This is a genomic window from Marinifilum sp. D737, from assembly GCF_026672275.1.
Lineage (GTDB): Bacteria > Bacteroidota > Bacteroidia > Bacteroidales > Marinifilaceae > Marinifilum.
Genome location: NZ_JANQCD010000028.1, coordinates 1 through 57,671, shown reverse-complemented (window position 1 = coordinate 57,671; position 57,671 = coordinate 1). Strand labels below are relative to the sequence as shown.

At 35.9% G+C, this 57,671-nt stretch carries 41 protein-coding genes (1 of these 41 running past the window's edge); 37 read left to right on the top strand and 4 right to left on the bottom strand.

Annotated features, from left to right (window positions below):
• On the bottom strand, positions 1-135 hold the 5' portion of the coding sequence (locus NQ163_RS15610) for a TonB-dependent receptor (RefSeq protein ID WP_268191259.1). It extends 2,619 nt beyond the left edge of the window; the window shows 135 of its 2,754 coding nt (coding positions 1-135); the start codon lies at positions 133-135; its stop codon lies beyond the left edge, outside the window.
• A 291-nt stretch (positions 136-426) separates the two neighbouring features.
• On the opposite strand from NQ163_RS15610, the gene NQ163_RS15605 reads away from it, so the two are divergent.
• The 28 genes from NQ163_RS15605 to NQ163_RS15470 all read left to right on the top strand — a co-directional run bounded on the left by NQ163_RS15605 (position 427) and on the right by NQ163_RS15470 (position 47,412).
• Positions 427-3,339 carry a ligand-binding sensor domain-containing protein gene (locus NQ163_RS15605; protein ID WP_268191257.1) on the top strand — a complete coding sequence of 971 codons (2,913 nt, stop codon included), beginning with the start codon at positions 427-429 and terminating at the stop codon, positions 3,337-3,339.
• Positions 3,340-3,756: 417 nt separating this feature from the next.
• Positions 3,757-6,891 (top strand): SusC/RagA family TonB-linked outer membrane protein, encoded by a 3,135-nt coding sequence (locus tag NQ163_RS15600; protein WP_268191256.1) that lies wholly within the window; start codon positions 3,757-3,759, stop codon positions 6,889-6,891.
• Between the two features lie 18 nt (positions 6,892-6,909).
• A complete protein-coding gene (locus tag NQ163_RS15595; protein ID WP_268191255.1) occupies positions 6,910-8,430 on the top strand; it encodes a RagB/SusD family nutrient uptake outer membrane protein in 1,521 nt (506 codons plus the stop codon).
• 20 nt (positions 8,431-8,450) lie between these two features.
• Complete coding sequence (locus tag NQ163_RS15590) at positions 8,451-9,911, top strand: PKD domain-containing protein (protein WP_268191254.1); 1,461 nt, start codon at positions 8,451-8,453, stop codon at positions 9,909-9,911.
• Positions 9,912-9,983: 72 nt separating this feature from the next.
• The gene (locus tag NQ163_RS15585; protein WP_268191252.1) at positions 9,984-11,069 is read left to right on the top strand and encodes a family 16 glycosylhydrolase; all 1,086 of its coding nucleotides are present in this window, start codon (positions 9,984-9,986) and stop codon (positions 11,067-11,069) included.
• Between the two features lie 39 nt (positions 11,070-11,108).
• Positions 11,109-11,936, top strand: a complete 828-nt coding sequence (locus NQ163_RS15580) for a glycoside hydrolase family 16 protein (protein WP_268191251.1) — start codon at positions 11,109-11,111, stop codon at positions 11,934-11,936.
• 9 nt (positions 11,937-11,945) lie between these two features.
• Positions 11,946-13,502, top strand: a complete 1,557-nt coding sequence (locus NQ163_RS15575) for a sugar porter family MFS transporter (RefSeq protein ID WP_268191249.1) — start codon at positions 11,946-11,948, stop codon at positions 13,500-13,502.
• A gap of 264 nt (positions 13,503-13,766) precedes the next feature.
• On the top strand, positions 13,767-17,219 hold the full coding sequence (locus NQ163_RS15570) for a hypothetical protein (protein WP_268191248.1): 3,453 nt from the start codon (positions 13,767-13,769) through the stop codon (positions 17,217-17,219).
• Positions 17,220-17,292: 73 nt separating this feature from the next.
• The gene (locus NQ163_RS15565; RefSeq protein WP_268191247.1) at positions 17,293-18,177 is read left to right on the top strand and encodes a glycoside hydrolase family 17 protein; all 885 of its coding nucleotides are present in this window, start codon (positions 17,293-17,295) and stop codon (positions 18,175-18,177) included.
• Between the two features lie 36 nt (positions 18,178-18,213).
• Complete coding sequence (locus NQ163_RS15560) at positions 18,214-19,161, top strand: glycoside hydrolase family 17 protein (RefSeq protein WP_268191246.1); 948 nt, start codon at positions 18,214-18,216, stop codon at positions 19,159-19,161.
• A 12-nt stretch (positions 19,162-19,173) separates the two neighbouring features.
• The gene (locus NQ163_RS15555; protein ID WP_268191245.1) at positions 19,174-20,253 is read left to right on the top strand and encodes a glycosyl hydrolase family 17 protein; all 1,080 of its coding nucleotides are present in this window, start codon (positions 19,174-19,176) and stop codon (positions 20,251-20,253) included.
• Positions 20,254-20,301: 48 nt separating this feature from the next.
• Positions 20,302-21,738 (top strand): MFS transporter, encoded by a 1,437-nt coding sequence (locus NQ163_RS15550; protein WP_268191244.1) that lies wholly within the window; start codon positions 20,302-20,304, stop codon positions 21,736-21,738.
• Positions 21,739-21,759: 21 nt separating this feature from the next.
• Positions 21,760-23,250, top strand: a complete 1,491-nt coding sequence (locus NQ163_RS15545; RefSeq protein ID WP_268191243.1) for a glycoside hydrolase family 30 protein — start codon at positions 21,760-21,762, stop codon at positions 23,248-23,250.
• 18 nt (positions 23,251-23,268) lie between these two features.
• On the top strand, positions 23,269-24,273 hold the full coding sequence (locus NQ163_RS15540; protein ID WP_268191242.1) for a glycoside hydrolase family 2 TIM barrel-domain containing protein: 1,005 nt from the start codon (positions 23,269-23,271) through the stop codon (positions 24,271-24,273).
• Between the two features lie 59 nt (positions 24,274-24,332).
• Positions 24,333-25,220: a hypothetical protein gene (locus NQ163_RS15535; protein ID WP_268191241.1), complete on the top strand. Its 888-nt coding sequence runs from the start codon at positions 24,333-24,335 to the stop codon at positions 25,218-25,220.
• A gap of 36 nt (positions 25,221-25,256) precedes the next feature.
• Entirely contained in the window at positions 25,257-25,805 is a 549-nt protein-coding gene (locus tag NQ163_RS15530; RefSeq protein ID WP_268191240.1) for a GNAT family N-acetyltransferase, read from the top strand.
• Positions 25,806-25,894: 89 nt separating this feature from the next.
• Entirely contained in the window at positions 25,895-26,686 is a 792-nt protein-coding gene (locus tag NQ163_RS15525) for a PfkB family carbohydrate kinase (protein WP_268191238.1), read from the top strand.
• Positions 26,687-26,727: 41 nt separating this feature from the next.
• Positions 26,728-28,080, top strand: a complete 1,353-nt coding sequence (locus NQ163_RS15520; protein WP_268191236.1) for an MFS transporter — start codon at positions 26,728-26,730, stop codon at positions 28,078-28,080.
• Positions 28,081-28,248: 168 nt separating this feature from the next.
• Positions 28,249-28,917: a DNA/RNA non-specific endonuclease gene (locus NQ163_RS15515; RefSeq protein ID WP_268191235.1), complete on the top strand. Its 669-nt coding sequence runs from the start codon at positions 28,249-28,251 to the stop codon at positions 28,915-28,917.
• A 239-nt stretch (positions 28,918-29,156) separates the two neighbouring features.
• Entirely contained in the window at positions 29,157-29,741 is a 585-nt protein-coding gene (locus tag NQ163_RS15510; protein WP_268191234.1) for an RNA polymerase sigma-70 factor, read from the top strand.
• A gap of 171 nt (positions 29,742-29,912) precedes the next feature.
• Positions 29,913-30,905, top strand: coding sequence for a FecR family protein (locus tag NQ163_RS15505; RefSeq protein ID WP_268191233.1), 993 nt, complete (start codon positions 29,913-29,915; stop codon positions 30,903-30,905).
• Positions 30,906-31,089: 184 nt separating this feature from the next.
• The gene (locus NQ163_RS15500) at positions 31,090-34,341 is read left to right on the top strand and encodes a SusC/RagA family TonB-linked outer membrane protein (protein WP_268191232.1); all 3,252 of its coding nucleotides are present in this window, start codon (positions 31,090-31,092) and stop codon (positions 34,339-34,341) included.
• A gap of 17 nt (positions 34,342-34,358) precedes the next feature.
• Positions 34,359-35,891 (top strand): RagB/SusD family nutrient uptake outer membrane protein, encoded by a 1,533-nt coding sequence (locus NQ163_RS15495; protein ID WP_268191231.1) that lies wholly within the window; start codon positions 34,359-34,361, stop codon positions 35,889-35,891.
• Between the two features lie 91 nt (positions 35,892-35,982).
• Positions 35,983-38,304, top strand: coding sequence for a GH92 family glycosyl hydrolase (locus NQ163_RS15490; RefSeq protein WP_268191230.1), 2,322 nt, complete (start codon positions 35,983-35,985; stop codon positions 38,302-38,304).
• A gap of 63 nt (positions 38,305-38,367) precedes the next feature.
• A complete protein-coding gene (locus tag NQ163_RS15485; RefSeq protein ID WP_268191229.1) occupies positions 38,368-40,707 on the top strand; it encodes a GH92 family glycosyl hydrolase in 2,340 nt (779 codons plus the stop codon).
• A 97-nt stretch (positions 40,708-40,804) separates the two neighbouring features.
• Positions 40,805-42,250: a basic secretory protein-like protein gene (locus NQ163_RS15480; protein WP_268191228.1), complete on the top strand. Its 1,446-nt coding sequence runs from the start codon at positions 40,805-40,807 to the stop codon at positions 42,248-42,250.
• Positions 42,251-42,300: 50 nt separating this feature from the next.
• Positions 42,301-44,322 (top strand): basic secretory protein-like protein, encoded by a 2,022-nt coding sequence (locus NQ163_RS15475; RefSeq protein WP_268191227.1) that lies wholly within the window; start codon positions 42,301-42,303, stop codon positions 44,320-44,322.
• A 165-nt stretch (positions 44,323-44,487) separates the two neighbouring features.
• Entirely contained in the window at positions 44,488-47,412 is a 2,925-nt protein-coding gene (locus NQ163_RS15470) for a GH92 family glycosyl hydrolase (protein WP_268191226.1), read from the top strand.
• Between the two features lie 750 nt (positions 47,413-48,162).
• Here NQ163_RS15470 and NQ163_RS15465 read toward each other — a convergent pair.
• The 3 genes from NQ163_RS15465 to NQ163_RS15455 form a co-directional block, all read right to left on the bottom strand.
• Positions 48,163-48,888: an RloB family protein gene (locus NQ163_RS15465; protein WP_268191225.1), complete on the bottom strand. Its 726-nt coding sequence runs from the start codon at positions 48,886-48,888 to the stop codon at positions 48,163-48,165.
• Positions 48,866-50,224 carry an AAA family ATPase gene (locus NQ163_RS15460; RefSeq protein WP_268191224.1) on the bottom strand — a complete coding sequence of 453 codons (1,359 nt, stop codon included), beginning with the start codon at positions 50,222-50,224 and terminating at the stop codon, positions 48,866-48,868. Before NQ163_RS15460 ends, NQ163_RS15465 begins: the two co-directional genes overlap by 23 nt.
• A 308-nt stretch (positions 50,225-50,532) precedes the next feature.
• On the bottom strand, positions 50,533-51,192 hold the full coding sequence (locus tag NQ163_RS15455; protein ID WP_268191223.1) for a S24 family peptidase: 660 nt from the start codon (positions 51,190-51,192) through the stop codon (positions 50,533-50,535).
• Between the two features lie 122 nt (positions 51,193-51,314).
• On the opposite strand from NQ163_RS15455, the gene NQ163_RS15450 reads away from it, so the two are divergent.
• The 9 genes from NQ163_RS15450 (at position 51,315) to NQ163_RS15410 (ending at position 57,507) form a co-directional block, all read left to right on the top strand.
• Positions 51,315-51,518, top strand: coding sequence for a hypothetical protein (locus tag NQ163_RS15450; protein ID WP_268191222.1), 204 nt, complete (start codon positions 51,315-51,317; stop codon positions 51,516-51,518).
• Between the two features lie 2 nt (positions 51,519-51,520).
• Positions 51,521-51,778, top strand: coding sequence for a hypothetical protein (locus NQ163_RS15445; protein ID WP_268191221.1), 258 nt, complete (start codon positions 51,521-51,523; stop codon positions 51,776-51,778).
• Between the two features lie 2 nt (positions 51,779-51,780).
• Positions 51,781-52,026 (top strand): hypothetical protein, encoded by a 246-nt coding sequence (locus NQ163_RS15440; RefSeq protein ID WP_268191220.1) that lies wholly within the window; start codon positions 51,781-51,783, stop codon positions 52,024-52,026.
• A 154-nt stretch (positions 52,027-52,180) separates the two neighbouring features.
• On the top strand, positions 52,181-53,632 hold the full coding sequence (locus NQ163_RS15435; RefSeq protein WP_268191219.1) for a hypothetical protein: 1,452 nt from the start codon (positions 52,181-52,183) through the stop codon (positions 53,630-53,632).
• On the top strand, positions 53,613-53,816 hold the full coding sequence (locus tag NQ163_RS15430) for a hypothetical protein (RefSeq protein ID WP_268191217.1): 204 nt from the start codon (positions 53,613-53,615) through the stop codon (positions 53,814-53,816). Before NQ163_RS15435 ends, NQ163_RS15430 begins: the two co-directional genes overlap by 20 nt.
• A gap of 124 nt (positions 53,817-53,940) precedes the next feature.
• The gene (locus tag NQ163_RS15425; protein WP_268191216.1) at positions 53,941-54,141 is read left to right on the top strand and encodes a helix-turn-helix domain-containing protein; all 201 of its coding nucleotides are present in this window, start codon (positions 53,941-53,943) and stop codon (positions 54,139-54,141) included.
• 113 nt (positions 54,142-54,254) lie between these two features.
• Positions 54,255-54,881, top strand: a complete 627-nt coding sequence (locus tag NQ163_RS15420; protein ID WP_268191215.1) for a recombinase family protein — start codon at positions 54,255-54,257, stop codon at positions 54,879-54,881.
• A gap of 256 nt (positions 54,882-55,137) precedes the next feature.
• Positions 55,138-56,460 carry a hypothetical protein gene (locus NQ163_RS15415; RefSeq protein ID WP_268191214.1) on the top strand — a complete coding sequence of 441 codons (1,323 nt, stop codon included), beginning with the start codon at positions 55,138-55,140 and terminating at the stop codon, positions 56,458-56,460.
• Complete coding sequence (locus NQ163_RS15410) at positions 56,461-57,507, top strand: hypothetical protein (protein ID WP_268191213.1); 1,047 nt, start codon at positions 56,461-56,463, stop codon at positions 57,505-57,507.
• The last annotated feature ends 164 nt before the right edge of the window (positions 57,508-57,671 follow it).

The following is a 57,671-nucleotide window of genomic DNA, read 5'->3' as shown; positions in this document are numbered from 1 at the left end:
TAGTAGAATGCTTGCACCAGGTAAAGAAGCTTCTTCTTGCGAGTCTAATACTTTACCAGTTAATGTATAACTTTTCTGAGCAAATAAGGATAATCCGGTAAGGATGAAAAATATAGATAGTGAAATTCTGTACATTAGTCTTTGTTTAAAAATTCAATTCAAAGAAAGTTCACATTCATGTATTATTAGATGATTTAAGGTGAATCAAGGTTAAATAAGGTTAATATGAGAAATCGCTTATTGATTGTAAGTGATAGGTGTGTAGTGATTTGTGTGTTTGAGCTGGTGTTTTTGATGTTAAGAGTTGTTAATTGTACATCTCTCTTTTAGACAGGAAAATTATTCTTGATGTTTTGTAGTATCTAAAACAACTTTGCATATTTTTATGAATCATTATATATTTCAATAAACAAAATCGCCATTACTTTGAATAAATCAACTACAATACTACTCCTATTTCTGCTTATAAATTTTTCTTGTTTCGCCAAGGTAAAAAACAAAGGAGTTCCCTTTATTAAGAATTTTCCAAGAAGTGAATATCATGGAGGAACTCAAAATTGGGACATTACACAATCTTCTAAAGGATTGATGTATTTTGCCAATAATGAAGGAGTGCTGGAATTCGACGGAACCAACTGGCGATTAATAGAAATGCCTAATAGATCGGTAGTGCGTGCTTTGGCAATCGACAAGTCGGATAGGGTTTATGTTGGAGCATACAATGAATTTGGATATTTGGAACCCGATTCAAAAGGCAAGTTGGTTTATAGGTCTTTGGTAAATCTGCTTTCCGAGGCGGAAAGAGATTTCGAAGAAGTGTGGCAAATTTATCACTTCAGGAATGGAATTGTATTTCACACCTTTGAAAAAGTTATTTTCTATAAGGATCATAAATTGTCCATTATTGGTGACAGAATGATTTTTCGTAAGAGTTTTGTTATAGATGATTCGTTTTATGTACAGATTCTAGGAAAGGGGCTCTGTAAATTGAATGGACAAGACTTTCAGTTGGTGGCAGGCGGTGAAAAGTTTAAAGATATAGAAATTGTTAGTGTACTGCCTTACTCCGAGGATGAACTTCTTATTGCAACTGCCCTGAATGGTTTATTTATATATAATGGAAGAGAAATTGAATCATGGAATCTTGATGCAAACAAGTCATTTGTTAAAGAGCAAATCTACTCAGGTTTAGCACTAAGAGATGATCATTTTGTTTTTGGAACGGTTAGAAATGGTCTGTATATTCTCAACAAAAGGGGGCAAATTATCCAACATGTTAATACAGATTTAGGTCTGCTTAATAATACCATACTTAGTTTATTTCAGGATTCGGAACAGAATCTTTGGCTAGGTTTAGACAATGGAATTAATCACCTTGAAATTAGTTCGCCAGTAACCACTTTTCCCAGGGTAAGAGATATTGGAACAGGATATTCCTCAATTTATTTTAGGGGATATTTGTACCTGGGAACAAATATGGGCTTGTTTGCCCGTAAGTACGATTTTTTAGATATGGATTTAAACTTGAACGAAAAGTTTAGGCTTGTTGAAAAAACTTCTGGTCAGGTTTGGAGCTTGCAAGTAATAGGTGATGAGCTCATATGCGGACACACTAAAGGTACTTTTAGGATCAATCAGGATAAAGGTGAACTGATTTGTGATGTTGAAGGAGGATGGAAATATTTATATAAAAGTGAATTCCCAAATCAAATGATAGGAGGAACTTATTCTGGTTTGATTCTTTTCGAAAGGGAATCGGAAAAGGGGAAGTGGAGGTTTAAACAAAAAATCGGCGGTTTTCAGGAATCATCCAGAGAAATGATTTGGAATGATGATAACAGCATATGGATGAGTCATGGTTATAAAGGATTGTATCGAATCGTTTTAAACAATGCATTGGATTCATGTATTAATTTTAAACTGTATGGAAAGGAAGATGGGCTTCCTTCTGATTTAAGCATAGGAATTCATAAAATTCGTGATAAAGAGGTTTTCACAACCAATAAGGGCTTTTATGAGTATGTTCCTGAGATCAATAGGTTTGAAGCTTACCAATCATTAAATAATCTATTTGGAAAGGAAAAGGAGCTTACAAAACTTTTTGAGCAATCAAATGGTGATATCTGGTATTTTCAGGATGAAAAGTTAGGAGTATTGAAATTGCAAGTAGATAACTCTTATGAGAAACATGAAATGGCTTTTTCTTCGATTCGAGGTTCTTTTATAGGGGCTTTTGAGAATGTTTATGAAATAGACAGGTCAAATGTATTAATTGCTACTGAGGATGGATTTGTTCATTATAATCCGGAAATGCGAAAAAGGTATGAGAATACTTTCCATACTTTAATTAGAGAAGTGAAGGTAGCAGATAAGACAAGCTTGCAAGATTCAGTTATTTACTCTGGGTTTAAAAAGGAGGATGAGGAGATGCCCGTGATTCTTAAGTTTAGGAATAATGCAATTGGTTTTCAATATAGTGCTCCGCAGTCGAGTCAAATGCAGTTGGTCAATTATAAGTATCAATTACAAGGCTTCGAACAAGATACCTCTAACTGGGAAACCAACACAAGTAAGGAGTATACAAACTTGCCTGAAGGAGACTATGTTTTTCGTGTACTTGCACAAAACCAATATGGAGTGCAATCGGTTCCCGATGAGTTTAAATTTACAATTTTACCACCTTGGTATCGTTCAAAATTGGCCTATTTTATTTATCTCTTGGTTAGTATAGCCATTTTATGGGGCATTGTGTTGTTAGTGCGATTGCGCATAAGAAGAATGCATGAAAGGTTAGAGAAGCAACAGCAAGAGGAGTTAAAGGCCAAAGAGCAAAAGTTTAGAGAAGAAGCACTTATCGCAGAGAGAGAGATTGTACAACTAAGAAATGAAAAATTAAGGAGTGAAGTTGACTTTAAGACTCGAGAGTTGGCAAGTTCTACTATGAATATTATTCATAAGAACGAGGTTCTTTCCTATGCTGTTGGAGAGCTGAAAAAAGCATTAAAGAAGATAAAGGATCCAACAGCTCTTGTACAAGTTCGACAATTAATGAAAACTCTGGATTCAGAGTTTAATAGTGATCAGGATTGGGAACAGTTCGAATTACATTTCGATCAAGTGCATGAAAACTTCTTAAGAAGGCTAAGAAGTGCATATTCTCAACTCACCCCAAAAGATCTAAGAATGTGTGCTTATCTAAGAATGAATTTATCTACTAAGGAAATTGCACCTCTGATGAATATTTCAGTGCGAGGGGTTGAAATTAGTCGATACAGACTTCGGAAAAAATTTGATCTCTCAAGAGATGAAAATCTAATCGATTTCTTACTGAACGTGTAAAAATATCAATTTTAAGAGAAAAGGGCAGGTCTACTTGGTGGATTTGCCCTTTTTGTTTTTTGATGTATGAGGGATGTGCAATTTTTAAGAAATGTTGAGTTTGTCAAGTGTAGGTAAATCAGTGAGTTAAGGCTTCGAAAAAGTGTAATGATGTAGTAATGATGTATTGGTTTTATCGTAATGATGAGTTCGTGATGTAGCTGTTTTTTTGACATTGAGTTAGCATTGGAAGATATTGCAAACGATTTAGGTGAATAAATATTATGCCGTTTTAATGTCAAAATTACGATGGTATAATGCCGATGGATATTTAAAAAATATATAACAAACAGAGTGCAGTTGTGAATTTACTTAAATACTAATCGGTATAACCCAAATGAGTAAACTAATTTTTTTCTAATCTTAACGAACGAATTTATGAAAAAAACAGTCTTGTTTTTAGTTATGGCTTTCTTTTGTTTGCAATCTTTTGCACAAAAACAAGCTATAACAGGTTTAGTTACTTCGGCCGAGGATGGTACACCTTTACCATTTGCATCGGTTGTTATTAAAGGTACTACAATAGGTACTTCTACAGATTTTGATGGTAAGTTTAGCCTTGAAGCATCTGGTGAAGATGTATTGGTATTTTCTCTTATTGGTTTTACCTCGCAGGAAATACTTGTAGGTGATAAAACTGAAATTAACGTGATTTTGGACACCGAAACAACAGGTTTGGATGAAGTTGTTGTTGTTGGTTATGGTGTTCAGAAGAAAAGTGTTGTAACTGCTTCGATTAGTAGTGTTGATGCTGAAGATCTTGAAAAATCGACCCCTTCACGTATCGAAAATGTGCTGAAAGGGAGAGTTTCTGGTGTACAGATTACTCAAAGTTCAGGTCAGCCAGGAGCCGATTCAAAGGTTAGAATTCGTGGTATTGGTACAATCAATAACAGTGACCCTTTATATATTGTAGATGGAATGGCTGTTGATGGTGGTATTAATTACTTGAACCCTTCCGATATTGAATCTGTTGAGGTGTTAAAAGATGCTGCATCTTCTGCAATTTATGGTGCCAGAGGTGCAAATGGTGTTATTCTTGTGACAACCAAATCAGGTTCTCAGGGGAAAGCAACAATTAGCTACGACTTTTCATATGGATTTCAGAACCCATGGACTAAAAAAGCTGTTTTAAATGCTGAAGAGTACATGGTAATTATGAATGAAATGCAATTGAACGATGGAAATAGTGCAATCTATTCATCTGATCAAATTGCAAATGCAGGAACTGGAACCGATTGGCAGGATGAAACATTCAACTATGATGCACCTGTTCAAAATCACCAGGTAAGCATTAGTGGTGGAAATGACAGATCAAACTATTTTGTATCATTTGGTTATTTCAATCAGGAAGGTATTGTTGGAGGTAATTTTAACAAATCAAACTTCGAGCGTTACAGCCTTCGTTTAAACAATACTTACGATGTATTAAAAGAAGAGCGCCAGTGGTTTAAAAACTTAAAAGTTGGTATTAATGCTGGTTATACCAGAATTAAATCAAAAGGTATCGAAACCAACTCAGAGTTTGGTTCTGTTTTGGGTAGTGCTTTGGCCTTCGATCCAAGTGTTTCTGTTTATGCTGCGGATCCAGATGCAGTTTTAGCTTCTCAACCTACAGCTGTAAAAGATAAAGATGGACGTGTGTTTTCTTTGCCTCCTTCAGGTTTCCAGGAAATTGCTAACCCTGTGGCAATGTTGAATGCTCCGGATAATGCAGAAGACAACTCAGATAAGATTGTTGCTACACTTTGGGCCGAATTGGAAATTATTCAGGATTTAAAATTCAAATCCAGTTATGGTATTGATCTTGCTTTCTGGGGAACAGATGGATATAGATTTCCTTACTATCTAACATCACAAGGTAAAAACTTCAGTCGCTCTTCAGTTTGGTCAAGTATGAACAGAGGTTATAACTGGCAGATCGAAAATACATTACATTACACAAAGACAATTAATGAGAAGCATAATTTCTCTGCATTATTAGGTCAGTCTTCTAAAGAATATACCTACAGAAATTTATCAGGTACAGATTATGATTTATTAGAAGAGAATCCATCAAAGGCAGTAATCGATTACGCTATTGCAGATGAAGATGACTCTATGGTTTCTGGTGGTACAGGAGGATATACTTCTAAAACATTAGCATCCTACTTCGGACGTATCGATTATAACTTCGATGAAAAATACATGTTCCAGGCAACAGTTCGTCGCGATGGTTCATCAAACTTTGGTCCGAACAACAAGTGGGCAACCTTCCCATCATTCTCTGTGGGTTGGAATGTTACCAACGAATCGTTTATGGACGGAATGCCAGAGTGGTTGGATTATTTGAAAGTTCGTGCCAGCTGGGGTAGAAATGGTAATGAAAATATTGATGCATTCTCATACACAAGTTTGATGGATGGTGGAACTAACTATTACTTTGGTTCTGGTGATTATTCAACTATGCAGTATGGTTCGAATGCATCAAGAATTGCAAACCCTGATGTGAAATGGGAGGAATCGGAGCAAATTGATGTTGGTTTTGATTTGAGATTACTAAACCATGCTTTAACAATTGGTTTCGACTATTTCAAGAAAGATACTGAAGGAATGTTGATTGCACAGCCTATTCCTGGATATGTTGGAAAAGGAGCTCCTATCGCCAATGCAGGGGATATGGAAAACAAAGGGATTGAGTTTGAAATTACCTGGAAAGATAACATCGGTGATTTTAACTACTCAGTAAGTGCACAAGCTTCCTATATTAAGAATGAGTTGATCGATATGGGTAACGATTCAGGAGAAGCAATTTATGAAAGTAATGGTACTTCTGGAATTGGTAGTTACGTAAAAGGTCAAAATGGTGAAGTTTTCCCATTCTTCTATGGGTTTAAAACAAATGGCTTGATTCAAAATGAAGCTGAAGCAGCTCAATACAATAACACTTATGGTGAATCGGCTATGCCTGGTGATGTAAGATTTGTTGACTACAACAATGATGGAATTATCAATGATGATGACAGAACCAAAATTGGTAAAGGGATGGCAGACTGGACATTTGGTTTGAATATCTCTGCGGACTGGAAAAACTTTGATTTTAATGCTTTCTTGCAAGGAAGTTATGGAAATGATATTTATGATTTCTCTCAAAGAGCAGATATTCCAAGTATGAACCGTCCAGCATGGATTTTAGATCGTTGGAGAGGAGAAGGTACTTCTAATTCAATTCCAAGATTAACATCTGAAGATCCAAATGGTAATGCACGTTCTTCTGACTTGTATGTGAAGGATGGATCATACATTAGATTGAAATCGATTCAGTTAGGATATACGATTCCTTCTTCAATTATCAGCAAAAAAATCATCAACAGATTCAGACTGTATGTAGCAGCTGAAAACCTGTTTACATTAACTGATTACGAAGGATTTGAGCCGGAAGTTGCTTCTGGAGGTTATACCACAATTGGTGTTGATAAAGGTGTTTACCCACAATCACGCACAATTACATTTGGAGCAAATATTACTTTCTAAGTCAAAAACGAAAACATTATGAATAAATATATAAAAACATTATTCCTTGCTGTTTTAATAGGTTTTACAGCCTGTAGCGATGAATTTTTAACAGTGGAGCCTACTTCTTCCCAAGAAGCAGGAGGTGATGCAACAGAAGGTGCGATTTTATCGAATCTTGGTTCTGCTTATCAGATTTTACTATTTGATAGTTATGCTGATTTTCAATTTAACAGTGTACCATTGATGTCAGACCTATTGTCTGATGATATCTATAAAGGTGGTGGTTCAGCTGGTGACCAGCAAGTTCTTTACAATTTGTCTCAGTACAATTTGAATGGTGATTTAGCACCAAACGGACTTTGGAACATCTATTATTCAGGAATTAGCCGTTGTAATGGAGTAATCTTAGCTTGCGAAAATGCTATTGGTGTTGATGAAGATAAACTGAATCAATATAAGGCAGAAGCTCATTTCTTAAGAGCATACTATGTACATTGGTTGTGGAAATTCTGGGGTAACATTCCATATTTCGAAGAAGAATTGGAAGCTCCTTATTTTGCTCCTCAGCTTACTGCTGATCAGGTTTATGCTGAATTGATTGAAGATGTAAATTTTGCAATTGAGGGCGATAAACTACCCTTGCAAACAACGGCAGTAAACGATGGTCGTGCGAGCAAAGCAGCAGCAATGATGTTGAAAGCGAGAATTGTATTGTATCAAAAAGATCAAAGCAAATATGCTGAGGTTCTTGCTGATATGGAAGAAATTTATAATAGCAATGAATTCGAATTGGCTGACTATGCATCAATTTGGGACAGAGCTGGTGAATTCGGTTCAGGTTCCATTTTTGAAGCCAATCACTTACCTGAAGGAAAAGACTGGGGTGCAGCATGGACAGGATACGGAACCAACATGCCTACTTTTATTTCTCCAAATGAATTAACAGGTACCGATTTGCTGAGCGGAAGTACTGAATATCAAGGTGGATGGGGATTTGGACCTGTTCGTACTGAAATAGTTGACATTTATGAAGCAGGTGATGCAAGATTGGCTGCATCGGTGAATCAGTTCGAAGATGGAACATACACTGCACGTTTCCAGAATACTGGTTACTTTATGGCAAAATATGCTGCTCGAAAAGATTATAACGATGCTCCTTATACAGGAGACTTGAACTATGAAAACAATGTTCGAATTTTCCGTTATGCCGAGGCTTTATTAAATGCAGCGGAACTGATCGTAGTACATGGTCAGGCAGCTACTACTGGTTTAACTGCCGAAACTTGCCTTGATGCTGTTAGAACAAGAGCTGGTGTTGCGTCTATTCCTGCAACAGCTGAAAATATTAAGCTGGAGCGAAGAAGAGAATTCTTCGGAGAAGGTATGCGTTACTGGGATTTGGTACGTTGGGGTGATACTGCTCTGTTAACTGAAAGCATACCTGAGTTTTCTTCAGTAAGAACCTGGGATGAAACAAGAAAATACTTCCCAATCCCTCAATCGGAGATTGACAGAACATATGGAGAATACAAATTGGTACAAAATCCAGGTTACTAATCACATTTAAAGTTAAAATCATGAAAAATATTATAAAATCAGGATTTGGATTTGCACTGGCAATCTTGATGATGTTGGTTGCCTGCGATCCGAATGAATTCGATAAGTCTGACTTAAATATTGGAACAGTTCCTACAGCTGAAGATGTAAGTTTTACGATAGTTCCTGGAGATGATGAATTTCATTTTGTGTTAACTAACAATACAACTGTTGAAGGAATACATATCGTGAAATGGGATCTTGGTAATGGAACTGTTGCGACGGGTAATGAAGTAGTGGCATATTATCCAACACCCGATACTTACGATGTTACTTTAACAATTACTGTAAATAGTGGTGAAACAGCTTCTAAATCAGATCAAATTGTTCAAACCGAAACAGATTATGCCTTTTTGGATAGCCCTCTTTTAAATATGTTAACAGGTGGTTCGTCTGTTCTTGAAGGTAAAACCTGGGTTGTGGATAGTCTTGGATCAGGTCATTATGGAATTGGCCCAGCAGGTGGAAACTGGCCGGAATGGTGGGCAGCAAGTCCATTGCAAAAAACAGGTTCAGGTTCATATGATGATGAATTTACTTTTAAAATGGTTGAATTCGTATTTGAATATCATAATAATGGTGATTCATACGTGAAGGATTATCAGAAGACTAACCCTAATTACTCTAACCCTGTTGAAGTTGATGGTGTTGATTGTAAAGTGGATTTTACACCAGGAAATGCTACTTGGGCGGTTGTTGAACGTGAAGGTGCTAACTACCTTGTGTTAACATCAGATAAGCCTAGTTTCTTCGGTTTTGACTATGGCGCTACCAACAATGAATTCCGAATTGAAGGCATAACTGAAAATACATTACAATTGAGTTGTATCGGAGGAGATGGTAACAGATGGTACAACAATTTAATTGTGAAAGGTTACGAAGTTCCTGTTGTTGAAAAACCTCTTCAAGAGAATGATATCATGGATGATTTTGAAGGTAATGGTAATGTGGTTTGGAATCTGGATGACATAGTTGCATTTGAAACGATAACAAATTTTGCACCTCTTGATCCTAATACTTCAGAAAATATTGCCCGATATACAAAAGATGGATTTGAGTGGACCAATGTGAAAACTGTGTTGGACTACAGAATAGACCTTACTTCAAGAAATGTTTTCACAATGAAGGTTTTTATTCCGAGTTTTAATGATTATGTAACAGAATGTGACCCAGGGACTCCTTGGTTGTCAGAGCATAATCTTAAGCCTCAGATTGATGTCAAACTTCAGGATAGTAAAAAAGGTGGAAGTGCATGGGAAACTCAACAAGTTAGAGGTTATGTTTTTACCGAAGATCAATTGGGAAAATGGGTTGAATTAACATTTGATTTTAGTGATGTTTCTGACAGAACAGATTTCGATCAGATTATCATTCAGCTTGGAGCAGAAGGACATTGTAATTCAGGTATTTTTTACATCGATGATTTCATGTTATTAGATTAAGAAGATCTTTTTTATCCGGGGCATTTAGCCCCGGTACTTTTAACTATTCGTGAAATTTGATTAGAGTGATATATGAATAATTTAAATTATTGTGTGTTAGCCATTTTATTATTTGTTGGATTTGCATCCTGTTCAAGTAGTGGTGGTGATGAAGGTGAGGAATATACAGCAGGATTTGAACTTGAGATTGATCAGGACAATCCAAACCTGGTAAACCTTACAAATACCTCTGAAGGAGACTATTTATACCTGCAGTGGAATTACGGTAATGGGAATTCCAGCTCAAAAGAAACTGATAAAACATCGGTTCGAAGCATTCATTATCCTGAAAAAGGAACATATGAAATTACCTTAACAGTTTGGGGCAAAATGAACAGTTTAAGTGATACAAAAACTGTGACCAGGACTGTTAGCATTGCAAATGATGATCCTGACTATGTGCAAGGGGAAGACTTGGTGTGGTCTGATGAGTTTAATGGAACTACAATTAATGCTGACAATTGGACATTTGAAACCGGTGATGGTGGTTGGGGAAATCAGGAACTCCAGAATTATACCAATGGTGATAATGCTCATGTCGAGGATGGAAAACTAATGATTACTGCCCGTAAGGTAAATGACAAAATGGTGGCAGGATCATATACTTCAACCAGGATGATCACATGGGGAAAACAAGAGTTTACCTATGGAAGAATGGAAATTCGCGCAAAACTTCCTTCAGGTAGAGGGATTTGGCCGGCAATTTGGATGCTTGGTACTAACCTGAATCAGGTGGGATGGCCAGCTTGTGGTGAAATTGATATCATGGAATATGTAGGATATGAACCAAACACAATTCATGCAACAGTGCACACTCCGGCAGAGCATGCAGGGAATGGCAATGGAAGTTCGGCAAGCTTGGAAACAGCCGAAGAAGAATTTCATATTTATGGCATGATTTGGGATGAAAATAAAATCCAGTTTTATGTGGATACCGAAAGCAATATTACTCATACCTATTCTCCTTCCAATAAAACTGCTGAGAATTGGCCATTTAATAAAGCTCATTTTTTCATCTTGAACATTGCAGTTGGAGGAACCTGGGGAGGTGCCCAGGGAATCGATAACTCTATTTTTCCACAAACAATGGAGATCGACTACGTTAGAGTCTACCAATAGAAAATTATTGGAATGTTAATCGCTGTAAAAGTGAAAAATATGCTGGTTAAAAAATTAAGTCTGTTTATAGGCATCGCCTTTCTTGTGTCCGCTTGTAACTTCAATAAGTCAAAAAAACAAAGCCAGGAAGCAGAAGTAGAATATCAATTGGTATGGTCTGATGAATTCGATTATACCGGTTTACCCGACTCAACAAAATGGGTATACGATACAGAAGGAAACATCCAGGGATGGGGTAATAACGAATTGCAGCATTATACACATGCTAAAAAAGAAAATGCATGGGTCGGGAATGGAGTCCTTCATATTACTGCATGTAAAGAAAGTATAGAAGGAAGAGAATATAGCTCTGCAAGGTTGAATTCAAAATCGGACTGGTTGCATGGTAGAATTGAGGTGCGAGCTAAACTTCCCGATGGGAGAGGTACCTGGCCCGCCATTTGGATGATGCCCGGAGATTGGTCATTCGAAGATGGAGATTGGCCAAACATAGGTGAAATTGACATCATGGAACATGTTGGTCATGAGGCAGGAGTGATTCATGCTTCTGCACACTCAAAAGATTACCAGTGGCAAAAAGGTACACAGCAAACTGCAACCATTAAAATTGCTGATGCCACCGAAAAATTTCACTCCTACATATTGGAATGGTCAGAAGATATCATGAAATGTTATGTAGATGATCAGCTGTATTTCGAGTACAAAAATGAAGGCCTTGGAGAATCGAAATGGCCTTACACAAAACCATTTTACCTGATCTTAAATGTTGCAGTCGGTGGTGCATGGGGAAGTATTAAAGGAATCGACAAGGAAGCTTTTCCACAAACAATGGAAGTGGACTTTGTTAGAGTTTATCAAAAGAAATAAAAGAAAAATATGAATTTAAGATATAGTGCTGCTGTTTCTTTAATTGTTGCATTGGGAGGATTTCTAATGGGATTTGATGCGTCGGTAATTTCGGGCGTTGTAAAATTTATTGAACCACAGTTCGACCTTAGTAAAATTCAATTGGGTTGGGCTGTGAGCTGTTTGACTCTTACTGCAACTTTGGCCATGATGTTAGCTGGCCCTGTTAGTGATAGGTTTGGAAGACGAACAGTCTTAAAATGTGCGGCAGCATTATATTTTATTTCAGCTTTAGGATCAGCCATAGCCCCTAATTTTATAATGTTGGTTTTGGCAAGAATGATTGGAGGAATCGGTGTTGGCGCATCGCTGATCATAGCTCCAATGTATATTGCCGAAATCGCCCCTCCAAGACTTAGGGGTACTATGGTGTCCTTTAATCAACTGAATATTGTACTGGGAATTTCAGTTGCCTTTTTTACCAATTACCTGATTTTACAATTGGGAAAATCGAATGCCGATTGGGCTACCTTGCTGCAGTTCGACGCATACAACTGGAGATGGATGCTGGGATTGGAAGCTTTGCCTGCATTGCTCTATTTTTTCTTACTGTTTTTTGTGCCAAGGAGTCCGCGTTGGTTGGCCATGAACGGCTTGGATGATGAAGCTTTTGAGGTAATGAATAAGGCTGTAGGAGAAGAAGAGGCGAAAGAACAGTTGGTAAATATTGCACGAAGCATCAATTCATCAAAGAATAAGGAACGAATTTCCGTAAAGGAGTTATTTAAACCATCCTTAAAGTTGGTGTTGTTAATTGGCATTGTGATTGCCATTACCCAGCAAATAACAGGAATCAATTCGGTGTTTTTTTATGCACCAATGATATTTGAACAAACAGGTATCGGAACCGATGCTTCATTCTCACAAGCAATTTTAGTAGGCTTAACCAATCTTGTATTTACTCTTTTTGCAATTTGGTTGATCGATAGGGTAGGAAGAAAACCACTCCTGGTTTTTGGTTTGTTTGGTATTGTTGTTTCGATGTTTGTGTTATCTGCGAGTTTTGGAAATGCTACCTACCAGTTAAGCGAAAAGAGTATATCGGAATGCTCAGGTTTTATTGAGCCTTCCAAATTAAATGAAATTGAGAATGTTGTTTTCCAAAGCGATATTGAATTCAACAATGCACTGTTAGCAAGTGTTGGAGAACAAACTTTTAAAGAACATCAATCGGAATTTATCGGAAAAGCAATCAGCATTAACCCCTGGTTGGTATTGGCTGGAATTATTGGCTTTGTTGCCTCTTTTGCAATTTCTATCGGACCTGTGATGTGGGTCCTGTTTTCAGAACTTTTTCCAAATCGGGTGAGAGGTTTGGCCATATCATTTGTTGGCTTAATCAATTCGGGAATAAGTTTCATTGTACAGTTGGCATTCCCTTGGGAGCAAATGAACCTGGGAAATGCAACTACCTTTTTAATATACGGAATATTCGGAGCATTAGGACTTGTATTTGTCATTGTAATGCTACCCGAAACCAAGGGAAAATCTCTTGAAGAACTGGAAGTAATTCTGGTTAAAGAATAGGAACAGATTGTATCCATTAAGGATAAACTATATAAAATTATTTCGATCTCGAATGAGAGTTGTGATTAGTAATAGAGTGTGAGCTATTTAATTTAAAGAAGCTAATAGCTAAAGGCTGATAGCTTTTAGCTTGTTCAGAATGGAATTGTATTACAATGAATAAATGACATTGGATTACAGAATCCTCAAATTGAATCGAAGTGAAATATAAAACTCAGAAGTTTTTTGTTGTAGGAAATTGAAGTAGAATCTATTTAGATTAAAATGAAGAAGAGTAACATTTATCTGGGAAACACAAACCTGAATTGCAGCGAGGCTGAGATTAAGGGTGAATTTGTAGACGTGAACAATGAGAAGTTCTACAAGATTAGCAATTCAGAACAAATGCCTGATTTTTTTATGAGCATGGTAAGTGATTCGGATCATTGGATGTTTATATCAAGCAATGGTTCATTATCGGCTGGTAGAAAAAATCGTGATAACGCATTGTTTCCATATTACACTGTTGATAAAATCCATGATTTTAAAGGAATAACAGGTAGTAAGACTTTATTCTTGGTTGAAAAAAATGACAGAACATTTTTGTGGGAACCTTTCGCAAAAAATTTGAATGAAGTATATCAAATTCAAAGAAATCTGTACAAAAGCATATATGGTAACAAGATCATTTTCGAGGAAATAAATCTCGACTTGGGAATTGCTTTTCAGTATGCCTGGTATTATTCGGAAAAGTTTGGTTTTGTTAGAAAATCAAAGGTCAAAAATACCGGAGCAGGCTATGTGAATTTGGAAGTTTTGGATGGAATTCAAAATATCATACCATATGGATTCGATTATGCATTTCAGAGCGAATACAGCAATTTGCTTGATGCATACAAAAAGAATGAACTCCTTCCTGAATCGGGTTTGGGTTTGTTCATGTTGAGTTCTATTCCGGTTGACAAAGCAGAGCCAAGTGAATCTTTAAAATGTACAAGTGTATGGTCGGTTGGTCTTAAGAATAAGAAAATTCTCTTATCGGCTAAACAAGAGCAAAATTTTAAGAGAGGAATGGAGCTTGAAACTGAAGTGGATGTAAAAGCTACTCGTGGTGCCTATATGCTTAATTCAGAACTGGAATTAACTCCACAAGGATCTAAAGAGTGGATCATTGTTGCTGAAATTAATCAGGATAGTGCAGCAATTTCAGATTTGAACGATTTTATTTTGAATGAATCTGATGTCATCGCTGAAATCAATAAGGACATTCAATTAGGTACTGACAACCTGATAAAAATTGTTGCTGATGCAGATGGATTGCAAGTTGGTGATGATCATTTATGTACGGCAAGACACTTTTCGAATACACTGTTTAATGTTATGAGAGGTGGGATTTTTGTTGATGCTTACAAAGTAAATTCAGCAGATTTCGTTCTGTTTGTAAAGCAAACCAATACAGCCATTTATTCAGAATTTGAAAGTTGGTTGAGCGAATTGCCAGGTGAAGTTTCTTATAGCGAGTTATTGAATGCAGCAGTAACACTTGCCAATTCTGATTTACAGAGGATTTGCCTGGAATACTTGCCATTAACGTTTAGTCGTCGTCATGGCGATCCAAGTCGTCCGTGGAATCAGTTCTCTATCGAAACGAAAAACGAAGATGGCAGTCCTAAATTAAATTACCAGGGAAACTGGAGAGATATTTTCCAAAATTGGGAAGCTCTGGCCTGGTCGTTCCCAGAATACCTGGAAGGGATGATTAGCAAGTTTGTGAATGCTTCTACTGCCGATGGATACAATCCATACCGAATTACCCGTGAAGGAATCGATTGGGAGTGTCCTGATCCGGATGATCCATGGGCTTACATCGGATATTGGGGAGACCACCAGATAATCTATTTGCAGAAACTTTTGGAATTATCCAATGACTTTCACCCGGGCAAACTCGATGAATTCTTAAGCAAAGAGATGTTTGTGTATGCAAATGTACCTTACCGAATTAAATCTTACGATCAGATTGTTAAAAATCCTCAAGATACCATTGGATTCGATTTTGATCTGAACAAAACAATAAAAGAAAAATACAAAGAGCTTGGCGCCGATGCTTTCTTGATGCATCAAGGAAACGAGATATACAGGGTAAACCTGATGGAGAAAGTATTGGTTACATTGCTAAGTAAATTAAGCAATTTTATTCCTGAAGCAGGGATTTGGTTAAATACCCAGCGCCCGGAATGGAACGATGCAAACAATGCATTGGTAGGGAACGGTGTTTCTATGGTAACCCTGTACTACTTGCGTAGATTTTTGAAGTTCTGGACTGAAAAATTAGAACAATTATCAGTAGAAGAAATTACAGTTTCGGCCGAAGTAAAAGTCTTATTGGATAAGATATTTAACCTGTTTAATACGCAATCGAACCTGTTGAATACTGGTTTTACCAACAAAGACAAAAAGCACTTTGCCGATGTCCTTGGTTTAGCTGGAACAGAATACAGAGAGGCGATCTATGCCAATTCATTTTCGGGAGAGCGCAAGTCTGTGAACGTTGCAGATTTGGTAGAGTTTACAAGGTTAGCAATGAGCTACATGGATCAGTCGATTCGTGTAAACAAGCGAGAAGACAAATTGTACCATGCTTACAACCTGATTTCAATTTCGGATGATGAAATTTCGATTCGTTACCTGTATGAAATGTTGGAAGGACAGGTAGCAGTATTGAGTTCAGGATATTTAACAGCAGAAGAAAGTTTGGAAGTGCTGGATGCTTTAAAGGCAAGTTCTCTGTTCCGTGAGGATCAGTTTAGCTACATATTATATCCTGACAGACAGTTGGCAAGATTTACCGATAAGAATAACATTCCCAAAGAGAAGGTGGAACAATCATTCTTACTTCAAAAATTAATTGAAAATAAGAATACAGAGTTGGTTTCAGTTGATCAATCGGGCAACTGTCATTTCAATGGTAAAATTCGAAATGCAGAGGTGTTAAATGAAATTCTTGACAGCTTAAATTCTGAATATACAGAATTGGTTAATTCCGACAGAGACCTTGTTCTAAATGCCTATGAAAGCATGTTCGACCATCAATCATTTACAGGGAGATCGGGAACCTTTTACGGTTACGAAGGATTAGGAAGTATCTATTGGCACATGGTATCCAAATTACTTCTGGCTACTCAAGAGAATTTCTTCTTTGCAAGCGACAACAACTTAAGTGCTGAATTGATTGGAAGATTGAAGGAACATTATTACGAAATTAAAGCAGGTATTGGAATTTACAAATCGCCAGACTTGTATGGTGCTTTTCCAACTGATGCTTACTCTCATACTCCTGGTAATGCTGGAGCCAAGCAACCAGGTATGACTGGTCAGGTGAAAGAAGATTTTATTTCGAGAATGGGAGAGTTAGGGATTCGCATCGATCAAGGGAAAATTGTTTTTGATTTGCCTTTGTTGAATGAGCAGGAAGTACTTAAGAATAAAGAATTGTTTGTTTTCTATGATCTTCAAAATGTAAAACAAACAATAGAGCTGCAGGTGGGGCAATTGGCCTTAACATTCTGTAAGGTTCCACTTGTAATTTCAAAAGGTTCAATGTCCGAAATAAAAATCACTTATAGAAATGGATCCAGCATCTTGATCTCTGGTAATGTTATCGATGAAAATATCAGTGCATCGATATTTAGAAGAGAAGATTTAGTGAAAAGAATAGATTATACAATGTCGAAAAACTAACAATTAAACAGTCGGTGTGCTTGCAGCAATTTGCAGGCATACCGATAAACTTTAACCTTTTAAGCCTAAACCTATGTCTGTAAGAAGTGAATATTTAATGTCTTTGGCAGGCGTTGATCTTGAAAACAAAAGCCAAGATGAATTACGAGCTCTATACTATCAGTATTTAAATAGAGGAATGCATGGTATCTGTTTTAGTCCATACATGGAAGGACAGGAACCAGGAACCCAGATAAACGAAGAACAGATTCGTAGAAGAATGGAAATTGTAAGTCCTCATACCAAATGGATTAGATCTTTTTCATGTACCGAAGGAAATGAATTGATTCCTAAAGTGGCCAAAGAATTTGGATTGAAAACCATGGTAGGAGCTTGGTTGGGGAAGTATCAAAGTATCAATGAAAACGAAATTCGAGGAGTGATCGAAGTGGCAAAAGCTGGTTATGCAGATATCGTAGCTGTTGGTAACGAAGTTTTGTATCGCGAAGATTTAAACGAAGAGGAGCTTCTGAAATATATCTATCGTGTAAAGAAAGAACTTCCTGGTGTTCCAGTGGCTTATGTGGATGCATACTATGAGTTTGCAAACCGACCTAAGGTTACCGAAGCTTGTGATGTGATTCTTGCAAACTGTTACCCTTTTTGGGAAGGTTGTAGTCTCGAAAACTCATACCTGTACATGAAAGATATGTACAACCGTGCATTACGAGCAGGTTCAGGTAAAAAAGTGATCATTTCTGAGACAGGTTGGCCAAATGTAGGAGAGCCATTCCATGGTGCAGAACCTTCACAGGAAAATGCGATGAAGTACTTTATACAATCACAAAACTGGTCAAAAGAAGAAGATATCGAGATATTCTACTTCTCGTCGTTCGACGAAGAATGGAAAACATCAGACGAAGGTGATGTGGGGGCCTATTGGGGAATTTGGGATAAGGATGAGAAGTTGAAATTTTAATTCGTGTACGCGCGAAGAAGGCTAAGTAAATAGTAAATGAAGAAGATTACTGAACAACTGAATATAAAATTTGACAAGGCAATTTGTTACTCAGGATTTAGAGAAGGACAGAGTCCGGAAGCGGGGATTTTTCCTACTTATGAGCAGGTTAAGGAAGACCTGTTAATCCTGCAAGGACATTGGAAATATTTAAGACTATATGCCTGTGATGAACAAACCGATACTGTGCTTGAGGTGATTCGAAATGAGAAGCTTGATTTTCAAGTGATGCTTGGCGCATATATTGGAGCTGAAATGAACAATTTTGCCTGTCCGTGGGGAGGAGTTTACTCCGAAGGACAACTAATTGCCAACAAGGAGCACAATATCAATCAGATTGAGAAATTAATAAAGCTCGCAAATCAATATTCTGACATTGTTTTTGCTCTTTCTGCAGGTAATGAAGCAACAGTAAGTTGGACAGATCACTATGTTCCGGTTGAAAGTGTTATCCGTTATGTGAAAATTATTAAGAAAGGTGCCAAGCAGCCTGTTACATTCTGCGAAAATTATGTGCCATGGCTCGATCATATTAAGGATTTAGTGGAAGCTGTAGATTTTATTTCCATTCATACTTACCCGGTTTGGGAGTACAAGAATATTCATGAGGCCCTGGAGTACACCAAACAAAACTATTACAGCATTGCAGAAAAATATCCTCACAAACCTGTTGTAATTACAGAGGCGGGTTGGGCAACGAATTCAAATGGACGTGGAATTGACCCGGAAAATGTAAGTGAAGATTTACAAGCCATATACTACCAGGATTTAATGCAATGGACAGAAGAAGAAGAGATACTCTGCTTTTATTTTGAAGCCTTTGATGAATCCTGGAAAGGATCGCCGGAACCAATGGAGCCCGAGAAACACTGGGGGCTGTTCAATCTAGAGCGTGAACCCAAGAAAGTGATGGAAAAGGAATTTACACAACTCATAAAAGCTTAACAACTGACAGATATGAAAAACTCAGCAATTAAAAATATTTCCGTATTGATTTGTATTACGATTGGATTGTTCTCTTGTAAGAATGCTGCAAAAAAAACGGATACAAGCATTCAGGAAGAAGCAAAACAAAATATGCAAATCAAACAAGAGAAAAAGGATCTTTTAGGAGGAACATCATGGGCTGTGGCTTACTCTGGTTTTAGAAGTGGGCAGCACCCTGATAGGGGAAATGGAGCTGTAAATCCGAGCGATGCAGAAGTATTGGAAGATTTAAAAATTATTTCGAAAGACTCATTGTTCAAGCTAATTAGACTGTACGATTGCGGCGAAAATTCTCAGGCTGTTCTTAGAATTATTGAAGAAAATCAATTGAATATAAGAGTAATGCTAGGTGTTTGGCTGAAGGCAGAATTGAGTGCTCATGAAACCTGTTCTTGGCTAAACGAACCCATTCCACAAGAAACTTTAGATAAAAATAGGTTGCTGAACCAGGAGGAAATTCAAAGAGGAATTGCTTTGGCTAACAAATATTCGGAAACGGTAATTGCTGTGAATGTGGGTAACGAAGCCTTGGTAGAATGGAACGACCATAAGGTGGATACCGATTCGATTATTTCCTATGTAAAAAGAGTACAGAAAGAGATTCAGCAGCCAGTAACCGTTGCCGATAACTACGAATGGTGGATTAAAAGTGGACAGGAACTGGCTAAGGCTGTAGACTTTGTTTCAATTCATGTGTACCCGGTTTGGGAAGGAAAAGACATTGACGAAGGAATGCCATATACCATACAAAATGTACAGGATGTTAGAAATGTATTCCCCGATAGTAAGCTTGTAATTACCGAAGCCGGATGGGCAAGTATTGCATCTGAGTTTGGTGAAAGAGCCAGTGAAGAGAAGCAGGAGCAATACTACCAGGAGTTGAACAAGTGGTCGAAGGAAATGAACATTACAACTTTCTTTTTTGAAGCTTTTGATGAGGATTGGAAAGGTGAAACAGCTAATCCGCTGGGAGCAGAAAAGCACTGGGGATTGTTTACGGTTGATAGAAAACCGAAAAAAGTAATGCAGGCTCTTTACCCAGAACTTTAACCAACAATATCTAATTACGAATCACTCACACCTAAAATACAAAGCAATATGGCACCCTATAAAACAGCGGCAGAAGATAAAGTTCCATTTGGACAGAAAGCAGCTTACGGAGCAGGACAGTTAACAATCAACCTTTATCCGGCAGCCTTGGGCGTTTTTATGTTCTACCTGATCTACGGATTTAAAATGGATCCTGTTTTAGCTGGTTTATTATCTGCCTTACCAAAATTTTTCGATGCTTTAATTGACCCAATCATGGGTTATATTTCGGACAATACTCGTACTCGTTGGGGAAGAAGAAAGCCTTACGTACTATTGGGGAGTATCATTACCGGAATTGCTTTTATGGTGCTGTGGCAATTGCACCCTGAAAATTCAGAAATCTATAATTTCTTTTACTTTTTAATTCTGTCGGTTGTTTTCTTCCTGGCCTTTACCATATATTCTACACCATTCATAGGTTTGGGATACGAAATGACACCAGATTACAATGAACGAACCCGTTTAATGGCGGTAGGGCAGTTTTTTGGTCAGATGGCCTGGATGATTGCTCCATGGTTCTGGATCATGATAGGAAACTCAGATCTATTTTTCGAGGAATCGACAACGGGAGTTAGGGTTTTATCTGTGTGGGTTGGAGGTGCAAGTATCATATTGGGTGCACTGCCAGCACTGTTTTGTAAGGAACTTAAATTGCCTGACTTGGAAGGTGAATCCAAGTTAAGCATGAAGAAATTAACATCAAACCTTAAAGAATTTTGGACCGCAATTGTACAAACCTTAACCTGTAAGCCATTCGTTAAATTATGCGGAGCAACATTTTTAGTATTTAATGGTTTTCAGACTATTGCGCAGTTCTCATACTTTATCATTCTGTACTACTTGTTCGATGGTAGCATTAGTGCTGCAGGAGCCTGGCCTCCATGGTTTAGTACTGTCAACGCCGCATGTACTGCATTTTTGATTATTCCGATTGTAACTCGTATTTCAACCAAAGTAGGTAAGAGAAAGGCCTTTATCATTTCCACTTTACTCTCTATTGTGGGATATGTATTAAAGTGGTGGGGATTTAACCCGGCTAATCCTTGGTTAATGTTTTTGCCATTACCATTGATCTCTTTCGGTATTGGTGGCTTGTTCACCTTAATGATGTCGATGACTGCCGATGTTTGTGATTTGGATGAATTGAATAATGGAACGCGACGAGAGGGAATGTTTGGAGCCGTGTACTGGCTGATGGTGAAATTGGGCAATGCACTTGCATTTTTAGTAAGTGGCGTAGTTTTAAAAATGGTTGGTTTTGATCAAAATGCACAAATCCAAACAGCAGAATCCTTAATAAACCTGAGGTTGGCAGATATTATTATACCTATATTTTTTGCTCTTATTGCCATTTGGATGATGATGAAGTATAGTATTTCGGAGCAGCGAGCACTTGAAATTCGACAGGCCTTAATTGCCCGAAGAGGAAAAGTAAAACATTAAATAAAACTTTATAGGACAATCATGAAAAGAAACTATTTATTGATATTATTTATAAGCATTGGTATGATGGCTTGTAATTCAAAGAATAAGAATTTGCTGGTTGATGTGTATGAAACATCAGCAGCAGGAAATAAGCTTCAAAAAATTGAAGTTGCCAAAATCAGTAAGGCAGATGCTGAAATCAATATTAAGCCTGATGAGAAATTCCAGGAAATTATAGGTTTTGGAGGTTCGTTTACTGAATCAACAGCCTACCTGATGAATCAAATTGGGAAAGAAAATCGAAAGCAAATTTTAGATGCCTATTTTGGAGAAAATGGAGCAAGATATTCACTAACCAGAACGCATATTAACTCATGCGATTTTTCCTTAAGCAATTACTCTTATGCCTCGGTTGAAGGAGACAAAGAGCTAAAGCATTTTTCTATCGACGAAGATCGTGATGATATCATTCCAATGATAAAAGAGGCCATGGCAGTTTCGAAGGATGGCTTTAAAATTATGTCTTCGCCATGGACCGCTCCTGTTTGGATGAAGGACAACAAGGATTGGAAAGGTGGAAAATTACTGCCTGAATATTACGATACCTGGGCATTGTTCTTCTCGAAGTACATTAATGAGTACAAGAAAGAAGGTATCGATATTTGGGGCTTAACTGTAGAGAATGAACCCTTGGGTAATGGTTACAACTGGGAGAGTATGCATTTTACTCCTGAAGAAATGGTAGATTTCGTAAGCAAGCACCTTGGGCCAAAATTGAAGGCAGATGGTCATGATGTAAAGGTCTTGGGTTACGATCAAAATCGTGATGAGTTGAAAGAGTGGGCCGATATCATGTATAAAGATGAGGAATCCTCAAAATACTTCGATGGTATGGCGATTCACTGGTATGCCAGTACCTTCGATTATATGCCTGAAGCATTGCAATACACCTACAAAAAAGCACCTGGTAAAATGATGATTCAATCAGAAGCCTGTGTAGATGCAGAGGTGCCGCACTGGAATGATGATGCCTGGTACTGGAAAAAAGAAGCCACCGATTGGGGATTTGATTGGGCTCCTGAAGAGCAGAAGCACCTTCACCCAAAATATGTTCCGGTATATCGTTATGCGCGTGATATCATTGGTTGCCTAAACAATTGGGTACAAGGATGGGTTGATTGGAATATGGTGCTTGACACTCAAGGTGGTCCTAACTGGGCAAATAACTGGTGTTTGGCTCCCGTAATTGTCGATCCTAAGAAAGATGAGGTTTACTATACTCCAATGTACTATACTTTGGCACACTTTAGCAAGTATATCCGTCCGGGCGCTATCCGAATTGGTTTTGACTTAAATGATGATGATTTAATGGTAACGGCGGCTCAAAACCCTGATGGTTCAATTGCCGTTGTGGTATTGAATATGAAAGAGGAAGCCAAGCAATTAAAGTTGAAAATGGCGGGAAAGGAAAGCACTTTTAAAATTGACGCCCAAGCAGTACAAACAATTGTAATTCATCAGGATAAATAAATCGAAGTCATGCCTACTATGAATAGATTTCTCTGTATAGCCTTTTTAATGATTTGCTTTGCTTGCAATCAAAAGGAAAATCTTGTTTCAATATCAGGTAGAAATATTGTGCTTAATGATTCTGTCTATCTCATTAAAGGAATTTGTTATCATCCTGTTCCAAAAGGCAGTAAACAAAGAAGCTTTGAAAGACTTGAACAAGATTTGGCCTTGATGAATGAGGCAGGAATAAATACCATCAGACTGTATTCTCCTGTTGATGATCAAGCAGTATGGGATCAAATCCATAAGGCAGGAATAAAAATCATAGTAGGCTTTGGTTACAATCAAAATGGACATTTTGATATTCTATCAGGGAGTTTTGCCAATTTCATTAACAAGTATAAATCACACCCAGCCATTCTTTTTTGGGAATTGGGGAATGAATACAATTACCATCCCGAGTGGTTCGATGGTGATCTGAAAAACTGGTATACTGCATTGAACCAGGCAGCACAAAAAGTTCATGAAATTGATAAGCATCATCCTGTTGCTACGGCTCATGGAGAATTACCCGATTCCTTTGCACTTTCCATTTGTACTGATATTGATATCTGGGGTATGAATGTGTACCGCTGGGATGATCCGACAGGCATTTTCGGTAAGTGGAAAAGCATTAGCAAAAAGCCAATGTACCTGTCTGAAGCCGGTGCCGATAGTTACATGACTATTTCGAAGAGTGGTTATGAGCAAGGTGAGAATCAAAAAGCCCAGGCCGATGCCACCAGGAGGATTTTAAAGTCGACTTTCGGGAATCAGGAGGTATGTGCAGGAGTTGCTTTATTTGCCTTTGTAGATGAATTCTGGAAAGCAGGAAATCCGGATACACAAGATCCGGGAGGTTGGGCACCAAACAGCAGTGGTGTTCCGTATGATGGTGCTCCCAATGAAGAGTACTGGGGCATTGTAGATATCGAAAGAAACAAGAAGGAAGCATTTCAAGTTGTGAAGGAACAATATTTGAATGCAAAGAAAACAAACTAACAGACTGTGTTTTATTGTTGGACAGAGCATTGAGATAGACAGTCAGGAAAAAAGCTTTAATGAGTCATCTTCTAAAAAATAAGAACCTGGAAATTTGCATTGATATGCCTTTTGAGAATTATCAGTTTTCGAGGTTTGACTGGACAGGGAAGATCACATCCGTGAAGTTTAACGGCATTCCCATTTCTACCCAGGAAAAGATAAATGGTGACCCTGAAAATGTGTTTGGTAAGGGTTTTTACAATGAGTTTGGTATTGAAATGCCTATTGGTTTCGATGAGATAAATGAAGGAGGTACTTTTCCAAAAATCGGTGTGGGAGAATTAAAGAAGGAAGGAGAAGCTTACAACTTTATTAAATTCTACCAGGTAAAACCTGCCAGTTTTAAGTTGATTAAAGAGTTCAATAAACTAAGAATCGAATGTGTCTCGGGAATAGTGAATGGTTATTCTTATGAGCTAATAAAAGAAATAGAATTATTGGAAAGTAGTTTCGAGATTCGATATCGACTGAAGAATACAGGTAAAAAGGCCATTCTAACCAATGAATACTGCCATAATTTTTTAGCCATCGATAATGAATTGTTGGGCAGCAATTACATCTTAAATTTTCCTTTCGAACTTAAGCCGGAATTATTTGGTGAAGTTCTTAATCAGGAAGGAAAAGTGATTGTAAATAAAGAGGAAATTACTTTCAATGATATTCCTGAAGAGCAGTTTTTTTACGGGAATCTTACAGGAGGTAAAAGTGTATTTGCAAGTTGGGAGTTGCTTAATACCAAAAGCAAAATAGGAATTCGGGAAACAGGAGATTTTGAAACCTCAAAAATTAACCTGTGGGGATGGAAGCATGTAATTAGTCCTGAATTGTTTTTTGAAATTCATGTGAAACCTGATGAAGTGATTGAATGGAAACGAACTTATAGTTTATTCAATATAGAAGAATAACAGCTAATTATAAATTAGTTAAAAAATGCAGGAGAAATGAAGTTATATCTAAAAAACAGGAAGGATTTGTCTTCTTTGGAAATTCAAAAGATAGTTGAATTACTTTCCTCTATCTGGCCTCCAATTGAAGAAAGTATTGATATCAATCAAATGATTCAGGCTTATTCAACTACGCCTCTATACTCATTTCATAAAGTTCTCTTGTATTATAATAACGAAGAACTTATTGGACATACCGAGATATTTAATAGAGAAATTTTTGTAGGAACCAGTAAAATGGAAATCCTTGCCTTGGCAGGCGTTTGCGTTAAGCCGGAATTTAGAGGTAAGGATATCGGTTTTAGTATGGTGGAAAATGCATTCAGATACGTTGATAATGGTAGGTTTAAATGTTCCATATTTCAAACCAATGTTCCTGGATTCTATGAGGGAATTGAATGCAAACAAATTCAAAATAGATTTGTCAATCGAAAAAGTAAAACTGATGTAAATAAAAACCCGTGGAGGGATCCTTTTGTTATGTTGTATCCGGAAAGCCTTAATCTTGGCCTGTCTGAGATCGATTTAAATGGGGAATGTTATTAAAAAGTGAAGTGGTTTTGTAACATCAAGTTCAGGTTTTATTTTAATAATTAGAAATCAAAAAGATACTTAATACATTATAATTTGAATTTATGAAAATTACGGCCTTAAGTTCTTGCTGTGTGGATTTGTATCCAGAGTTGAATGAAGTATATGTTGGAGGAAATTCATTGAATTTTGCCACTCAATGTAAATTGTCGGGGATAGCCAATGTTTCAGTAATTGGAGCATTAGGAAATGATAAATATGCAGAACTTATCGAAAATCATCTCGATAAAAGAGAAATAGATCGATCCGGATTGTATAGAATTGATTCTCCCACAGCTTCAAATAAAATCTTTATAGATAATTATGGCGACCGATATTTTAAAGCCGACAGTTGGCAAGGTGGTGCATTTGATAGGTTTCGTTTGTCGGAAAGTGATTTTGGTCATCTGGAAAGTCAGGATATCGTTGCAATGCCTGCAGGTGATCCCAATTTGGATCTCTTTTTGAAAAGACGAAAAAAAGAACAGCTGGTCGTTATCGATTTTTTGGATTACCATCCAATTGAATTTATTGAAAATCGAATTAAAGATATCGACATATCATTTTTAAGTGCAAAAGAAGAAATGTTTGATGATTTGAAAGTTGTAGCTGATAAATCAGGAAAAATGATAGTGGCAACTATTGGAGCCAAAGGCAGTGTAGCTTTTTATAAAGAAAAGTGTTACAGAATGGATGCTTTACAAGTTGAAGAAGTAGTTGATACCACCGGATGTGGCGATGCATACCAGGCAGCATTTGTGATTGAATGGTACAAATCGAAAAATATTAAACAGGCTATGTATAAAGGAAGTTGTGCTGCAGCCAAAGTTTTATTGTTTAAAGGTGGTGTTGAGTAAGACGAATACACTTCTAAAATCCATATTACAAGATAAATAACATGAAAAATATAGAGTCAAAACTTTCACTAAAGGAGAAAATCGGGTACAGTTTAGGAGATACAGCCTCCCATTTTGTTTGGGATATGGTTGGTTTCTGGATTCTGATATTCTACACCGATACTTTTGGAATCTCGGCCGCCGCCGCAGGAACCATTATGCTAATTGCTCGTTTTTGGGATATGATTAGCGATCCGGTAATGGGAATTATTGCAGACAGGACAAAGACCAAATGGGGAAAATTTAGGCCTTATATTTTATGGATGGCTGTACCTTATAGTGTTTTAGCTGTTTTGACCTTTACTACACCAAATTTGGGTCCAACAGGTAAGGTAATTTATGCTGGGACTACCTACTTTTTATTAATGACAGTGTTCACTGCTATTAACCTGCCTTATTCATCTTTAGGAGCTGTAATGACTTCCGATTCATATGAACGTGCTGGTTTAAATTCCTATCGATTTATATTTGCTTTTGTTGGGCAATTTATTGTTTCTGGAACTGCACTGTCGTTGGCTTTGTATTTTGGTGGTGGCGATACAGCTAAGGGATATCAATACACATTAATATTGTTTGGAGGAATCAGTTTGATTCTGTTCTTAATTACCTTTAAAACTACCAGGGAAAGAGTTCAACCTCCAAAAGACCAAAAGGAGAACCTAAAAGAGGATTTTAAAAACTTATTTAAAAATAGACCTTGGGTAATTTTATTTTTTGTTGGCATCATCTCATTTATCATGTTTGCCATGCAGAATTTATCCATTGCATATTATTTCAAGTATTATATTGGGAATGAAGAAAATGTCCAGTTATTCAATGTGATTGGAACGGTAGCGCTTATTGTTGCTATTCCGTTTTCGAAACCATTGGCTCAAAAATTTGGTAAGAGAAATGTGTTCTTGGCTAGTTCATTATTGTCTGGATTTTTCTTCATTTGCCTTTATATCCCTTCTTCCGATAACCTGTTTCTGATATATACTTTTAATATTCTTGCGAAAATAGCTTATGCTCCGGCAGTTCCTTTGTTATGGACCATGTTGGCCGATACGGCAGATTATTCTGAGTGGAAATCGGGCCGTAGGGCAACCGGCTTGGTATTTTCGGCAGCTACCTTTGCACAAAAGGCAGGCTGGGGAGTTGGAGGAGCTTTGGCAGGTTGGTTACTTGCAGTTTTTCAGTTTACACCAAATGTTGAACAAACAGCAACTGCTATTACAGGCATTAAAATGATGATTTCAGTTTTCCCTGGAATATTATATATGTCGTGCGCGATTTTATTGTATTTCTATACGATTGATCATGAAACTTGCGAACAAATGAAAAGGGATTTGGATGCAAGGAGATTAAATGGATAGAATCTGTTTTTTATAAATAACAAAAGGCTTTCGTATAGAAAGCCTTTTGTTTTATGTAGGAATTGAAGGTTTGCTTCTAAATAGTTTAGGAGGTAAAAATGGAAAATCGTTCTTCTCCCATTTTTTCTAGCTTTGCAAGCTGTTTAAACATTTTAAAAATTATACTTGGTGAAACGTACATTAACTTTTTTATTTATCTTATTTTCTATTGCTGCACAAGCTCAGTATTGGTTACCTAAATCGTCGGGAGAAATTGTGAAGCACAAATATTATACACTTAGTTATAATGAAGAAGAAGAGCAAGCAAATTGGGTAGCCTATAAGCTTACGAGCAAAATGATTCAAGGTTTGGCAGAGCGAAAAAATAATTTCAAAGCAGATCCAAAAGTCACAACTGGATCTGCAAGCTTATCTGATTACAAGGGCTCTGGATACGATCGGGGGCACCTTTGTCCTGCCGCATCAATGAAAATTGATCAACAGGCAATGAGTGAAAGTTTTTATATGAGTAATATGTCTCCTCAAGTTCCAGCTTTTAATCGAGGGAAATGGAAAAGTTTGGAGGCTAAGGTCAGAAAATTAACACTTAAAAATGATTCACTTTATGTAGTTTCCGGACCTGTTTTTAAAAATATGAAAGGCGAAATTGGTCACAATAAAGTTTCTGTTCCTGGTTATTATTTTAAGGTGATATTTTTTCCGCGTCAAAAGAAAACATTAGCTTATTTATTGCCTAATCGAAAAATAGAAAAAGAAATTGATACGTTTATTGTCCCTTTGGATAGTATCCAAAGTTTTTCAAACGTCTATTTCAAAGGTTTTGATAATGCTCTTTAAAAAATAAGTATAGATATTTCTGATTACTTAAACTGCTTCAATTGTTGGAGCAGTTTTTTGTTTTAACGGCAAAAGCATATTCATCCAATAGAATCAGTTTTCAACTTAAACTTCCATTTTGTTTGCTGTAATAATTTACGAAGAATCAGTATTGTTTTGCATACAATGGAAAACTATAAACTATTACAAAATTCAGAATTAGAAATCTTTTTCTAAATTTGAATTCGAGAAAATAGTCTATGACAAATCTAAACAACCCATTGTATTCGAAATTAAAGGCTGGAAATAAAAATGCTTTTCAAGAATTGTTTGAGGAGTATTATACTTCTATGTATTTCTATGCATGTAAGTTTGTAGATGATGATTTGGCAAGAGATTTAGTTCATGACGTATTTATGATATTTTGGCAGAACAAAGAAAATATTACAATTAAATCCTCTTTATCTGCCTACCTCTTTAGAATGGTTCGTAATAAATGTCTTAAGGAGATTGAAAGACAAAAAGTTAGAGACGATTATAGTACAGAATCATTAAATCTTGATGAGTTAGCTTATTATAACGATGGTATCAAAAGTATCATTGAATTAGAATTGGAAGAAAAGCTTAAAAAAGCTATGGATAAGATGCCCGATGGTTGTCGTCAGGTGTTTGTTATGAGTCGTTTTAATGGCCTAAAGAATAAAGAAATTGCTGAACAACTTGGAATTTCTGTGAAGGCAGTTGAAAAACAAATCACTAAATCTCTAAAAATTCTAAGGCTTGAGTTAAAAGAATATCTTCCCCTATTGGTGTACATATACTTTAATGGACGAGATTTTTTATAAAATGATGTGGTCGAATTAGAATACAATAAAATTCCTTATTCCAATTGTTGATCTTCACAGCAAACTGACCATTTAATATCACCGTAGAATTATAAATATTAAAAAAATGAAAATTGGAGGTAGGGTAAAATCTATTTTTCCGATCATGTAAATAGAAACCGATAATTAAAGATGGATAATAAGGATAAAATAGCAGAATTCCTTCAGGGACAGCTTGGTGAGGAAGAGCAGGTTGAGTTTCTTGAATGGGTTTATTCGAATGCCGAAAATAAAAAGGAGTATTTTCAGCAGAAGGATATCTGGGATTCCTATAAAATGTATTCGGAAAAAGGAAAAATAAATCTGAAGAGGGAATGGAGAATTTTATCCAATCGAATTGATCTATTAAAAAATCCTAAAGTTTATACCATAAGAAAGAATTTTGGTTTATGGATGAGGGTTGCTGCAATAGTAATTATAGTATTTGGTCTGGGATGGGGAACTAATATAGTTTTAAATTCTTTTGACAAAGCAGAACAGATGGTGCATCAGCTTGAAGTTCCTAAAGGACAGAGATCTAAATTGGTTTTAGCCGATGGAACGGAAGTGTGGTTAAATTCTGATTCGAAATTGGGTTTTTCATTCGATGATGATAAAAAACAGAGAATTGTAACATTAAGTGGAGAAGCATTTTTTAATGTCAGCAAGGATAAGGAAAAACCTTTTGTTGTAAATGTGAAAGGTCAAAGTTTAAAGGTTCTTGGGACTATATTTAATGTGAGATCATACGATAATGAAGAGAATGTATATACAACACTTGAAGAAGGAAGTGTTGAAGTAAAAGCGGCAGGGCGAACCGTTGTAATAGAGCCAAATCAGCAATTGATTTATAGCCGAAGAAGTAATAGGTTATCATTGAAAAAGGTAGAAACAAATTACTATACCGTATGGCGTGAAGGTCGTTATGTTTTTGAAAATGAAAGTTTCGATAATTTGATTCGAATGGTTGAAAGATGGTATGATGTAAAGTTTGAATATCCGAAGGAGTTTTTTAAAAACATGCACTACTCTGGAGTTATTAAGAGGACTAAACCTGTTGAGCATGTTTTGACATTAATTAATTACACAACTAAAATCAAATATGAGATTAAAGGGGATGTTATAATTATTATCCCTGATGAATAAATACAAACAATGTTTTTTATTTCATCATTTACTAAAACGTTTTAGTAAATGATACAAAATTTGAAAATACTATTGCCGATAAGGAGCTTTTTAAATAGAAAAAGGGAAATGCGGTAACATTTCCCTTTGCAAAATAAACCTCTTTATTGAAAAAAGGATTCATTAATTAATAACCGCTAAATTTATGAAAAAAAAATCGTTTTTAATGTCTGCTAAATGGAGAGAATATGGCAGACGCTTAGCAATTGTTTGCTTGGTGAACATTTTGCTGTTACTTTCTACTGCATATACAGGCTATGCAACGAACATTAATCAAGAGAAGCGTATTACTGTAAAAATGCAAAATGTTTCTATTGTAGATGTGTTTAAAGAAATACAAGCTAAAACTGACTTTGATTTCTTTTATAAAAATGAACAATTGCCTCAATCAAAGAAGATTAGTGTAGATGCAAAGGATTTGTCTGTTGAGGAAATTTTAAATCGAGTACTAAAAGGTACAAACTTAACATTCAAGCTTGTAGATACGGACATTGTTATTTCGCCTCTTCAGCAAAACAATCAAGAAAAAAGGAAAATTTCGGGTAAGGTAATCGATTCTAAGGGATTACCATTACCAGGAGTTAGTGTTGTTATCGAAGGAACTACGCGTGGTGGTGTAACTGATTTTGATGGGAATTACGAAATCGATAACGTAGAGTCGAACCAGGTTATACTGTACTCTTTTATAGGTATGACTTCGCAGAGAGTTATAGTATCTGCTGCTACAAGCTTCGATATTACACTTCAAGACGACACACAAGGTTTGGAGGAAGTTGTGGTAATTGGTTATGGTGCTGTTCAAAGAAAACAAATTACCAGTTCTGTAGCTACTGTTGATACTGATGATATTGCTAAGGTAACTGCTTCTTCTCCGGTACAGCAAATTCAAGGTCGTGTAGCTGGTTTAACAGTGTCTACTCCTAAAGGATCAGATCCTAATGCTAGTCCAGACATTTTAATTCGTGGGGTAACTTCTACAGGAGGTCAATCGCCACTAATCATTGTTGATGGTGTTGCCGTTGGATCTTTAGATATTGTTGCTCCTGAGGATATTGCTACTTTTTCAATTTTGAAGGATGGTTCTGCTGCTGCAATTTATGGATCCAGAGGTACTAATGGTGTGATTTTAATTACTACCAAAGAGGGGAAAGAATCAAAACCAACAGTTGAATATTCTGGTTATTACGCATTTGATCAGATTAGCAAAAGACCTGATGTTTTAACTGCTGATGAGTTTCGAGCTTTAGGAAATAAGATGGGTGTTGCAACAGGAGATGCTTCTACCGATTGGTACGACGAAATGCTACAGTCTAATCACAACACGGTTCATAATATCGCATTTAGTGCAGGAAATAAAAATTCGAATTATCGCGCATCTATTAATTATATGGACAATAAAGGTGTTGCATTAGAATCTTTTAAGAAAAACTTAAGTGGTCGTATTAATATCAACCACAAAGCAATTAACGATCGATTAAATGTGCGTTTGAGTTTATCTGCTTCACAAGCAAAATACAGATTGGCAGATTATGGAGCTTTTGGTTCTGTTGCAAAGTTTAATCCTACCAGACCAGTTTATGAAGAAAATGGAGAATTTGCAACCTTCCAGGAATTTGGTGTAGATAATCCAATTGGAAATATACTAAATTACTCTACCGAGAATATTAAGAAAGTTTTATTAGCGAATGTTTTTGCTGAGTTCGAAGTAGTAAAAGGATTAACAGTTGGAGGTAGAGCTGCCTGGAAAGTTGAAGATGCAAATTCAGGATCTTATACTTCATCGAAAAATGAAAATTTAGCAAAAGATGATATTAAGGGTGTTGCAAGTACCTCATCTTTTTATAGCTATAAATATACCTACGAGGGAAATATCAATTACAGAAAAAGGTTCGATAAGCACGATTTTAATGTAATGGCCAACTATACTCACGAAGAAGATACCTGGTATACCTACTCTATGAGTAACTCGGGCTTTGTAAACGATAAATTTCTATGGCATTCAATTGGTTCAGGACTTAAATTAACAAATCCTGTTAATGATGATGGAGTTCAGGATTTGAATGGACCTGCAAGTATGGGAAGTGGAAGAAGCGAGAAAACCCTTGAATCCTGGAGAGGACGTTTAGTGTATACTTATGATGATAAATATGCATTAACAGTTAGTTACAACAGAGAGGGTAGCTCTATTTTTGGAGAAAATAATAAATGGGGTAATTTTTATGGAGTATCTGCAGGTTGGACCATATCTGATGAAGATTTTATGGAAAAACTATCATTTGTTAATTATCTGAAATTGCGTGTAGGATATGGAGAAACAGGTAACCCAGCTACAGGCCCATATAATTCATTATCAACGGTTGTTCAGGAAGGCTTGCCTTATGTGTTCAATGGAAATGTGGTAAGTGCATACGCTTTAGAAAAAAATCCAAATCCTGATTTGAAATGGGAGCGCAAAAAGGAATACAATATTGGTTTTGATTATGCTCTTGCAAAAAATCGTTTTGATGGTAGTGTAGATTTGTACTCAAGAAAAACGGATGATATGTTGTATAGCGCAGCGGCTCCTGTTCCTTCTTTAATTAAACCTACCATTGTTAGTAATATTGGTGAGATTTCTTCAAAGGGTATTGAGCTAAGTATAAATGCTAAAATTCTTCAAGATACAGAAGTAAAATGGAACGCTAACTTTAATGTTTCTTATAATGTAAACGAGGTTGAGAAACTATCGAATGCCGATGAAGAACCTGTTCCTTTTTATGCCGGAGATTTGCCAGGTAATGGTTTAGGTAGTGCCTACAGAGTAAAAGAAGGTGGATCTATTGGTGATTTTTATGGCCCTCGTTTCGATAAGTTCGATGAAAATGGTGGATGGGTATTTAAAGATCTTAATGATGAAGTTGAAGGTTACCATGCTGATACCGATAAAGAAGTAATTGGTAATGGAATGCCTAATTATTTTGTTGGTTTAACCAATAGTTTGGAATACAAAAGATTCGATTTGGAGATTTTTATGCGTGGTGCTTTCGATTATCAAGTGCTTAACGTTGGTAGAATTTATATGGAGAATCTTGATAAATTTCCTCAAAGTAATATTTATACATCTGCTTTATCAAGCCCACTACGTGCCCCTTCTCAATATTCAGATTACTATTTAGAGGATGGAGATTATTTAAAAATTCAGAATATTTCCTTAGGATATACTTTTGATACAAGCAAATGGAAGAATGTCTCCTATGCAAAATTATATGTTTCATGCAGCAATGTGCATACTTTCACTAATTACTCAGGATTATCACCTGAACTTGGAGGCCATTCTGGTATTACCCCAGGATTTGATAATTTGAATTTTTACCCTGTAACACGCACATTTACAATTGGCGCTGTTGTTAAATTTTAATTGGAGGAGATTATAGAATGAAAAAAATATCATTATTTATAGTAGGAGTTCTGGCATTGTTAATGCAGTACTCTTGTTCCGAATTAGATGAGAAAGTGTACAGTAGTAATTTAACTACTAATTTTTATACTTCAGCTGAGGAAATTGAAGGTGCTTATATGCGTCCTTGGTCACATTTGCTTTTCTGTGATACCTATTACTATTTAAAGTTGAGAACTTTAGGTACTGATATGGCAGCATGGACAACCAAAACATCAGAAAATCATGGTTATGATAATGCTCTTTGGTCTGAATTGCACAAGCATACCTGGGGTACTCGCCACGGCGAAATAGAATCATCATGGAATACGGTTTGGGAAGGTGTTGGTTTTGCCAATGCTGTTCTTGAGGGGATAGAAGAAAAGGATTTTGAAGAAATGGGAGTATCCATTCCTAAATCTGAGATGCAGGCACAATTGCGAGCTTACAGAGCATACATGCACATGATTGGTCTCGATTTTTGGAGAAATATTCCGATTGTAACCAAAGTAGGAGATCCTTACTATCCAGAAACAAAATCAGCACAGGAAGTATTCGAATTTATAGAAACAGAATTTTTAGCTATTAAGGAAAGTTTACCAACTGCTTTCGAACCTTATGCTCAAGGATTTTTTAGTCAGCAAAGTGTTGAAGCTTTACTATCTCGTTTGTATCTAAATGCCAAAACTTATATTGGCGTCGATAAGTACGAGGATGCCATAAAAATGTGTGATGCTGTTATTTCTTCTAATTTTTTCGAGTTAGAGGCAGACTATTTAAGTGCTTTCTCAAAAGATAATAATTTATCAAAAGAAAACATTCAGGTACTTACCCAAAAAGGGGGATCTTCTATGTCAGCACCTTTGCACGCACTTACTTGTTACTGGAGCAATCACGTAGATGCAGGTGGATGGAACGGAATTATCACACAAGAGGGTTTTTATGATTCTTATGGTGATGATGATACTCGTAAAAAACAATTTGCAGTTGGTCCTCAGTTTTATGCAGATGGAACTCCTGTATATATTGAAGCTGGAAACCCGGGTAGTGGACAGCTTGTTTATTCTAAAGAGGTAACAACTTTCCATAGTGAAGGTTTGTTTGAAGGAGCACGTTGTAAAAAATATGAGGCTATTGCAGGTTTAAACTGGAATCAAGAGTACGATATTGTTTTAATTCGTTATGCAGAGGTACTTATGAACAAAGCAGAAGCAATTATGCGTCAAAACAACGGACAAGCAGATCAAACTGCGGTTGATTTGGTAAATGAAGTGAGAGAACGTGCATTTGGAGATAAAATCGAAGAAAACAAATACACTACAACTACCTTAACTTTAGATGAGTTATTGGCAGAGCGTGGTAGAGAGTTTGCTTACGAAGGACACCGTAGAACCGATTTAATTCGATTTGGAAAATATTTACAGCCTCGTTGGGAAAAAGAATCAACTAGTGAAGCTACAAGAATTCTATTTCCAATACCACAAACTCAGAGAGATATCAATACCAACCTGAAACAAAACGACGGTTATTAATTAAGAAATTTGAGCTGGGCACTGGTTGCCCAGTTCAACTAATAAGGTTTTAGCTGCCTAAATGGTTGTAGTTAACAGAAAATAGAAAAGCATGAATAAATTATTGTTAGGAGTTTTCATTTTTTCAGCTTCGCTTTTACAAGCATGCTCAGCAAAAAAAAATGGAAATCTTAAAAGTGGGGGAGATTACACAAAATTTGTAAAACCTTTGGTGGGTACTTTAGGCGAAGGAAATACTTACCCTGGTGCTCAGGTTCCTTTCGGAATGGTTCAGTTAAGTCCGGATACTGAAAAATGGGACTGGGGAGCTGCCTCGGGTTACGAATATTCTGATAGTACCATTTATGGTTTTTCCATGACTCATTTGCATGGAACAGGAATTCCTGATTTAGGTGATATTTTATTTATGCCTACAACAGGTAAATTGTACATTAACGAAGGGAAAAAAGATTTATCAGAACCTGGATATTTGTCAAGCTTTTCTCATGAAAATGAGATTGCTGAGGCCAATTATTACTCTGTTTTGTTGGATGACTACCAAATTAAAGCGGAATTAACAGCTAGTAATAGAGCTGGATTAATGCGTTTTACTTTTCCAAAATCAGATAGTGCACATATCGTTTTGGATTTGAGTCATGTATTGCGTCATAAGGTAATTTGGTCGAATGTTAGAGTTGAGGATGACAATACCATTACTGGGATGCATCAGGTAAAAGGCTGGGCGAAAGAACGCTATGTTTATTTTGCTGCTAAATTTTCCCGACCTTTCGATGCTACTCGTATTTTTTCGAACAAAAAGGAAGAAAAATACGACTCATATAAAACCTACCGATTTAGAAGTAGTGTAGAGTCAGCTGGCCCCGACATTCAGTTTGTTGCCGATTATTTTACAAAAGAAGCGGAACAAATTATGGTAAAAGTGGGTATTTCGGCAGTAAGTACTGCAAATGCCATGAAAAACTTAGATACAGAAATTCCTCATTGGGATTTTGAAAAAATTAAATCCGAAGGAAAAGCCCTTTGGAAAAACGAATTGGCTAAATTCGAAGTAGAAGGAAGCAAAGAACAAAAAGAAACTTTTTATACAGCCGTATATCATTCATTTATGGCACCCAATACCTATTTTGACGTAGACCGTTCTTATCGAGGTTTTGATCAGAATATTCATAAAGCAGAAGGATTTGACAATTATACCGTATTTTCTTTGTGGGATACTTATCGTGCAACGCATCCCTTGTTTTGCTTAACACAGGCCGATAGAAATGCCAATATGATTAATTCTATGTTGGAGCATTACAAACAAAGCCCGGATAAATTGTTGCCAATATGGTCTTTTTGGAATAATGAAACCTGGTGTATGATTGGTTATCATGCTGTGCCTGTAATCGTTGATGCTTACTTTAAAGGAGTAAAAGGTGTAGATTGGGATTTGGCCTATCAAGCATGTGTTCACTCGGCAACTCATCCCGAATACGATGCAACAAAAGAATACGAAAAATTAGGTTATGTACCTTACGATATAGAAAATGAATCGGTATCGAAAACCCTTGAATATGCTTACGACGATTATTGCATTGCTCGTATGGCTAAGGCAATGGGTAAAACTGAAGATGCTCAGCGATTTTCGAAACGAGCAAGGGCTTACAAAAATCTTTTCGATTCTAATATTGGCTGGATGCGACCTAAAGACAGTAAAGGCAATTGGATGCCAGATTTTGATCCTCATTTTTTCAAACACTTGGGTGCTTTTACAGAGGGTACTACCTGGCAGTACACATGGACAGTTCCTCATGATGTTCAGGGATTAATTAACTGCTATGGTGGAAATCAGGAGTTTACTCAGAAATTGGATGCTGTTTTTGCCAATAAAGAGGGTAAAGATTATATAGGAGTAGATGATATTCACGGTAGAATTGGAGATTACTGGCATGGAAACGAACCGAGCCATCACATCAGTCATTTGTATTCTTACGCCGGACAGGCGTGGAAAACACAGGAGCTAACGCGTAAGATTATTGCTACTCAGTATGGTAATACGCCTGGTTCTTTATGTGGAAACGATGATTGTGGACAAATGTCGGCCTGGTATATTTTTAATGCTATGGGTTTCTATCCTGTTTGTCCCGGTAGCGATCAATACATAATCACTTCTCCAGCTTTACCATATGTCAAAATGTATATGAGCAATGGTAATGCAATAGAAGTTATTGCTAAGAATTTTTCAGAGAAAAATATTTATATCCAATCGGTAAAAATAAATGGTATTGATTGGAACAAAGCTTGGTTTAGTTATTCAGATATTGTGGATGGAGGGAAAATAGAGTTTGTTTTAGGTGATGTTATGAATAAAGGCTTTGCATCATCAAAATCAGCTTGCCCTCCTTCATTCTCTGATGGTATTGAAGAGAAGTAATCGGCTTTAAGCCAGACAAAAGTATTTTTATAAATTAGTAACAAATTACTAAAATACAGATTTATGAGATCAATTATTTTTGCCATAAGTAGCTGTTTCTTTCTTGTTCTTGGAAGAGGAGCATTTGCCCAGGATACTGATTTAACAAAGTATGTAGATCCATTTATTGGAACCGAAGAAATGGGACACACATTTCCAGGGGCTTGTGCTCCATTCGGAATGGTTCAGTTGAGTCCCGATACAGATAGTGTACAGTTTATTCACGAAGGAAAGTACAATAAAGAAGTTTATCGTTACTGTGCCGGATATCAATATCAGGACAAATCAATCGTTGGTTTCAGCCACACACATTTAAGTGGAACAGGACATTCCGATTTAGGTGATTTCCTAATTATGCCAACAGTTGGGAAGGTAAATTACAATCCAGGAACAATCGAAAATACCAGCAAGGGTTATCGATCCTTATTTCGAAAAGAGACGGAAAAGGCAGAGCCTGGATATTATACAGTTGAATTGGATGATTATAAGGTGAAAGCTGAATTAACAGCCACGCAGCGTGTAGGGTTTCATCAGTATACTTTTCCTGCTACTGATAATGCTCATATTATTCTTGATTTAACTCATGGAATTTATAATTACGATGGCAAGGTTTTGTGGTCTACCATTCGTGTTGAAAATGATACTTTGGTAACAGGTTATCGAATAACAAGAGGTTGGGCAAGATCTAATTATCAATATTTTGCCATGACTTTTTCTAAGCCTATTAAAAATTACGGATGTCGTAATAATGAAAAAGTGGTGTACAATGGTTTTTGGCGCAAATTCGACGAAACGGATAATTTTCCTGAAATGGCCGGAAAAGCATTAACTGCGAATTTTGATTTTTCTACTAAGGAAAATGAGAAGATAAAAGTAAAATTTGCCTTGTCAGCAGTGAGTACTGAAGGAGCATTAAAAAACTTGAAAGCAGAAGTTCCTCATTTCGATTTTGACAAAGTTAGAAAGGCTACCAAAGCAGAATGGCAAAAGCAACTAAGTCGTGTGCAAGTGGCGGCGTCTGAAGAGAAAAAAGTTACTTTCTATACTTCCTTATACCATTCATTCATCAATCCTGTTGAATACATGGATGTGGATGGAAAATACAGAGGTTTAGATCACAACATTCATCAGGCTGAAGGTTTTACAAACTATACTGTTTTTTCTTTGTGGGATACCTACAGGGCACAACATCCTTTGCTTTCGCTGATACAGCCAAAACGTTCGGCTGATATGATCAATTCCATGTTGGCACATTACGATCAAAGTGTTCATAAAATTCTTCCTATTTGGAGCCATTTTGGTAACGAAAATTGGTGTATGATTGGTTATCATGCAGTACCTGTAATTGCCGATGCTTTGGTAAATGGGTTGGAAGGTGTTGATAAAGAAAGAGCTTTAGAGGCTTGCTTATCAAGTGCAAATTATAAAAAATACGATGGTATTGGTGATTACCTAAGTTATGGGTATGTGCCTCACGAAACAAACAGAGTGGGAGCATCTATCACACTAGAGTATTCATACGATGATTACACAATTGCACAATTGGCGAAAGCAATGGGAAAAGATGCTATTGCAAAAGAATACATACAGCGATCGGAAAATTGGAGAAATTTATTTGATGATAAAACAGGCTATGTACGAGCCAAAAGCAAGGCAGGAGAGTGGGTAAGTCCATTCGATCCTTTGGATACTCATGCAGCTGGTTTTATCGAAGGAAATTCTTGGAACTATTCCTTATATGTTCCTCAGAATGTTAGTGGTTTGGTTAGCAAAATGGGTGGTGAGAAGCGTTTTTCAAATCATTTGGATTCGCTTTTTACCATGCATATTCCAGACAAATATTTTGAGCACAACGAGGACATTACCCGTGAGGGGATTATGGGTGGATATGTACACGGAAACGAACCTAGTCATCATGTTGCTTACATGTACAATTGGGCAGGAAAGCCATGGAAAACTCAAGAGCGAATCAATCAGATAATGAAAACCAAGTACCTGAACAAACCTGATGGTTTGTGTGGCAACGATGATTGTGGACAAATGTCGGCCTGGTATATTTTTTCATCTTTAGGATTCTACCCTGTTTGTCCTGGTTCTGGTCAGTATGCAATTGGAGCACCTTCGGTTGATCAGGCAGTTCTAAATTTGGAAAATGGCAAACAGTTTACCATAAAAACTAAAAATTACTCATCGAAGAATATTTATATCAAATCGGTAAAATTAAATGGTAAAAAGTGGGATAAAAACTATGTGAACCATACTGATATTGTAAATGGAGGAGAGTTGTTATTCGAAATGAGCAGTCGTCCAAATAAAAAGCGCGGAATTTCAAAGGACTCTTATCCTTATTCTACTACAAAATAATTTTAATGTGAATTTCTATGGCCGGAAGCCTGGCTTTTGGCTATAGAAAACCCTTTTTAAATCACTTAAAAATAACAGTAAGCGAAATAAAATAAACATGATAAAAAACACAAGTAAACACATGCTGTTAGCATGTGTAACAGCACTACTTATGTCTTGTAATTTGCAGGAAACCACTCCTGTAAATGTAGCAAATTACAAGTGTAAAGTAATTTCTGATAGAGGTGATTCTCCTGTTGGTGAAGAGGTTAGTAAGTTGATTGATGGAGATATTTATTCGAAATATTTAACATTTAATAGCAGTGCCAGCATTCAATTTACCACTTTAAAAAAATGCAAGTTAAGTTCCTATTCGTTGGTTTCGGGAGGCGATGCTGAGGAACGTGATCCGATGATTTGCGTTTTAGAAGCTAGTAATGATAAGAAAACGTGGCAAGAAATTGATAGGCAAAAAGATTTACAGTTTTCTGGGCGTAATCAAAAGCTAAGCTTTCCTGTATCTGCAAATGAAAACTATAAATATTATCGTTTGCAATTGGAAAGTAATGGAAACGATATTTTGCAACTTTCCGAAGTTGAATTATTGGCTGCCTGGGATAGTAATGATAATACTCCAATAGCTTTGTTTAAAGCAGAAAACAGAGCCTTTTTTACAAAAGGATTGGTTGAGTTTAACAATTTGTCTGTGCAGGCTGATGCTTACCATTGGTATTTTAAAGGAGGAAAGCCAGAAACAAGTACAGCAAGAAATCCAAAAGTGAAATACGAAAGTTTTGGGAAATATCCTGTGCAGTTAATAGCCGAGAATAAGGGACTGAAAGACACTATAATCTTAAACGATTATGTGAATGTTAAACGCGTAGGTGCCTGGAATCAATTCTCTTATCCTAAAATTAACTTCGTAAATAAAACATTAGGAGGAAATGGTGATTTGTACACAGAATTGGTTCCAAACCCTAAAGAATTAATCAATACTGTTTGTTTAAATGTTTGTAAGATTTTGTACAGAAGTGTTGATGAAATTGATGTTTTAAATGTTTTAGATTATTCAATTGAGGATTTAGAAACCATATCGGCAAAAGGAGGGAATCCACCACATATCAATATCTTCTTTAGCTCATTGTACCTGAAAAATAAAAAAGGAGAAATGAGCAATAAGGATTTGGTAGATGAGATTGTAGGTGTTTTGTATCATGAATTAGCTCATGGCTATCAGTATTCACCAAAAGGAGCAGGAGCTTATGCCGGAGGATCTGATTTTTTCGGTTTTTTAGAAGGAATAGCTGACTATGTTCGATTAAAAGCAGGATATTCCAGCTACGAGTACAGAAAAGTTGGTGGTCATTGGAATGATGGTTACAAAACAACAGCTTTTTTCATCGATTGGTTACATACAAAAGATCCTGATTTTGTATACAAAATGAACCAAACAGCAAAAACTATTATTCCTTGGTCTTGGGATGCAGCTACCAATAAAATCTTTGATCAATCTACTCAATCGTTATGGGATGAGTATCAAGCGTATTTAAATGCGAATAAATAATAATAATCAATTTTGATTGCAAAAATAAATAACCCTAAACAATTTTAATTATGAGGAAATTAGTAAGTGTTTTCTTTATTGCATTACTAGCAATTTTAAGCAGTTGCGATAAAGAAGAATCGTTTCAACTTGATAAAGTTGAGGCCAATGTAGAAGCCAAGTTTGTATCCGATAAGCAAATTGTATTTCCTGGAGATGCAGTACAGTTTACCAACTCATCGGTTTATGCAACAAATATCGAGTGGACTTTCGAGGGAGGTTCTCCTGCTACCAGTACCGAAGAAAATCCTATTGTTACCTATACCGAATTAGGAGCTTTTAAGGCAAGCTTAAAAATTAGTAATGAGTATGGTGAGAATATTAAGGAAGTTGTTGATTTTATTACAGTAACAGATGATGCCGGATGGGATAGTTTCGCTTTTCCAACCATTCATTTTACCAATCAAACCATTAACGAAAATGGTGCTTTGTATAAGGAGTTAATACCTAATGAGCAAGATTTTATTAAACATGCTTGTTTAAAAGTATGTTTCGAATTGTTCTTGTTAGCTAATGATGTTAATCAGGTTTCTAATATTACCTATACAGTAAAAGATTCAGAAACCATTTCGGCTAAAGGAGGATCTGCTCCACATATCAAGATCGATTTTAGCTCAAGCTATTTGGTTCAAAAGAAAAATCAAGGTTTAAGCGATGAAGAATTGATTAGAGAAATCGAAGGAGTATTAATTCATGAAATTACTCATGGGTATCAATATGAACCTCAAGGAGCTGGAGGATATGAGTCGGGAACTGATTTTTATGGTTTTATTGAAGGTTTAGCTGATTACGTTCGCTATGTTGTAGGATTTACTCCTGTAAGCAAGCGTAAAGCAGGTGGAAACTGGAATGATGGTTACAATACTTCCGCTTTCTTTATTGACTGGTTGCATTCAAAAGATCCTAAGTTCATTTACAAGTTTAATGCTACTGCAAAAAATATCAACCCATGGTCGTGGGAGGAAGCAATTAAAACGGTATTGGGAGCAGATGCTTCGGTAAGTGCATTGTGGAACGAGTATCAGGCGGATATTGCTTCCGGGAAAATTTCTGAAATAGATGCAGATCTAAAAGAAATGAGAGAGGCTAGAGAGAAGCCTGAATATACTAATCAGGAGCCTGTAGCCGATCTAATTGATGTTACAGATACAGGTTTTACAGCTATTAGAGATACTGAGTTTGATTCTCCTTCAGGTGAAGAAATAGGAAATATCATTGATAATAACATTGCTTCTAAATTTTTGATTTTTACTGATAATACATGGGTGCGTTTGGAGAGCGAAACTTCTTCTGTTGTTTCATCATATACTTTAACATCTGCTGATGATGCTCCAGGCAGAGATCCTAAAAAAGTAACTCTTTCGGCTAGTAACGATGGCGAAAACTGGGATGTTTTAGATATTAGAGAAGATGTTTCTTTTGAAGAAAGACATCAGACCAAAGCTTTTGCTTTTAATAATAACAAAGAGTACAAATATTATAAATTCGATTTTGAAAATACCGACCAAGGGGGAATTTTTCAGTTAGCAGAATTAGAGCTAATGGGAACCAAAGAAGGTGGAAATTCTGGTTCTTCTTCAGAAACTGTTGATATTACTGATAATTCTACAGCTACCTGGCAAGAGGAAGGTTTTGACTTTTTCGATTGGGGATTACCAAGCTTTGCTTTTGATAATGATGCAGGAACTGCATTTTTTAATATGAACGACAATACTTGGTTTACTTTCGCAACAGAAGCTAAACACAATGTTACTAAAGTAGCAATTACAGCAACTGCTAATATTTTAGGCATTGATTATGTATTTACTCCTGATACTTTTGTATTAGAAGGTTCGAATGATGGAGAAAACTGGTCTGAAATTACCTCTGTATCAGAAACAGGAATAGTAGCTTTCGAAGAAAGAAAAGAGTTTACTTTCACCAATTCAGAGTATTACTCTTACCATAGAATCTCAATGACTGCCGAAATTGAAGAGGGCGATAACAAAAGAATAATGATTGGCGAATTGGAATTATTTGGTACTGCTGAATAATTCGAATTAGAAGATCTACTAAACAAGCCTAAGGTTCCAGTCAGTAATATTGCGCTGGAACCTTTCTTTATATATACTTTAATAAAAAATGTTTAGGGATATATATTTAACTTTAAGAGGTGTCTTGATAAAATTTAGTTACAATTAATAATTTGGACCACAATAATGAGAAATTTTATATCGATTTTAGTCTTAAGTATAATCTTGTATTCGTGTGATACAAAAAAGGATTATACGCAGTATGTTGATCCTTTTATCGGAACAGGTGCTCATGGTCACACATATCCTGGTGCACAGGTTCCATTTGGAATGGTGCAACTAAGCCCTGATACTCGAAACGACGAATCTTGGGATGGTTGCGGTGGTTATCATTATTCCGATTCTTCTATTATCGGATTTAGCCACACTCACCTATCAGGAACAGGGGTTTCCGATTATGGAGATGTTCTATTATTACCTATAACAGGTAAGGTCAATTTGAATTCAGGAACAAGTAAAAATCCGGATGCAGGCTACCGTTCACGTTTTTCTCATGACTCGGAGAGTGCGGAACCTGGCTATTATTCTGTTTATTTGGATGATTACAAGGTAAAAGTTGAGTTGACTGCAGGGAACAGAGTTGGATACCATAAATACACTTTTGATGAGGAAGGAGAAGGAAAAATATTGCTCGATTTAATTCATCGTGATCCTGTTATTGATTCTGAAATAAAACTCATAGGCGAAAAGCGAATTGTTGGAAAAAGAAGATCTAAATATTGGGCAGGTGATCAGCAACTGTTTTTTGCTATCGAATTCTCCAAGGCTTTTCAACGCGTTGAATTGTTTAACGCAAAGCAAAAAAAGGAAAGTGCTGAGCAAATCAAAGGAACTCAATTGCAGTCTTTGGTATTTTTCGATGTAGAAAAAGGAGAGGCTATTGAGCTGAAGGTTGCTTTATCGAATGTAAGTGCAGAGGGTGCACTTAAAAATCTGGAGAAAGAATCGGAAGAAGTAAACTTCGATAAGGCAAGAAAATCAGCGAAAGCGATTTGGAAAAAAAGCTTGGGCAAAATAGAGGTTGAAGGTGGAAGTGTGCAGGAAAAACGCATTTTTTACACAGCTTTGTACCACTCTTTACTAAGCCCAAATATTTCGCAAGACGTAGATGGAAAGTACAGAGGAATGGACGGAAAAGTGCATACGGCCAAAGGTTTTACCAACTATACTGTTTTCTCTTTGTGGGATACTTTTAGAGCATTACATCCATTGTTAACCATTATTGAGCCAGATAGATCTGGTGAATTTGCACAATGTTTGGTTCAAAAGAGTAAGGAGTTTGGAGAATATCCAATGTGGGAGTTGGCTTCGAACGATACTCGTTGTATGATTGGTTATCATGCTGTTTCGTTAATTGCAGATGCACATGCAAAAGGAATTACAAATTTTAGTTTGGAGGATGCTTTCACCGAAATGGAGCGAACTGCGATGCTCGATAAAAGAGGCTTAAAAGCCTATCGAACCTTAGGATATGTACCTTCCAATAAAAGCAGTCAGGCCGTATCCAAAACATTGGAATATGCCTATAACGACTGGTGTATAGCACAAGTGGCAAAAGCCTTAGGCAAGGCCGACAGATATTCTTATTATATGAACAGGGCCTCTAACTATCGTAACATTTATGATCCTGAAGTTGGGTTTATGCGTGGGAAAACCGATGGGCACAAATGGGTTCCCAATTTTGATCCTACAGCAGTTGGATACAATTATACTGAAGGAAACTCCTTTCAATATAGCCTGTTTGTTCCGCATGATATTCCAGGGGTAATCAGTTTGTTGGGAGATAAAAAAGAGCTGGAACATTGGCTTGATAAATTATTTGCAACTGAAATGGAGCACGAACTTGGTGATGATACGGATGTAAGTGGTCTAATTGGTCAGTATGCTCACGGAAATGAACCAAGTCATCATATGGCATATTTATACAACTATGCAGAAGCTGCTTGGAAAACGCAAGCAATGGTTCGTGAAATAATGGCTACACAATACCAGGATACACCTGATGGCTTGTGTGGAAACGAAGATTGTGGTCAAATGTCGGCATGGTATGTATTAAGTGCAATGGGCTTTTATTCCGATTGTCCGGGTAAATCTGTATATGCCATTGGTTCACCGATATTTTCTAAAGTGAAAATCCATTTGGACAATGGAAAAACTTTTACACTTATTGCAAATCATAACAGTAATGAAAATAAATATATACAATCAGCGATACTGAATGGAAAAGATTTGAATTTAAGTTCTTTATCACATGCAGATATTCTAAAAGGAGGAAGTTTGGTATTGGAAATGGGGGATACACCGAATAAAGCTTGGGGCACAAATATTGATTTGAATGTTGAGTTTAAGGCTGCACCAATTGCTTACCTGACAGAATCATCAGATGTGTTTATTGAAAAATTTTTGGTAGATATAAGATGTAATGATCCTGAAGCTGAAATCTACTATACCCTCGATGGATCAGAACCTAATAAACAAAGTCAACAATTTAAGAAAGCATTTAAAATCGGTAAAAGTTCAAATTTGAGTTTCAGAACCTACAAAGAAGGCTGTGAACCCGGAATTGTGGTAAAGCGAGGATTAACAAAGCAAAACTCGGGAAACTATCATGCAAAGAAGATCGAAAAAGGGTTACAATACTCTTATTTCGAAGGAATTTACCGTTCTGTTTACGATTATGAATTGGATGAGCCTGTGAAAACAGGAGTTGTTTCAGTTCCCACTTTGGATGTTTGCTCGAGAAAAGAATGGATAGGACTCGATTTTAAAGGCCTGATCGACATCCCAAAATCGGGAGAGTATACTTTTTATATGTCGTCGAACGATGGATGTAAGTTGAGCATTAATGGTGAGGAACTGTTTGAAAGTGATGGACGAAAAACAGTTACTTTTGGTCAACAGGCACAATTACAATTGAAGAAGGGATTGCATCAAATACAAATGGGTTTCTATCAATGTTCGGATCATATTGATTTGGTGGTTGAGTGGGAAGGCCCTGGCATTGCTCGTCAAACAATCCCAAAGGAATTTTATAAACACTTGGCAAATTAGTTGCTATTATTTAGTTGATTATTCCAATAAGGACATTATCCCACAAGGGGTGTAAATGAAATAATAAGGGTTAGGCATATGGTCTAACCCTTTTTTTATACAGCCTGGAATCTGGCTTGTGGATTTAATATTGTGTCTTTCTAATAGTTCTTCCATGTGGTCATTCTGGTCAATCTGCAGAGGTTACACTTTCAGTGGATCCGGGAGCAAAGCACATTTACACTTTCTTTGGAACAGTTGAGGCTGAGGAAAACTCTTTGTACCAATACCAAATGGTGTCTTTGATGCAAGTGGTTTTATGTATTAATTGCTTTAAACTGCTTCAATAAAAGGAGCAGTTTTTTTGTTTTAAAAGATAATTTAAGCAAATAAGGTTTAAATTATATTTAAACTAAGAGTAATGAGAAAGAGCTCTCATTCTTGAAAGCTCTTTGTTTACTAGTCGGGGCGAGAAGATTCGAACTTCCGACCCCACGCCCCCCAGACGTAATCTTTTATTTGCAAAGTGTCAGAAAATCAAACGTTATGAATAAGGGTGTGATTAGGTTTGCAATCTTTTTGCAAGTTTTGTTTGTTGTTTTTATTCGAAATACTAATTTACCATCTCACTCATTGATAAAAAAGAACTCAAATAATTTTATGCAATAAATTATTTGAGTTCTTATATAAATTCGCTTTCCAATTCTGCGCTTGTCTTATGTAAATGTCAGTTAATCAGATTTAATTGAATTATTGGTTTTGCATGTTTTGTCAATGGGTTTTCTTTTGTTTTGTTTTCCATTTTTTCAATTCCGCAGCAATCATCTTAGGTAATTTGTTTTCAATAAAAATATTAAAAGCGCTTACTCCAATAAATTCAATTAAAACTTGACCCAGTTCATATACTTTAGTTTCTTTTAAATTAGGAATAAAGAATTCTTCAGATGTATCATTTTCTCTTGCATTATCAATCGCTTGCATAAAATCTGGTATATATTTAAGAGGATGATATCCTCCTGGTGTAAAAGTCGACAAAGCATTTTTGAAATTATTGCAAGACGATATGGTGGGGTTTGGCTTTTCCTTATTCTTATGAAAATAAAGCCAAACTTCAAAGCAAGGATTGCTTATTACAATGTGCCAGTTAGGATATTCTTCGCAATACATTGCTATTTCTCTAAGTTGACTTTCACTCCAGCGGTCTTTATCCATGACAAACCATAATTCATCTTCTTTTGATAATCCTTCTTTGTCAATGTACTTAACGGCTCTATCTAAAACCCACTTAGGAGCAGACTTATTATCATGGACAACTGTCATTTCAGAATCACTTACAATATCTTCAATAATATCTACAGCAACACGAGGTGAGATATATCTAAATGTTTTAAAATATTCAGGCTCTCTTTTTCCTCCTTCACATGCGATTGCAAATAACTTATAATCGCGGAGTAGAGCTAATTCTGGTTCTCTTTTATATCCTCTCTTCTTTCTCATCGTAGTCATCATTCCAATTTAATTCAATGAGGTTGGCTAAAAATGGAATTGCTCCAAATCTGCCTTTTAAATAGCCTTTTCTTATATCAAGATCATATCTAGGTTTAAAATCACTTAGGGAATATAATGAAGAAGATCCGCTCTGTTTGTCTTTTTCAACAAACCAAATTTCATCTTGCCTGAATATTTTAAAATCAAGTAAATTTGATTCGTGAGTGGTAAAAATAATCTGTCCAATCATTCTTTCGTCGACCATTATCTTTTGAATCAATGTTTTTAGCAACGCGGGATGCAAGCTGTGGTCAATTTCATCAATAAGAACGGTTACTTTATTTTTTAAAATTAAATCAAAAGCAGGGATGAAATCTAATAACCTTTGAGTACCATCTGATTCTTCTTCTAGATCAAACTTGACATTTTCCCCAAAAGAATTTTTATGGTATGAAATAACTTTCTTTACAAGATATTTTTCATCTTCTTTTGTAACAATAACTGCTCCTGAATCAGATGGAAGTACAATGTGTGAATCTTCATCTAAATCTGAAATGATTTCTTTTTTTAATTTTTCGTCATCCTCACCAAAATATTTGTCAATATCAGTATCTTCAGTACTTAATTCAGAAATTCCAGTATCAAAGGTTTCAAGCAAATCATTTGCAAAACCTTTAAATCTATTAGAGGTTGATAACATTTGAACCAAACCAGTGAACTTACTGTGAGGATATATAACTAACAGTTTATCTTTTATCCAATTTATGGCATCTGTTATATCCTTAATTTTAAGACTATCATGTTTACTTAATAATAGTTCATTATTTTTTAAAAGGTTGTCTTCTAAAAGCTCAATTAGCAATTTTGCTTTTTGTGTTTTTAGATATTTCGGAGCCATTTTGATCGTTGGTTTTTTACTTCTTGATAGAGTTCTTTCAAAAATCAACTTATCCTCTTTATTTATACCTGATTCATACAAATATTCCTCAGTTACTAAATTATTATTAATGTTTATACCATAAGAAAATATTTTTTTCTTAGCTTGAAATTCTATTTCAAAGAATATAGGTTTATCATTATTTTCATTTTCAAGTTTGAACTTCTTGTCTTCAATGTTTTTTGGAACAATTCCACTCATTACCAAATCTTGAAAAAGATCAATGGCTCTAATCAAATTGGACTTACCTGCACCATTAGCTCCGTATAGTGCACTTCCCTTAAGAATATCTAATTTTCCAAGGTTATAAACGTGATGTTTGTGAGTTTTTAAGGAGCCCGCTATCATATTGAACTCTACTTCGGAGTCGAATGATAGAAAATTGGATGTTACAAATCGTATTAACATGTTTGATTAATTTTGGGCAAATATATGAGATATTTTCGTTAGTTGATTGGAAATTACGCAAAAAAACAATAAAAATCAACTTATTAAAGAGATTATTTCTCTTATGGCAATGTTTTTTTGTTGTTTCAATTAAAGAGAGACGGGGGTGCTATTGAAGCCATCACCTTTTCTTAAAAAAGCTTGTCTAGTCCTGAAATAGCTTTACTTGTTGTGTAACTCTATTTCAGGACTCTCTTAGTATTCCTTATTATCCAAAAGTATTAATATATTGTTGGTCATTACAATATTTAAGAGGAATTAGAAACTACTTAATAACTCCTCTGTGAAACAATCCCAATAACTTTATATACCTGTCTAATAAACTTCTTAGGTATTTCGAATTCGCTATAGTTGGCATTATAGCTTTTTAAAGTGAAGATGTCTTTGTCTTCATTTTTTGCAATAACCTTACAGTACACCTCATTTTCTGTAACAACAACAAAGATGTTTCCATAATCAAGGTAATCTCTCCAGTTAGGCATGTTGCGCACAACTGCAATATCTCCGCTTTGCATGGCTGGCGTCATTGAATCTCCTACAATAGTCAATGCAATATCATCTTCGCGAGCAAAAGGAACTGATAGACTATCGATAACATACTCATTACTTAGTTGCAATTGTCCAATTCCAGCAGAGGCCTCTGAGTTATATAAAGGAATGGTTAGAGCATGTGTTTCATATGGTTGAATTTCATCGGAATCGATAGATAAATCAGCTTGAAGCATATCGCCTTTACCAGTTAATAGCCATTCGTAATTAATTTCGAAGTGATTTGCAATTGAAGACAAAACTTCGAATTTAGGCTGTCTCCCAGCAATGTAATTTCTAATATTTGCTTCACTTGTTCCAACTTTAACAGCAAACTTCGAATTGTTACCATCACAGAAGTACGAGACAAGTTCTTTTATTCGTTCGGATATATTACTCATATCGAAAAGGTTATATTTTTAATCGAAAAATGTTTCGATTTTTACTTGTTTTAATCGAACAAACATACGTATATTTGTGCGAGAGATTATAACAAATGTAACAACAAAATTCGAAATACAGGATGGAAAAGGAAATAATTCGAACAAAAGTTGATTGGGTGGCCACACTTGACCAATTTTCAATTGGAGATCTACACCAATTTACAGTTGGGACAAGAGAGATTTTTAATATTCGACAGGTAGCATACAGACTCAAAAAGAAGTCGGGGAAAATTTTTGCAACCACTACACTTGATAATGGAATAGAAGTAAAAAGAGAGGAATAAAAATGAAGAAACCAGAAATAGTTTGTGATTTAAATCAAAAGAAATGGCTCAATCTGCAAGAAGCAATTGCTTATTTGGGTTTTGGTTCAAAAGATACTTTTCAAAGCTGGAGAGAAGGTGTTAGAATTCACTCCCAAAGCAATAAAATGATCTTTTTGAAATCTTATAAAACAGGAAAGAACATTGTTTACAAGAGAACGGACATTGATAATTTCATGGAAGAATATCAACGAGTCAAATTAAATCTTAAAAGTGCCTAAATATGAGAGCTACAACAAGACAAGGTGTTTGGGTATCTGAGATTAAAGAGAATATCCATGCCATTATAGATACGAACCGAAATCAAATAATAAAGTGCGAGAAAGGAGTGCCAAGAGTTTTTCAATTTAAGAATGAAATTACAACCAGACATGTTTCTCTCATGCTTCACATCTTTAGAAGCAGTGCTCTTATTTGTAATACTTGCGAATCGATACAAGAAACATTCAAAGCAAAAAGGAATTATTAATTTCCTTTTTGCTTTACTGAATTCCCTATGAATACCATGGATTCAGAATAAAGTACGCAATTAAAAAGGGTACGAATACACAGGTTTTCTCAAGCCTGTTTTTTTCGAAAATTGCTCACCTGGGCAAACGAAAACGCATGTAAACAGGGTACGCATGCACATGGTTTTTCCGATAATTAACTCACTACTTTTAAGACCTCTTCCACCATTGATTGACGGTATTAGCATAGAACTTATTGACTTTGATTTTCACCTTTGGGAAAGATTACCAGAGCTTGAATTTTCTGTGTTGACCGTTGTTGGATCAGGAATGGAATTGGGAAGTAGAAAAGCTCACCACAAAGGACTTGACTTTATTATCGAACCAAAAGGAAAAGCCAAAATAAAAGGTTCCATTCATAAGTTCTTTAATGATGGAGATCACAATATCAACCGATTTACTTACGAAGATTTTCAAGAAGCAGTTGGCCAGCTTTCGGTATTTGGTGTTAATCCCGAAAATGCAAGACTAAAGAGCTTCGAGATTGGTTTGAACCTGGATACCTCAGTTTCAAAAATTGAAACAAAAACTTTCCTGGAAAGTGTTTTGTATTGTCGTGGTGCTGAACGTTCTGAAATGGAGTTGAACGGAAAAACAGGTTATGGTTATGCCTATAAAACTACCAATGCAACTTACAAGTTCTACGATAAGGCCGAACAATCTAAAGTTCAATCAGAACTGTTAAGAGTTGAAACAAAGTTCACACGAATGAGAGCCGTTGAAAATTACGGTATTTACACTTTGGCTGATTTACTGGATGAAACAAAACTAAGTCGATTAATTTCGGACAAGTTCCTTAAGGCCATTGATGAAACCATATTCTTTGAATGGGATCAGATTAAAACTACACGCCGTCTTCCAGCCAAATATAAAAGCAAGTTTAAAGACTTAAGGAATCCTGATTGGTGGATTAAAGATGAACGTAGCCGAAAAGAAAGACATCGTAATAAGTTACTTCTTGAAAAGCTAATTAACCAGTATGCAAAACGGAACATTAAAAACATCCTGAAAGACTTGATTTCATTGGAGCTAACATACTTTTTACGCAGTAAAAAAGGTTACGAATACACCACTTTTGAAAGCCTGAAAAACTGGAATAAAATCGATAACGCACAAAAAATGGGAACGGATACACAACGTATTGTATGTGCGGATTCCACTGACCAGAGGGAGGTGAAAAAAGAGAAAAGATATTGTTTGACCTGTGGGAAGGATATTACCCATCAGAAAAAAGGATCAAAGTATTGCAATGATCAAAGAAAGTGCAGAGATAAGGCTTACAACCTGAAAGTATCAGAAAAGAAAAAGACCAGGCAAACAGCAAAGCAAAAAGAGATCCTAAACCTGATTAAAGATTTGGGAACAGAATTCAATATGGTTAGAACCACAAACCCAAATAGAAAAAAGAAAAAAGGAGTGCCAGGTCGAAAGACATCCATCATAGTCGACATAGGAGGAAAGAAAAGATATTTCCATGGAGTTGCAGCTCGATTCTTCCTCAAAGAATTTGAAAAGAAAACAGAATCATTAACCAACCAGCATGAATATGAAACAGATTGTACTTGAAACACTGAAACGGATCATTGAAAGGAAAAAAGTTGCAAACAAAAGTCCAGACCATGTAACCTACCTGGAGCTGAAAAGTGAATTGGCTGAACAGAGAGATCAGGCTCTTAGGGAGCTGTGGAAGGAACAAAAGATAAAATCGGGGAATACCCTTAATGATAAATTTATAGAACTAGAAGAATGAAAGTAAAACTTAGAATATCGAATCATGAAGTTTGGGAGAAATGCCCAATATGTAATGCTACCTATGATTTAAGAATGGACAATCATTGCCCAATTTGTAAAGAACCCCCAAAATCAACTTGACCATGGAATACAGAACAATGAACAGAAAAGAACTCGCAGCGGAACTGGATATTTCCTATGCGACACTTTATAGAAGAATGAAATTACTCGATCCAGAATTTAGAAAAGCGATTACAGGAAAATCCCTGCTGTTGGAAAATCAAGTAAGATACATTCACGAACAAATATCAGGATTAAAAAAATGGGGTTCAGGTTCAAAATAGGGTGTACTTCAAACCGAACCCAAAAAGAGAGGGAAATTTTAATGATTTCCCCTTCAAAACCTATTATTCTGAACCCACTCTAAAAATGAACCCGAAAAGAAGAATTTTTCAACATGGAAAAGAAAATTTTTAAATACGCTCGAATTTCTACCTCTGAACAAAACGAAGCCCGACAAGTTGAAGCTTTGAAAGATTATCCAGGCGAAATGCTTATTGATAAAATTTCTGGAAAAATTCCTTTTGCAGAAAGACCAGAAGGAAAAAAGATCATTGGATCGGTGAATGAAAAATCGATTTCAGAATTGATTGTTTTGGATGTTGACCGCCTGGGAAGAAATACTCTTGATATCATGGCAACACTTCAGCTGATGAAAGATCACAAAATTTGTGTTACGGTTCATCGCTATGGATTGAAAAGTTTTGTTGATGGAAAACCAAATCCAACATTTGAATTGATTTCGAATATCATGTCAACATTAGCACAAATTGAAATTGAACGAACCAAGGAAAGACAAAAAGAAGGAATTATCCAGGCAAAACAGAGAGGAGCTTATAAAGGTAGACCCAAAGGTTCAAAAAATAAGGATAGTATTTCTTTGATTGATAAATACCCAATGGTCACCATTTGTATAAGAAATAACATGAGTATTAATGATACTGCAACAGCAACAGGAAAAAGCAGAAGTACGGTAAAAAGGGTCAGGAAAGAATTCTTTGATTTATTAAATAGAAAAGATTAGTTATTGCTTAGATACTTTATCTAAATAGATTCTAAACTGAGATCATGGATTAATTTTTTTTATGATTCTCAATCAGCGTCTCAATTCAATTTGTAATTTAAGGGATTGTTGTAGTTAATGTATTAAGAATTAAATAAAAATACTCCTAGAGGTAATTTTTGCAATAAAGAAGAAAATGATTGCTAAAAGTAAGCTGAATGCAATAAGTATGAGTACTGTGTATAATAAACTGTTTTGCTCTGTTATTAAACGTATAATGAACACTTCTTTTATACTTTCAATTTTTATAATTGGTTTGGTAATTAATACATATGGACAATCGAGTGTGGTTGAATTGCCCAAGGTAGCAACCTTTAATAAAGTACAGATAGGAGATATTCCTAATCAATCAAAAATCAAATTGAAATTAGATCCGCACTTCAATATTTCAGAAATTCAAAAGCAGAATCAAAATATAATTCGACAGTTAGAATCAAATCAAAAAAGAAATTCATATTATCAATTGCAGGATATTTATACAGACTTAACTCAAAATTCGATTAACTACAAATTACCAGATTTAAGTCCCTTGAGAGGAACAGAATATTTTCAATCGGCATTGAATGATTTGAAAAAGATGCTGAGTGGAGAAACTCCACTTAATTTGAAAAAAGCGGTTTTTATCGTTGAGAACGCTTATTTTGAGAATAAATTGGATTTCAAACAATTTGAAAGTTCAATTCAGCAGGCAGTTGATATTTGTCAATTGTCAATGACTGAAAATAAAATGAACACCAATGATAATTTTGCGAAAAACCTAAGTATTTTTAATTACATGTCCGATACTGTTCAGGTTCAATTAGCAGGACAGGAAAAAACACTTATCCATTACCCAATTAAATACGATTTCAAAGATTACATGGGTAATGAAAATTGGAGCAATATGTTTGTATCAAAACTTATGGCAACCAATTCAGGACAATGCAACTCCATGCCACTATTTTATTTAATACTAGCCCAAGAGTTGAAAACAGAATCTTACCTGGCTTATTCTCCAAACCATTCGTTTATTAGATTTAAATCTCCAAAAGGTAATTGGTTAAATGCAGAACTTACTTGTGGAGCAATTGTTACTGATGCTGCAATTCTTGAAAGTGGTTACGTGAAAACCGAAGCCATTAGAAGTGGAATTTATATGGACACATTAAGTATGCATGAAACCGTAGCTACATTGATAAATACTTTAGCAAGTGGTTATACAAAAAAATACGGATACGATCCATTTGTAAAAAAATGCTCCGATTTAGTAAGAGAATATTATCCAAATCAATTGAATGCTTTAATGTTGGAATCTAATTGGCAAACCCAAACGATGATGTACATTGCCAAACAAAAAGGGAAGCCAACTGTAAAAGAGTTTGTTAAAGATCCCAAAGCAAAAGTGGAATTTGATAAAATGCATCAAATATATGGACAAATAGATGCTTTAGGTTATGAATTTATGCCTGAAGAACACTATCAAAAATGGTTAAATAAAATTAAAGAGGCAAAAATAAAACCTGAAAATCAGAAAAGTATAATTCACCAGATTACCAGATAAATGAAAAAGGCATTACTTTTAATATCGATAATATTTGTTAGTATTTCGGTAAAAAGTCAATCAGCGGAAACGCTATATGATTCAACACTAACAGTTCTTGAAGGGATGATTGAAGATAGAACACCGATAGACTTTAAGAATGCTGTCTATATGGTCGAAAACTCATTCTATGAAGGTAAGCTTTCATATAAAAAGTTTTGTGAGGCTATTAATTACTACAAACATCTTTGTGAAGGGCTAATAAATGCACGTGATTTGAAATACAACGAATCGGACAAGGAGGAAGTTTCTGTTTATGCTGCAGTTTTTAGCGTGATGAAAGACACGATTCCTATTGAAGTTGAAAAGGGAAAAATAATTTACAATTTGCCTTTGACTTATGATTTCGAAGATATTACGGGAGAAAAAGATTGGACAAAAATGTTTGTCTCGAAACTTCTGACAACTTATAAAGGAAACTGTCACTCGTTGCCATATTTATATAAAATACTTGTAGAAGAGTTAGGTGGCAATGCATATTTGGCATACGCCCCAAATCATATTTACATTAAGCAACACAGTAAAGCTTTTGGCTGGTACAATACTGAATTAACAAGCGGAATGTTTCCGATTGATTCCTGGTTAATGGCATCTGGCTATATTCATCTTAGTGCAATCCAGAAAGGAATATACATGGATACATTAAATGCAAAGCAATCAATAGGGACATGTATGCTTGATTTAGCAATGGGATACCAAAAAAAGTTTGGAACTAAAGATGGTAGTTTTATTCTGAAAGTATGTAATAGAGTTTTGAAATATCATCCGAATAATATTAATGCATTATTATTCAAAGCTGAAACAAAGATGAACCTATGGAAGCAGGATAATGGAAAAACAAAAGAACAAAAACAAAAGGAATTTGAAGAAATCCAAAAGCTTTACGTTCAAATACATCAACTAGGGTATCGAAAAATGCCAACAGAAATGTATTTGAACTGGTTGGTTTCTTTAAAAGAAGAAAAACATAAATATCAAAATCAGAAAATTAATCTAAAAATTAAATAATCATGAAGATAACCAAAATTCTAGTTGTTGCCTTTTTGCTAGCTTCATTTTTAACAAGTAAGGCAGAGAAATACCCTTGGGAAAAATATGGGTTTAAATTCAAGGTGCTTACATTAAGCAATGGAAAATACCAGGAATTTCACGACTTAGAAGATGTTGTTGAA

What these genes read in the sequence shown, in the direction of transcription:
- NQ163_RS15420 (WP_268191215.1), top strand. Translation starts at nt 54,255, where the DNA reads ATGGAAAAGAAAATTTTTAAATACGCTCGAATTTCTACCTCTGAACAA.
- NQ163_RS15545 (WP_268191243.1), top strand. Translation starts at nt 21,760, where the DNA reads ATGAAAAGAAACTATTTATTGATATTATTTATAAGCATTGGTATGATG.
- NQ163_RS15555 (WP_268191245.1), top strand. Translation starts at nt 19,174, where the DNA reads ATGAAAAACTCAGCAATTAAAAATATTTCCGTATTGATTTGTATTACG.
- NQ163_RS15430 (WP_268191217.1), top strand. Translation starts at nt 53,613, where the DNA reads ATGAAACAGATTGTACTTGAAACACTGAAACGGATCATTGAAAGGAAA.
- NQ163_RS15410 (WP_268191213.1), top strand. Translation starts at nt 56,461, where the DNA reads ATGAAAAAGGCATTACTTTTAATATCGATAATATTTGTTAGTATTTCG.
- NQ163_RS15440 (WP_268191220.1), top strand. Translation starts at nt 51,781, where the DNA reads ATGAGAGCTACAACAAGACAAGGTGTTTGGGTATCTGAGATTAAAGAG.
- NQ163_RS15580 (WP_268191251.1), top strand. Translation starts at nt 11,109, where the DNA reads ATGCTGGTTAAAAAATTAAGTCTGTTTATAGGCATCGCCTTTCTTGTG.
- NQ163_RS15450 (WP_268191222.1), top strand. Translation starts at nt 51,315, where the DNA reads ATGGAAAAGGAAATAATTCGAACAAAAGTTGATTGGGTGGCCACACTT.
- NQ163_RS15520 (WP_268191236.1), top strand. Translation starts at nt 26,728, where the DNA reads ATGAAAAATATAGAGTCAAAACTTTCACTAAAGGAGAAAATCGGGTAC.
- NQ163_RS15480 (WP_268191228.1), top strand. Translation starts at nt 40,805, where the DNA reads ATGATAAAAAACACAAGTAAACACATGCTGTTAGCATGTGTAACAGCA.
- NQ163_RS15570 (WP_268191248.1), top strand. Translation starts at nt 13,767, where the DNA reads ATGAAGAAGAGTAACATTTATCTGGGAAACACAAACCTGAATTGCAGC.
- NQ163_RS15475 (WP_268191227.1), top strand. Translation starts at nt 42,301, where the DNA reads ATGAGGAAATTAGTAAGTGTTTTCTTTATTGCATTACTAGCAATTTTA.
- NQ163_RS15505 (WP_268191233.1), top strand. Translation starts at nt 29,913, where the DNA reads ATGGATAATAAGGATAAAATAGCAGAATTCCTTCAGGGACAGCTTGGT.
- NQ163_RS15490 (WP_268191230.1), top strand. Translation starts at nt 35,983, where the DNA reads ATGAATAAATTATTGTTAGGAGTTTTCATTTTTTCAGCTTCGCTTTTA.
- NQ163_RS15550 (WP_268191244.1), top strand. Translation starts at nt 20,302, where the DNA reads ATGGCACCCTATAAAACAGCGGCAGAAGATAAAGTTCCATTTGGACAG.
- NQ163_RS15445 (WP_268191221.1), top strand. Translation starts at nt 51,521, where the DNA reads ATGAAGAAACCAGAAATAGTTTGTGATTTAAATCAAAAGAAATGGCTC.
- NQ163_RS15525 (WP_268191238.1), top strand. Translation starts at nt 25,895, where the DNA reads ATGAAAATTACGGCCTTAAGTTCTTGCTGTGTGGATTTGTATCCAGAG.
- NQ163_RS15415 (WP_268191214.1), top strand. Translation starts at nt 55,138, where the DNA reads ATGAACACTTCTTTTATACTTTCAATTTTTATAATTGGTTTGGTAATT.
- NQ163_RS15510 (WP_268191234.1), top strand. Translation starts at nt 29,157, where the DNA reads ATGACAAATCTAAACAACCCATTGTATTCGAAATTAAAGGCTGGAAAT.
- NQ163_RS15485 (WP_268191229.1), top strand. Translation starts at nt 38,368, where the DNA reads ATGAGATCAATTATTTTTGCCATAAGTAGCTGTTTCTTTCTTGTTCTT.
- NQ163_RS15455 (WP_268191223.1), bottom strand. Translation starts at nt 51,192, where the DNA reads ATGAGTAATATATCCGAACGAATAAAAGAACTTGTCTCGTACTTCTGT.
- NQ163_RS15465 (WP_268191225.1), bottom strand. Translation starts at nt 48,888, where the DNA reads ATGAGAAAGAAGAGAGGATATAAAAGAGAACCAGAATTAGCTCTACTC.
- NQ163_RS15500 (WP_268191232.1), top strand. Translation starts at nt 31,090, where the DNA reads ATGAAAAAAAAATCGTTTTTAATGTCTGCTAAATGGAGAGAATATGGC.
- NQ163_RS15575 (WP_268191249.1), top strand. Translation starts at nt 11,946, where the DNA reads ATGAATTTAAGATATAGTGCTGCTGTTTCTTTAATTGTTGCATTGGGA.
- NQ163_RS15585 (WP_268191252.1), top strand. Translation starts at nt 9,984, where the DNA reads ATGAATAATTTAAATTATTGTGTGTTAGCCATTTTATTATTTGTTGGA.
- NQ163_RS15590 (WP_268191254.1), top strand. Translation starts at nt 8,451, where the DNA reads ATGAAAAATATTATAAAATCAGGATTTGGATTTGCACTGGCAATCTTG.
- NQ163_RS15435 (WP_268191219.1), top strand. Translation starts at nt 52,181, where the DNA reads ATGCACATGGTTTTTCCGATAATTAACTCACTACTTTTAAGACCTCTT.
- NQ163_RS15530 (WP_268191240.1), top strand. Translation starts at nt 25,257, where the DNA reads ATGAAGTTATATCTAAAAAACAGGAAGGATTTGTCTTCTTTGGAAATT.
- NQ163_RS15540 (WP_268191242.1), top strand. Translation starts at nt 23,269, where the DNA reads ATGAATAGATTTCTCTGTATAGCCTTTTTAATGATTTGCTTTGCTTGC.
- NQ163_RS15600 (WP_268191256.1), top strand. Translation starts at nt 3,757, where the DNA reads ATGAAAAAAACAGTCTTGTTTTTAGTTATGGCTTTCTTTTGTTTGCAA.
- NQ163_RS15460 (WP_268191224.1), bottom strand. Translation starts at nt 50,224, where the DNA reads ATGTTAATACGATTTGTAACATCCAATTTTCTATCATTCGACTCCGAA.
- NQ163_RS15560 (WP_268191246.1), top strand. Translation starts at nt 18,214, where the DNA reads ATGAAGAAGATTACTGAACAACTGAATATAAAATTTGACAAGGCAATT.
- NQ163_RS15595 (WP_268191255.1), top strand. Translation starts at nt 6,910, where the DNA reads ATGAATAAATATATAAAAACATTATTCCTTGCTGTTTTAATAGGTTTT.
- NQ163_RS15425 (WP_268191216.1), top strand. Translation starts at nt 53,941, where the DNA reads ATGGAATACAGAACAATGAACAGAAAAGAACTCGCAGCGGAACTGGAT.
- NQ163_RS15470 (WP_268191226.1), top strand. Translation starts at nt 44,488, where the DNA reads ATGAGAAATTTTATATCGATTTTAGTCTTAAGTATAATCTTGTATTCG.
- NQ163_RS15565 (WP_268191247.1), top strand. Translation starts at nt 17,293, where the DNA reads ATGTCTGTAAGAAGTGAATATTTAATGTCTTTGGCAGGCGTTGATCTT.
- NQ163_RS15495 (WP_268191231.1), top strand. Translation starts at nt 34,359, where the DNA reads ATGAAAAAAATATCATTATTTATAGTAGGAGTTCTGGCATTGTTAATG.
- NQ163_RS15535 (WP_268191241.1), top strand. Translation starts at nt 24,333, where the DNA reads ATGAGTCATCTTCTAAAAAATAAGAACCTGGAAATTTGCATTGATATG.